Origin of the sequence: Massilia oculi (genome assembly GCF_017582745.1) — a bacterium.
Taxonomy (GTDB): domain Bacteria; phylum Pseudomonadota; class Gammaproteobacteria; order Burkholderiales; family Burkholderiaceae_D; genus Telluria; species Telluria oculi_A.
Genome location: NZ_JAFVIM010000027.1, coordinates 1 through 53743, shown reverse-complemented (window position 1 = coordinate 53743; position 53743 = coordinate 1). Strand labels below are relative to the sequence as shown.

Annotated in this window: 58 protein-coding genes and 1 pseudogene (1 of these 59 cut by a window edge); 19 read left to right on the top strand and 40 right to left on the bottom strand. The window is 66.5% G+C overall.

The features are described from left to right. Both J3U95_RS24010 and J3U95_RS24005 read right to left on the bottom strand, forming a co-directional pair. Positions 1 to 154, bottom strand: the 5' portion of a protein-coding gene (locus J3U95_RS24010; RefSeq protein ID WP_208281158.1) for a hypothetical protein. 56 nt of this gene lie to the left of the window's left edge; 154 of the gene's 210 nt are visible here — the first part of the coding sequence; it begins with the start codon at positions 152 to 154; its stop codon lies off the left edge, out of view. Between the two features lie 5 nt (positions 155 to 159). Further along, positions 160 to 564, bottom strand: coding sequence for a hypothetical protein (locus J3U95_RS24005; protein ID WP_208281157.1), 405 nt, complete (start codon positions 562 to 564; stop codon positions 160 to 162). A gap of 121 nt (positions 565 to 685) precedes the next feature. Here J3U95_RS24005 and J3U95_RS24000 point away from each other — a divergent pair, with 121 nt between their 5' ends. Continuing rightward, complete coding sequence (locus J3U95_RS24000) at positions 686 to 1366, top strand: SOS response-associated peptidase (protein WP_208281156.1); 681 nt, start codon at positions 686 to 688, stop codon at positions 1364 to 1366. Between the two features lie 66 nt (positions 1367 to 1432). Here J3U95_RS24000 and J3U95_RS23995 read toward each other — a convergent pair whose 3' ends face one another. The 4 genes from J3U95_RS23995 to J3U95_RS23980 all read right to left on the bottom strand — a co-directional run bounded on the left by J3U95_RS23995 (position 1433) and on the right by J3U95_RS23980 (position 6521). Further along, positions 1433 to 2815 (bottom strand): right-handed parallel beta-helix repeat-containing protein, encoded by a 1383-nt coding sequence (locus J3U95_RS23995; protein WP_208281155.1) that lies wholly within the window; start codon positions 2813 to 2815, stop codon positions 1433 to 1435. A 231-nt stretch (positions 2816 to 3046) separates the two neighbouring features. Further along, a complete protein-coding gene (locus J3U95_RS23990; RefSeq protein ID WP_208281154.1) occupies positions 3047 to 4201 on the bottom strand; it encodes a right-handed parallel beta-helix repeat-containing protein in 1155 nt (384 codons plus the stop codon). A 272-nt stretch (positions 4202 to 4473) separates the two neighbouring features. Next, a complete protein-coding gene (locus J3U95_RS23985; protein ID WP_208281153.1) occupies positions 4474 to 5628 on the bottom strand; it encodes a right-handed parallel beta-helix repeat-containing protein in 1155 nt (384 codons plus the stop codon). Between the two features lie 431 nt (positions 5629 to 6059). Next, entirely contained in the window at positions 6060 to 6521 is a 462-nt protein-coding gene (locus J3U95_RS23980) for a hypothetical protein (protein ID WP_208281152.1), read from the bottom strand. Positions 6522 to 6742: 221 nt separating this feature from the next. On the opposite strand from J3U95_RS23980, the gene J3U95_RS23975 reads away from it, so the two are divergent. Next, the gene (locus J3U95_RS23975; RefSeq protein WP_147934579.1) at positions 6743 to 7114 is read left to right on the top strand and encodes an Lcl C-terminal domain-containing protein; all 372 of its coding nucleotides are present in this window, start codon (positions 6743 to 6745) and stop codon (positions 7112 to 7114) included. A 24-nt stretch (positions 7115 to 7138) separates the two neighbouring features. Here the strand turns inward: J3U95_RS23975 and J3U95_RS23970 are convergent, their stop codons facing one another. Both J3U95_RS23970 and J3U95_RS23965 read right to left on the bottom strand, forming a co-directional pair. Beyond that, positions 7139 to 8581 (bottom strand): M20/M25/M40 family metallo-hydrolase, encoded by a 1443-nt coding sequence (locus tag J3U95_RS23970; protein WP_208281151.1) that lies wholly within the window; start codon positions 8579 to 8581, stop codon positions 7139 to 7141. Between the two features lie 113 nt (positions 8582 to 8694). Continuing rightward, positions 8695 to 9831 carry a metallophosphoesterase gene (locus tag J3U95_RS23965; RefSeq protein ID WP_208281150.1) on the bottom strand — a complete coding sequence of 379 codons (1137 nt, stop codon included), beginning with the start codon at positions 9829 to 9831 and terminating at the stop codon, positions 8695 to 8697. 195 nt (positions 9832 to 10026) lie between these two features. Here J3U95_RS23965 and J3U95_RS23960 point away from each other — a divergent pair, with 195 nt between their 5' ends. The 5 genes from J3U95_RS23960 to J3U95_RS23940 all read left to right on the top strand — a co-directional run bounded on the left by J3U95_RS23960 (position 10027) and on the right by J3U95_RS23940 (position 15918). Then, complete coding sequence (locus tag J3U95_RS23960; protein WP_208281149.1) at positions 10027 to 10506, top strand: glycine zipper 2TM domain-containing protein; 480 nt, start codon at positions 10027 to 10029, stop codon at positions 10504 to 10506. A gap of 99 nt (positions 10507 to 10605) precedes the next feature. After that, positions 10606 to 11568 carry a protein kinase domain-containing protein gene (locus J3U95_RS23955; RefSeq protein WP_208281148.1) on the top strand — a complete coding sequence of 321 codons (963 nt, stop codon included), beginning with the start codon at positions 10606 to 10608 and terminating at the stop codon, positions 11566 to 11568. Continuing rightward, the gene (locus tag J3U95_RS23950; protein ID WP_208281147.1) at positions 11565 to 13904 is read left to right on the top strand and encodes an FtsW/RodA/SpoVE family cell cycle protein; all 2340 of its coding nucleotides are present in this window, start codon (positions 11565 to 11567) and stop codon (positions 13902 to 13904) included. The genes J3U95_RS23955 and J3U95_RS23950 overlap by 4 nt, the downstream gene beginning before the upstream one ends. Then, on the top strand, positions 13874 to 15457 hold the full coding sequence (locus J3U95_RS23945; RefSeq protein ID WP_208281146.1) for an RAD23 family protein: 1584 nt from the start codon (positions 13874 to 13876) through the stop codon (positions 15455 to 15457). The genes J3U95_RS23950 and J3U95_RS23945 overlap by 31 nt, the downstream gene beginning before the upstream one ends. Continuing rightward, the gene (locus J3U95_RS23940; RefSeq protein WP_229520070.1) at positions 15457 to 15918 is read left to right on the top strand and encodes an SH3 domain-containing protein; all 462 of its coding nucleotides are present in this window, start codon (positions 15457 to 15459) and stop codon (positions 15916 to 15918) included. Before J3U95_RS23945 ends, J3U95_RS23940 begins: the two co-directional genes overlap by 1 nt. 39 nt (positions 15919 to 15957) lie before the next feature. Here the strand turns inward: J3U95_RS23940 and J3U95_RS23935 are convergent, their stop codons facing one another. Next, the gene (locus J3U95_RS23935) at positions 15958 to 16356 is read right to left on the bottom strand and encodes a nuclear transport factor 2 family protein (protein ID WP_208281145.1); all 399 of its coding nucleotides are present in this window, start codon (positions 16354 to 16356) and stop codon (positions 15958 to 15960) included. Continuing rightward, complete coding sequence (locus J3U95_RS23930) at positions 16353 to 17144, bottom strand: NAD(P)H-dependent oxidoreductase (protein ID WP_208281144.1); 792 nt, start codon at positions 17142 to 17144, stop codon at positions 16353 to 16355. The genes J3U95_RS23935 and J3U95_RS23930 overlap by 4 nt, the downstream gene beginning before the upstream one ends. Positions 17145 to 17232: 88 nt before the next feature. Here J3U95_RS23930 and J3U95_RS23925 point away from each other — a divergent pair, with 88 nt between their 5' ends. Next, a complete protein-coding gene (locus J3U95_RS23925; protein WP_208281143.1) occupies positions 17233 to 18126 on the top strand; it encodes a LysR family transcriptional regulator in 894 nt (297 codons plus the stop codon). Positions 18127 to 18215: 89 nt separating this feature from the next. On the opposite strand, the gene J3U95_RS23920 is transcribed toward J3U95_RS23925, so the two are convergent. From J3U95_RS23920 to J3U95_RS23910, 3 genes are read right to left on the bottom strand one after another with little or no spacing between them, the layout of a single operon-like run. Beyond that, positions 18216 to 18596, bottom strand: coding sequence for a hypothetical protein (locus J3U95_RS23920; RefSeq protein ID WP_208281142.1), 381 nt, complete (start codon positions 18594 to 18596; stop codon positions 18216 to 18218). Positions 18597 to 18651: 55 nt separating this feature from the next. Continuing rightward, complete coding sequence (locus J3U95_RS23915) at positions 18652 to 19395, bottom strand: hypothetical protein (protein ID WP_208281141.1); 744 nt, start codon at positions 19393 to 19395, stop codon at positions 18652 to 18654. A gap of 45 nt (positions 19396 to 19440) precedes the next feature. Continuing rightward, positions 19441 to 20163, bottom strand: a complete 723-nt coding sequence (locus J3U95_RS23910) for a MarC family protein (protein WP_208281140.1) — start codon at positions 20161 to 20163, stop codon at positions 19441 to 19443. Positions 20164 to 20454: 291 nt separating this feature from the next. Here J3U95_RS23910 and J3U95_RS23905 point away from each other — a divergent pair, with 291 nt between their 5' ends. Then, a complete protein-coding gene (locus tag J3U95_RS23905) occupies positions 20455 to 22626 on the top strand; it encodes a phosphocholine-specific phospholipase C (protein ID WP_208281139.1) in 2172 nt (723 codons plus the stop codon). 19 nt (positions 22627 to 22645) lie between these two features. After that, positions 22646 to 23320 (top strand): PEP-CTERM sorting domain-containing protein, encoded by a 675-nt coding sequence (locus tag J3U95_RS23900; RefSeq protein ID WP_229520069.1) that lies wholly within the window; start codon positions 22646 to 22648, stop codon positions 23318 to 23320. A gap of 40 nt (positions 23321 to 23360) precedes the next feature. Here the strand turns inward: J3U95_RS23900 and J3U95_RS23895 are convergent, their stop codons facing one another. After that, positions 23361 to 23846: a GNAT family N-acetyltransferase gene (locus J3U95_RS23895; RefSeq protein WP_208281138.1), complete on the bottom strand. Its 486-nt coding sequence runs from the start codon at positions 23844 to 23846 to the stop codon at positions 23361 to 23363. Between the two features lie 108 nt (positions 23847 to 23954). Between J3U95_RS23895 and J3U95_RS23890 the strand changes: the two genes are divergently transcribed. From J3U95_RS23890 to J3U95_RS23880, 3 genes are all read left to right on the top strand, one after another. Beyond that, a complete protein-coding gene (locus J3U95_RS23890; RefSeq protein WP_208281137.1) occupies positions 23955 to 25220 on the top strand; it encodes an MFS transporter in 1266 nt (421 codons plus the stop codon). 62 nt (positions 25221 to 25282) lie between these two features. Then, positions 25283 to 26266 carry a PP2C family protein-serine/threonine phosphatase gene (locus tag J3U95_RS23885; RefSeq protein ID WP_208281136.1) on the top strand — a complete coding sequence of 328 codons (984 nt, stop codon included), beginning with the start codon at positions 25283 to 25285 and terminating at the stop codon, positions 26264 to 26266. Positions 26267 to 26382: 116 nt separating this feature from the next. After that, entirely contained in the window at positions 26383 to 27939 is a 1557-nt protein-coding gene (locus J3U95_RS23880; protein ID WP_208281135.1) for an FHA domain-containing protein, read from the top strand. Positions 27940 to 28161: 222 nt separating this feature from the next. On the opposite strand, the gene J3U95_RS23875 is transcribed toward J3U95_RS23880, so the two are convergent. The 8 genes from J3U95_RS23875 to J3U95_RS23840 all read right to left on the bottom strand — a co-directional run bounded on the left by J3U95_RS23875 (position 28162) and on the right by J3U95_RS23840 (position 40742). Next, positions 28162 to 29052 carry a pirin family protein gene (locus J3U95_RS23875; protein ID WP_208281134.1) on the bottom strand — a complete coding sequence of 297 codons (891 nt, stop codon included), beginning with the start codon at positions 29050 to 29052 and terminating at the stop codon, positions 28162 to 28164. Between the two features lie 44 nt (positions 29053 to 29096). Continuing rightward, entirely contained in the window at positions 29097 to 31358 is a 2262-nt protein-coding gene (locus J3U95_RS23870) for a bifunctional serine/threonine-protein kinase/formylglycine-generating enzyme family protein (protein ID WP_208281133.1), read from the bottom strand. Between the two features lie 10 nt (positions 31359 to 31368). Further along, complete coding sequence (locus tag J3U95_RS23865) at positions 31369 to 33402, bottom strand: coiled-coil domain-containing protein (protein WP_208281132.1); 2034 nt, start codon at positions 33400 to 33402, stop codon at positions 31369 to 31371. Between the two features lie 145 nt (positions 33403 to 33547). After that, positions 33548 to 34540, bottom strand: a complete 993-nt coding sequence (locus J3U95_RS23860; RefSeq protein ID WP_208281131.1) for a hypothetical protein — start codon at positions 34538 to 34540, stop codon at positions 33548 to 33550. Continuing rightward, entirely contained in the window at positions 34537 to 35643 is a 1107-nt protein-coding gene (locus tag J3U95_RS23855) for a hypothetical protein (RefSeq protein WP_229520068.1), read from the bottom strand. Before J3U95_RS23855 ends, J3U95_RS23860 begins: the two co-directional genes overlap by 4 nt. A gap of 26 nt (positions 35644 to 35669) precedes the next feature. Beyond that, the gene (locus J3U95_RS23850; RefSeq protein WP_229520067.1) at positions 35670 to 36230 is read right to left on the bottom strand and encodes a hypothetical protein; all 561 of its coding nucleotides are present in this window, start codon (positions 36228 to 36230) and stop codon (positions 35670 to 35672) included. Then, positions 36227 to 37525, bottom strand: coding sequence for a hypothetical protein (locus J3U95_RS23845; protein ID WP_208281129.1), 1299 nt, complete (start codon positions 37523 to 37525; stop codon positions 36227 to 36229). Before J3U95_RS23845 ends, J3U95_RS23850 begins: the two co-directional genes overlap by 4 nt. A 91-nt stretch (positions 37526 to 37616) precedes the next feature. Next, positions 37617 to 40742, bottom strand: a complete 3126-nt coding sequence (locus J3U95_RS23840; protein ID WP_208281128.1) for a penicillin-binding transpeptidase domain-containing protein — start codon at positions 40740 to 40742, stop codon at positions 37617 to 37619. Positions 40743 to 40954: 212 nt separating this feature from the next. On the opposite strand from J3U95_RS23840, the gene J3U95_RS23835 reads away from it, so the two are divergent. Further along, complete coding sequence (locus J3U95_RS23835) at positions 40955 to 41191, top strand: hypothetical protein (protein WP_208281127.1); 237 nt, start codon at positions 40955 to 40957, stop codon at positions 41189 to 41191. Between the two features lie 164 nt (positions 41192 to 41355). Here J3U95_RS23835 and J3U95_RS23830 read toward each other — a convergent pair whose 3' ends face one another. The 15 genes from J3U95_RS23830 to J3U95_RS23760 form a co-directional block, all read right to left on the bottom strand. Beyond that, positions 41356 to 42456, bottom strand: coding sequence for a tyrosine-type recombinase/integrase (locus J3U95_RS23830; RefSeq protein ID WP_208281126.1), 1101 nt, complete (start codon positions 42454 to 42456; stop codon positions 41356 to 41358). Between the two features lies 1 nt (position 42457). Beyond that, positions 42458 to 42640 (bottom strand): excisionase, encoded by a 183-nt coding sequence (locus J3U95_RS23825; RefSeq protein ID WP_208281125.1) that lies wholly within the window; start codon positions 42638 to 42640, stop codon positions 42458 to 42460. A gap of 1 nt (position 42641) precedes the next feature. Next, positions 42642 to 43325: a hypothetical protein gene (locus J3U95_RS23820; RefSeq protein ID WP_208281124.1), complete on the bottom strand. Its 684-nt coding sequence runs from the start codon at positions 43323 to 43325 to the stop codon at positions 42642 to 42644. After that, a complete protein-coding gene (locus J3U95_RS23815) occupies positions 43318 to 43509 on the bottom strand; it encodes a DUF1382 family protein (RefSeq protein ID WP_208281123.1) in 192 nt (63 codons plus the stop codon). Before J3U95_RS23815 ends, J3U95_RS23820 begins: the two co-directional genes overlap by 8 nt. Then, positions 43502 to 44728 carry a hypothetical protein gene (locus J3U95_RS28460; RefSeq protein WP_229520066.1) on the bottom strand — a complete coding sequence of 409 codons (1227 nt, stop codon included), beginning with the start codon at positions 44726 to 44728 and terminating at the stop codon, positions 43502 to 43504. Before J3U95_RS28460 ends, J3U95_RS23815 begins: the two co-directional genes overlap by 8 nt. Continuing rightward, positions 44725 to 44907 (bottom strand): hypothetical protein, encoded by a 183-nt coding sequence (locus J3U95_RS23805; RefSeq protein ID WP_208281122.1) that lies wholly within the window; start codon positions 44905 to 44907, stop codon positions 44725 to 44727. The genes J3U95_RS28460 and J3U95_RS23805 overlap by 4 nt, the downstream gene beginning before the upstream one ends. Further along, entirely contained in the window at positions 44904 to 46418 is a 1515-nt protein-coding gene (locus tag J3U95_RS23800; RefSeq protein WP_208281121.1) for a zinc finger-like domain-containing protein, read from the bottom strand. The genes J3U95_RS23805 and J3U95_RS23800 overlap by 4 nt, the downstream gene beginning before the upstream one ends. Before the next feature lie 19 nt (positions 46419 to 46437). Next, positions 46438 to 46782 carry a hypothetical protein gene (locus J3U95_RS23795; protein WP_229520065.1) on the bottom strand — a complete coding sequence of 115 codons (345 nt, stop codon included), beginning with the start codon at positions 46780 to 46782 and terminating at the stop codon, positions 46438 to 46440. Next, complete coding sequence (locus J3U95_RS23790) at positions 46779 to 46955, bottom strand: hypothetical protein (protein ID WP_208281120.1); 177 nt, start codon at positions 46953 to 46955, stop codon at positions 46779 to 46781. Before J3U95_RS23790 ends, J3U95_RS23795 begins: the two co-directional genes overlap by 4 nt. Further along, positions 46952 to 47695, bottom strand: a complete 744-nt coding sequence (locus J3U95_RS23785) for a hypothetical protein (RefSeq protein ID WP_208281119.1) — start codon at positions 47693 to 47695, stop codon at positions 46952 to 46954. Before J3U95_RS23785 ends, J3U95_RS23790 begins: the two co-directional genes overlap by 4 nt. Next, positions 47692 to 48495: a hypothetical protein gene (locus J3U95_RS23780; protein ID WP_208281118.1), complete on the bottom strand. Its 804-nt coding sequence runs from the start codon at positions 48493 to 48495 to the stop codon at positions 47692 to 47694. The genes J3U95_RS23785 and J3U95_RS23780 overlap by 4 nt, the downstream gene beginning before the upstream one ends. Positions 48496 to 48598: 103 nt before the next feature. Beyond that, positions 48599 to 48835 (bottom strand): hypothetical protein, encoded by a 237-nt coding sequence (locus tag J3U95_RS23775; protein ID WP_208281117.1) that lies wholly within the window; start codon positions 48833 to 48835, stop codon positions 48599 to 48601. Beyond that, entirely contained in the window at positions 48832 to 49188 is a 357-nt protein-coding gene (locus tag J3U95_RS23770) for a hypothetical protein (RefSeq protein ID WP_208281116.1), read from the bottom strand. Before J3U95_RS23770 ends, J3U95_RS23775 begins: the two co-directional genes overlap by 4 nt. Positions 49189 to 49582: 394 nt before the next feature. Beyond that, positions 49583 to 49960: a hypothetical protein gene (locus J3U95_RS23765; protein ID WP_208281115.1), complete on the bottom strand. Its 378-nt coding sequence runs from the start codon at positions 49958 to 49960 to the stop codon at positions 49583 to 49585. Continuing rightward, positions 49957 to 50304, bottom strand: a complete 348-nt coding sequence (locus J3U95_RS23760) for a hypothetical protein (RefSeq protein WP_208281114.1) — start codon at positions 50302 to 50304, stop codon at positions 49957 to 49959. The genes J3U95_RS23765 and J3U95_RS23760 overlap by 4 nt, the downstream gene beginning before the upstream one ends. Positions 50305 to 50396: 92 nt before the next feature. On the opposite strand from J3U95_RS23760, the gene J3U95_RS23755 reads away from it, so the two are divergent. Then, a complete protein-coding gene (locus J3U95_RS23755) occupies positions 50397 to 50705 on the top strand; it encodes a hypothetical protein (protein WP_208281113.1) in 309 nt (102 codons plus the stop codon). 200 nt (positions 50706 to 50905) lie between these two features. Here the strand turns inward: J3U95_RS23755 and J3U95_RS28820 are convergent. Beyond that, positions 50906 to 51100, bottom strand: a pseudogene (locus J3U95_RS28820) (Rap1a/Tai family immunity protein); the annotation flags it as partial. A 156-nt stretch (positions 51101 to 51256) separates the two neighbouring features. Beyond that, positions 51257 to 51970: an XRE family transcriptional regulator gene (locus J3U95_RS23750; protein WP_208281112.1), complete on the bottom strand. Its 714-nt coding sequence runs from the start codon at positions 51968 to 51970 to the stop codon at positions 51257 to 51259. 82 nt (positions 51971 to 52052) lie between these two features. On the opposite strand from J3U95_RS23750, the gene J3U95_RS23745 reads away from it, so the two are divergent. Then, positions 52053 to 52262 (top strand): hypothetical protein, encoded by a 210-nt coding sequence (locus tag J3U95_RS23745; RefSeq protein WP_208281111.1) that lies wholly within the window; start codon positions 52053 to 52055, stop codon positions 52260 to 52262. Here J3U95_RS23745 and J3U95_RS23740 read toward each other — a convergent pair. Further along, a complete protein-coding gene (locus tag J3U95_RS23740; protein WP_208281110.1) occupies positions 52250 to 52459 on the bottom strand; it encodes a hypothetical protein in 210 nt (69 codons plus the stop codon). The genes J3U95_RS23745 and J3U95_RS23740 overlap by 13 nt on opposite strands. A 243-nt stretch (positions 52460 to 52702) precedes the next feature. Here J3U95_RS23740 and J3U95_RS23735 point away from each other — a divergent pair, with 243 nt between their 5' ends. Genes J3U95_RS23735 through J3U95_RS23725 form a run of 3 tightly spaced genes read left to right on the top strand, consistent with a single transcriptional unit; the run spans position 52703 to position 53449 of the window. After that, positions 52703 to 52903, top strand: a complete 201-nt coding sequence (locus J3U95_RS23735) for a hypothetical protein (RefSeq protein ID WP_208281109.1) — start codon at positions 52703 to 52705, stop codon at positions 52901 to 52903. Beyond that, positions 52900 to 53154: a hypothetical protein gene (locus tag J3U95_RS23730; RefSeq protein WP_208281108.1), complete on the top strand. Its 255-nt coding sequence runs from the start codon at positions 52900 to 52902 to the stop codon at positions 53152 to 53154. The genes J3U95_RS23735 and J3U95_RS23730 overlap by 4 nt, the downstream gene beginning before the upstream one ends. Position 53155: 1 nt before the next feature. After that, positions 53156 to 53449 (top strand): HNH endonuclease, encoded by a 294-nt coding sequence (locus tag J3U95_RS23725; protein ID WP_208281107.1) that lies wholly within the window; start codon positions 53156 to 53158, stop codon positions 53447 to 53449. The last annotated feature ends 294 nt before the right edge of the window (positions 53450 to 53743 follow it).

The following is a 53743-nucleotide window of genomic DNA, read 5'->3' as shown; positions in this document are numbered from 1 at the left end:
AGAACAGCAGGCCGAACACGAAGATGCGCATCGAATTGGCCAGGCCGGTCACGGCGCGGTTGGCGCTCTCGTTGAGCTTGCCGCGCCGGCGCGCACCGTTCAGCAGCATCGAAACGAAGATGAACAGCGTCGCGAAGATCAGTACCAGTTTCATTTCATCTAGGTCCGCACTGCCACCAGGATCAGTGCCACCACGGCCAGCAGCCCCGACAGGCCGGCGGTCACGCCGAGCCAGGTGATCTTCTGGCGCTGCACGTCCATCTTGGCGATCAGCTGGGCATTCTGGTCGGCCAGGTTGGCGATCAGTTCGGAGGCCGCGCGCATCTGGTTGCGCAAGTCGTTCAGTTCCGCATCGTTCTGTTCGTAACGCGCGATCAGGAGGCCGATGATGTCGTCTTCTTGCGCGGCCATCTCGGGACTCAGGCCGGTCGCCGGGTCCACCGCCCCCGGTTTGCGATTGACCGTGTCCCACAGGCGGCGCGCGCCGGTCGCCACCTGCGGCGCGGCGCTGATCACCTCGCTCCAAGGGACTGTCTTCAATACGGTCCACCAGCCTGCTGCCATACCTGCTCCTCGTCAATCATATGATCCCGGAGCATACCATTGCCGGACGGTGCGGCCAAACGCCGCACGCCTCGCGCGCTGACGCGTGCTGCCTTCATGCGGCTTGCGCTAGTATCGATCCATGTGTGGACGATTTGACCAGAGCCAGACGGCTCGCAACTACGCCAGCGCGATCGGCTGGCTCGACGCGGTGTATGACAGCGAAGCCACGCCGGCCTACAACGTGCCGCCCGGCTCCTACCGGCCGCTGCTGCACATCCAGGATGGCGAGCGGCGGGTGGACGACGTGTACTGGAGCTACCAGGCGCGCTGGGCCAAGGGCAAGGTCCCGGTGACGATCAATGCGCGCATGGACAAGCTCACCAACCGCTATTGGCGCGGCCTGCTCAAGTCGGGTCGGGCGCTGGTGCCGGCCCAGGGCTGGTACGAGTGGACCGGAGAAAAAGGCCATAAACAACCCTGGCACATCCACCGCCGCGACGGTGCGCCGCTGTTCATGCTGGCCCTGGCCAATTTTGGCAGTTTTACCGAAAACCGCGCGGAGGCCGGCTTCGTGCTGGTGACCGACGACGCCTCGGGCGGCATGCTCGACATCCACGACCGGCGGCCGGTGGTGCTGGATGCGCTCGATGCCGACACCTGGCTCGATCCGGCGCTCTCGAGCGAGGAAGCGCTGGCGTTCGCGCGCCGCGCCGCCCTGCCCTCGGACGCGTTCGAGTGGCACGCGGTCAGCACGCTGGTCAACCGGGCCGGGTTCAAAGGTCCCGAGGTCGTGCAGCCGATCGATACCGAATCCGAATAGAAAAGTGGCCCGGACGCTCGCACGTCCCGGCCATTCACCTCGCGGCCATGCCGCCATCACAAGCTATTAACGCTGGTATGCGCCCAGGTCGATGCTGCTGCCACGCGCCTTGCCGTCGATGTCGGTCTTCGGCGCGTAGGTGGCGAGGCCGCGGCCGACTGCCGGCGAGCTTGCCGTCAGCTTGTAGTCCGGGGTTGCCGCGGTGCGCGAGTAGCCGGCGAACAGCGGTTCCGAGCTGATGGTGCCCGTATGGGTCAGGCCATTGCGCAGCTGGAAGTTGTAGGTCGTGTTCTTGGTAACCAGATTGTTCTTGTAGGTGTTGCCCTTGCCGGTCGTCCCTTGCTCCGAGATGCCGTACTTGTTGTCGTACACGATGTTGTTGTGCACATGGACATTGTTGGCGCCCGCCTTCGTGAAGTAGAAGTCGCCACCGCCGACGATGATGCCGAACACCGACGAGCTCACCGTGTTGTTGACGATCTGCAGGTCTTTCGCATCATGCCACAGGTGGATCGCTGCCGAGCCCACGCGGTAAACGATGTTGTTCTTGATGGTGCCCGAAGTGCTGTGATAGATGCCCTGGACGTAGGTGCAGCCTGCCGGGCCGATATCGTGCACGACATTGCCGATCACGTCGCCCTTGACGCCCTTGTAATAGCTGTCAACGCCGATCGCCGAGCCGCCGGCGCTATTGCACGGAATGGTCGTCGCCATGTGGTGCACGCGGTTACCCTCGATGACGTTGTACGAACCGCCGGTGTAGATGCCGAGCACCCATTTGGTGCCAGTGCCGATCTTGCTGCCGTCGACGTCGAAACCGATGATGCTGACGTAGTTGCCGCGGTTGTCCCAGGCGGTCTTGTTGGTCGATTTGGCAGGCGGCACGATCTTGGCGCCCCACTTGGTGGTCGACACCCAGTAGATGCGGTTGCTTGCCGTGCCGCTGGCGGTGGTCCTGATGCCGCCGGCATAGGTGCCAGGCGCGACGAACACGGTGGTGCCAGCCTTGGTCGCGACCTGGGCGGCGCGCGCCAGCGTCTTGAACGGCGCAGCCTTGGTGCCGGCGGCGCTGTCCGAACCGTTCGGCGAGACGTAGTAGTTATAGGGCGTGGCCGGGATGCTCGGGCCGGCGACAGGACCTGGATCGCGCTTGGTGTATTCGGCGCTGCGCTTGATCTCCGCTTCGACGGTCGCGAGGCTGACACCTCGGCTCACCGCCTGGCTCCAGTACTGCAGGCCGCCCGCGTCCGGCTCACGGCCGAGCAGGGCCAGGTACAGCTGGCGCACTTGTTCCTGGGCCGAAGCGGCGGCGGTGGCGGCCGGCGCCGCGCTTTGCGGGGCCGTGGCGGCCTGGGCCGATGCAGTGGCGGCCACCAGCAGGGTTGCTGCGGCGGCGACGCGGGTCAAGTTGTTGCGGCGGGTCGAGGCGATCATGGTGCTGCTTTTCATCTAAGGTTTCCTTCTAGTCCGGCAAAAAAGACCGGGCAATGGAGGGGCCACGCGCAGGGCGTGGCTGTCCACGCGGGGCGTGGGCTTCTCCTGATGTGTCGGAGCGGACGGGGCGCAGGCGCCCGTCCACGAGATCCGCCAGCTGGCGCTGGCGCGGGTGACGCCGGATGAAGCTGGCCTGGGCTGGCTTCGGTCCGGGTCGGTACTGCCGGGGGTACTGCTGGGTGCTGCTTAGTGCTGGTAAGCGCCGAGGTCGATGGCGGTACCGCGCGCCTTGCCGTCGATGTCGGTCTTCGGAGCGTAGGTAGCCAGGCCGCGGCCGATCGCCGGCGAGCTGGTCGACAGCTTGAAGTTCGGCGTCGCCGCCGTGCGCGAGTAGCCGGTGAACAGCGGTTCCGAGCTGATGGTGCCCGTATGGGTGAGGCCGTTACGCAGCTGGAAGTTGTAGGTCGTGTTCTTCGTGACCAGGTTGTTCTTGTAGGTGTTGCCTTTACCAGTGGTGCCCTGCTCCGAGATGCCATGCTTGTTGTCGTACACGATGTTGTTGTGCACGTGGACATTGTTGGCGCCTGCCTTGGTGAAGTAGAAGTCGCCACCGCCGACGATGATGCCGAACACCGACGAGCTCACCGTGTTGTTGACGATCTGGACGTCGGTCGCGTCATGCCACAGGTGGATCGCAGCCGAGCCCACGCGGTAGACGACGTTGTTCTTGATGGTGCCCGAGGTGCTGTGATAGATGCCCTGGACATAGGTGCAGCCGGCCGGGCCGATATCGTGCACGACGTTGCCGATCACATCGCCCTTCACGCCCTTGTAGTAGCTGTCCACACCGATCGCCGAGCCGCCGGCGCTGTTGCACGGAATGGTCGTCGCCATGTGATGCACGCGGTTGCCCTCGATGACGTTGTACGAACCGCCGGTGTAGATGCCGAGCACCCATTTGGTGCCGGTGCCGATCTTGCTGCCGTCGACGTCGAAGCCGATGATGCTGACGTAGTTGCCGCGGTTGTCCCACGCGGTCTTGTTGGTCGAGTTCGCAGGCGGCACGATCTTGGCGCCCCACTTCGTCGTCGACACCCAATAGATGCGGCTGCTTGCGGTGCCGCTGGCGGTAGTCCGGATACCGCCGGCATAGGTGCCTGGCGCGACGAACACGGTCGTGCCGGCCTTGGTCGCGGCCTTGGCGGCGCGTGCCAGGGTCTTGAACGGCGCGGCCTTGGTGCCGGCTGCCGTGTCCGAACCGGTCGGCGAGACGTAGAAATTGTTCGGAGTGGTCGGGATCGTGGCGGCACTGGCCGACATGGCGGCAGCCAGCAAGGCGACGCCGGCAGCGGCGCGGGTAGCGTTGGTACGGATCGAAGCGAAGGTAGCGAAGGTCTGCATGAATGTGTCTTACCCTAATTAAACAATGTAACTCTTTGAGTGCGGGAAACTTCCTAAGTTCAACTGTTTTTAGGAAATTTTTTCTAGGAGTATTAGATTTTCAAGAGCAATTTCTCTATGGAAATCAAACACTTGCCAGAAAGGGCCCTCATGAGGCGCACCGAGGGACGGTCTTACTGAGTTATCTGGAAGCGGACCCGCGCCTGGTGCGCGGTGTCCGCAAGATGCGCGTGCCAGGACATGCGCTGGGCCGGAGGCCGCTCTGGCGCCGCTTAGTGCTGGTAAGCGCCGAGGTCGATCGCCGTGCCACGCGCCTTGCCGTCGATGTCGGTCGCCGGAGCGTAGGTCGCCAGGCCGCGGCCGATCGCCGGCGAGCTGGTCGACAGCTTGTAGTTCGGCAGTGCCGCGGTGCGCGAATAGCCGGTGAACAGCGGTTCCGAGCTGATGGTGCCCGTATGGGTCAGGCCGTTGCGCATCTGGAAGTTGTAGGTCGTGTTCTTCGTGACCAGGTTGTTCTTGTAGGTGTTGCCCTTGCCGGTGGTCCCTTGCTCCGAGATGCCGTATTTGTTGTCGTACACGATGTTGTTGTGCACGTGAACATTGTTGGCGCCTGCCTTGGTGAAGTAGTAGTCGCCACCGCCGACGATGATGCCGAACACCGACGAGCTCACCGTGTTGTTGACGATCTGGACGTCGGTCGCATCGTGCCACAGGTGGATCGCGGCCGAGCCGACGCGGTAGACGACGTTGTTCTTGATGGTGCCGGAGGTGCTGTGATAGATGCCCTGGACATAGGTGCAGCCGGCCGGGCCGATATCGTGCACGACGTTGCCGATCACATCGCCCTTCACGCCCTTGTAATAGCTGTCGACGCCGATTGCCGAACCGCCGGCGCTGTTGCACGGGATGGTGGTGGCCATGTGGTGCACGTGGTTACCTTCGATGACGTTGTACGAACCGCCGGTATAGATGCCGTGGACCCATTTGGTGCCGCTGCCCAGCTTGCTGCCGTCGATGTCGAAACCGATGATGCTGACGTAGTTGCCGCGGTTGTCCCAGGCGCTGTTGTTGGTCGAGTTCGCAGGCGGCACGATCTTGGCGCCCCACTTCGTCGTCGAGACCCAGTAGATGCGGCTGCTTGCCGTGCCGCTGGCGGTGGTCTTGAAACCACCGGCATAGGTGCCCGGCGCCACGAACACGGTCGTGCCGGCCTTGGTCGCGGCCTTGGCGGCGCGTGCCAGCGTCTTGAACGGCGCGGCCCCGGTGCCGGCTGCCGTGTCCGAACCGGTCGGCGAGACGTAGAAATTGTTCGGGGTGGTCGGGATGGTGGCGGCACTGGCCGACATGGCGGCGGCCAGCAAGGCGACGGCGGCAGCGGCGCGGGTAGCGTTGGTACGGATCGAAGCGAAGGTAGCGAAGATCTGCATGAATGTGTCTTACGCTAATAAACAATGTAACCCTTTGAGCGCAGGAAACTTCCTAAGTTCAACTTTTTCTGAGAAATTTTTTCCGTAGGCATTAATTTTTTCAAAGAAATGTATCTATAGAAATGGAATACTCAGCAGTTTTCTACCGAACACGACAAGCCCACCGATATGCGCGATCGTAGGGCTGGAGACATGCGCGCTGTGGTGAGCCAGAGACAGGAAAGGTGCGCGAGAGGTACGCGTGCGAAAGGCGGGGCGCGCGGCTGGCCGGGGGGAAACTTATGCCACCGCGCCGAGTCGAGCACGGTAGCCCACGCGGAGCGCGGCCACCGCTGGTCCGGCGCCCGGTGGATGCGCTTGCTGTTGCTGTTGCTGTTGCTGTTGCTGTTGCAGGCGCAGGCGCAGGCGCAGGCGAGATTGAAGCGTGCTTCCTACGCGGCGGGTGCCTGCGCGGCTTGCTGGCCGTCGGCGCTGGCGGTGGCCGGCGTGGCCTGGCTCGATGCATCGGACGAGGACGCAGCGTCCTGGTAACCGTTGAGATTGAATTCGTTCAATGCCGGGGCGCTGCCCTCGGCGGCCTGGGCAGCCGGCGCAGCAGTCAGGACGCCATTGTCGGGCGTGGCCGGCGCCGGATCCGGCACGGTCGGCACGGCGGCGTCAGGCATGGCCGTCTCCTGCGCGGTCGTCTCCGGCATCGCGAGGCCAGGGTCAATGGCGCTCGTGGTCCTGGCGCTCGATGCCTCCGTGGCCTCGCTGGCCACCGTATCCGACAATAACTGCTGGTTGGCGGACTCGTCGGTCATACCGCCGCAGGCGGCGAGCAGGACGGCAACGCTGCAGTACAGCGCGGCCTTGACACGGCACGAAGAAGCGAAGGTCACGGTCTTTTCCATCGGGGAGTTCCTTACCTGAATTAAACAATGTACCCCTTTGAGCGGCGTCAACTTCCTTAGTTCAAGTTACCGCAAGAAATTTTTCCACGTAATATCAAATCCCCACAAGATCCGTCTTCTTAGAAATTAGACGCGACCATGATCTAGATCGAACCCAGCACGAAACCAAAAGTCGCGCTCAGCAGTCTTATCCCACGGCTACTTAACGCGAGGAGATTTCAATGGGCGAATACATGCAAATCCGGGGAATGCTGCAAGACGGCGAAGAATATGCCGGTCTGATCTTGGGCAAGGATGAACCCGACTACCACCTGGTCCTGCTGCCAGGCGACTCCTCCGACGTCAGCTGGCCCACGGCCGTGGACTGGGCCAACGGCCATGGGGGCGCGCTGCCGACGCGGCGCGAACTGGCCCTGCTGTTCGCGAACCTGCGCGAATCGTTCGAGCGCAACTGGTACTGGTCGAGCGAGCCGCACGCCACCCGCGCGCAGCTGGTCTGGGGCCAGAATTTCGCGAGCGGCATCCAGACCATCTATGGCCGGCCCTACCGCGGCCATGCGCGCGCGATACGGCGCATCAGCACAGCGGCCTGAGCCGGCGGCGCGGGCGATGCGGGATCACGGCTTCGGCACGCTGGAGCGGCCGATGTCCTGCTCCATATTCGCCAGGTACCAGGCGGTCGCGGTCATCAGCGCCACATGGCGGCGCAGGATGTCCGGATCGACCTTGTCCAGGGTGTCGGCCGGCGTGTGGTGGTAGTCGAAATAGCTCGAGGTGTCGACGATCGGCGCGAAGCTCGGCACGCCTGCGCGTTCCAGACCGGCCAGGTCGCCGGTGGCCAGTACGTCCTGGCGCTGGAACACATTGGCGCCGATCGGCTGCATTGCCGCTTGCAGCGGCGCGAACAGCTTGACCGACTGCGGCATGACGCTAGCGCGCAGGCCGAAGGGACGGCCGACGCCGTTGTCGCTTTCGATCGCGCCGAAGTGCTTGCCCGCGTTGGCCTGTTCGGCGGCCAGGTAGGCGGCCGCGCCGCGCTGGCCATTCTCTTCGTTCATCCAGGCGACGAAACGGATGGTGCGGCGTGGACGGTAGTCGAGCTTCTTGAGCACCTCGAACACGGCCATCGCGCTGGCGACGGCCGCGGCATCGTCGTGCGCGCCCGGCGACAGGTCCCAGGAATCGAGGTGACCCGAGACGATCACGATCTCATCCGGTTTCTCGGTGCCCGGCAAGTCGGCGATCACATTGAAGCTGTCGGCGTCCGGCAGGTTTTGCGGGGTCAGCACCAGTTTCATGTTCAGCGGGCCGCGCTTGGCCAGGCGCGCCATCAGCATCGAGTCCTCCGCCGTCACGGCGGCGGCCGGGATGCGTGCGTTCTCGAGCAGGCCCGAGGAACCGGTATGCGGCAGGCGATAGGCCGCGCCGCCGACCGAACGCACCAGTGCGCCGACAGCGCCGAGCTCGGCCGCCATGCGCGGGCCGTTGCGGCGGTAGGCCGAACCCTGCCCATAGGCGTGGCCGGCCAGGCCGCGGTCGGCCATGTGCTGGTCGAACGCCACGTCGAACAGGACGATCTTGCCCTTCACTTCGGCGGCGCGGCTCTTGAGTTCGTCGAAACTCTTGAGCACCAGCACCGGCGCCACCAGTCCCTCGAGCGGAGTCGCGCCCGAACCGCCCAGTGCGGCCAGCACGACGCGCTGGGTCACGCCCTGCGGACGACCGGTGTACTCGACCAGTTCGCCAGTCTCGATGCCGCGCACCCAGTGCGGCACTTTAACTGGTTGCAAAGTCACCTTGGCGCCGAGCTTGCGCATTGCCTCCGCCACCTGCGTCACCGCCGCCGCGGCGCCGGGCGAACCGGACAGGCGCGGACCGATCAGGTCGGTCATGTCTTCGGTACGTTGCCAGGCGTAATCGCTGCTCATCGCCGTGTCGCGGATCTTGGCGAGGGCGGCGGGATCGTTGCCGGGGCTGGCGGCCAGCGCCGGGACGCCCAGCAGCGCGGCGGCGATGACACCCATGACGGGAAGGTGGTGAAGGCGGAAGCTGCGTTTCATTCGGGAAACCCTTGCTAGTTCGAAAAGATTCAAACGATAGCGCATTCGGCAACTTTCCGCCCCTACTTTTTTTGCCGTACGTACATATAAAAGGTACGGGCGCAGCTCCTTGCTCAGGCTGGCACCAGGCGTACCAGCGTGATTTCCGACGGCGCGCCGAAGCGCTTCGGCGGTCCCCAATAGCCGGTGCCGCGGCTGGTATATACCCACATATCGCGTACGCGGTTCAGGCCCGCAACAAAAGGCTGCTGCAGCGGTACGAACAAATTCCATGGGAAGAACTGGCCGCCGTGGGTGTGGCCCGACAATTGCAAGTCGAAGCCGGCCTTGGCCGCTTCGGGCGCGCTGCGCGGCTGGTGGGCCAGCAGCACCTTCACGCCGACCTCGGGCGGCGCGCCATGGACCGCGCGCTGCGGGTCGCTCTTGTGCTCGGGGTGGAAGTGATGGGCCGTGTAATCGGCCACGCCGGCGATCATGAGGGCGGCATTGCCGCGCCGGCGCACCACGTGCTCGTTCATGAGCACCGTCAGGCCAAGGCGCCGCACCTCGGCGATCCACTCCAGCGCGCCGGAATAGTATTCGTGGTTGCCGGTGACGAAGAACACGCCGTCGCTCGCCTTCAGGCGCGCCAGCGGTTCGGTATGCATGGCCAGGCGCTGCACGCTGCCATCGACCAGGTCGCCGGTGACGGCGATGGCGTCGGCGCCGAGCTTGTTGACCTTGTTGACGATGGCGTTCAGGTAGGGCCGCTTGATGGTCGGGCCGACGTGGATGTCCGAGATCTGGGCGATGGCGTAGCCGTGCAGCTCGGCCGGCAAGTCCCGGATCGGCACGTCGACCTTCACCACCCGCGCCACCCGCCGCGCGTTGACGTAGCCGACCACGGTCACGGCCAGCGCCACCAGCGGCACGGCCAGTGCACTGCCGTAGATGATCGCCGGCGTCAACGCGCCGAAAGGCAGCAGCGCCAGCAGGACCAGGTCGCGCAGCAAGGTGGTCACCAGCAGCGACGAGAACAGGCCCATCGACAGCAGGCCGAGCCAGGCGACCAGGTTCGACCAGCGCCGCCGGCGCAACGAGGACGACATCAGGCCAACCGGCACCAGCGCGCCGAGCAGGCCCAGCAGGACGACGGCGATGGCATTGCCGGCAAGCCCCAGCCCGAGATCGGGCAGCAGGCGCATGCCGATATAAACAAGCAGCAAGACCAGCAGGGAGAGGACGACGACGAAGCTACGGCTCGGGCGCATGGTGATGATCGGATGACGGTGGTCGTTCCTAGATGGGGCGCCTGCCGCTGCTTGCAAGGCGGAATGTTACCGGCTGAGATGCAGTTGTAAAAAACTGTATTAACGAAAGGCACAATCCGGCGTCGGGAATATAGTACGTCCATACCCGGTGTCGCAGTCATCATCCCGATCTCCGCCAGGGTAAAAGGAAAGACCATGTTGAAATCGACAACCCTTGGTGCTGTGCTGCTGGCCGCTGTCGCGGTATCGCCGGCGGCAATGGCCGGTGATCGTGGTACGAACACGGCCGTTGGCGCGGTGCTCGGCGCCGTCGTCGGCCACACGGTCGGCGGCACCGGCGGCGCCGTCGCCGGCGGCGTGATCGGCGCGGCGGTGGGCAACTCCATCAACACCCGCGACGACCGCCGTCATTACGGCCACCACGGCGGCTACTACCAGTCGCAACCTGTGTACGTGCAGCCGCGCCCCGTGTATGTGCAACCGCGTCCTGTCTACGTGCAGCCACGCCCGGTATATGTGGAGTCCCGTCCGGTGTATGTCCAGCCCCGTCCGGTGTACGTGCAACCGCGCCCTGTCTACATCGACAATCGCGGCCGCGGCTGGGACCGGCACGACCGCCATGACCGCTGGGATCGCGACGACCGCCGAGGTCACCACCACGGCCACGGCCGCTGATCCACGCCGATCCAATGAGCCGCGCACCGCGCGGCTTTTTTTCGTCTACCCTCCGCTAGTTCCCCGCATCGGCGCCATGCGCCAGGTTCGGGGGACACCATGTACGAAGCAGGCACCGTCATCTCGCTGGCCGGCGGCCAGTATCGCTTGCGCGAGGCGCTGGCCGGGTCGGCCTATGGCGTCGTGTGGCGCGCCGACAGCCTGCACGCCAACGGTTGCGTGGCCCTCAAGCTGGTCAACCTGGAACAGATGGAACGCGCACCAATCGGCCTGCGCGCGCGCTGGCTGGCCAGCGCCAACACCGAGATCGCCTTCCTGCGCGGCCTGGCGCCATGGGATGGCCGCCACATCGTGCGCCTGCTCGACAGCGGCGAGCACGCCGGCATGCCGGCGATGGCGCTCGAACTGCTCGACGGCGACCTGGCCGGCCACCTGACCCGCGAAATGGCGCTGGGGCGCACGGTCGCCCCTGCCCGCGCGCTGGCCTGGATCGGCCAGGTCAACCAGGCGCTGGCCAAGGTGCACGCCAGCGGCTGGCGCTATCTCGACCTCAAACCGGGCAACCTGCTGCTGGACGGCGCGAACGACAGCGTCAAGCTGGCCGATTTCGGCACCAACCGCCGCCTCGACGACCTGCGCGCCCACACCTATGCCGGCACCGCCAACTGGCAAGCCCCGGAACAGTTCTTCCCCGACGCCGACGGCTACGCCACCGAGGCGCGCACCGATTATTTCGCCCTTGGCGCCCTGCTCTACTACCTGGTCTGCGGCCGCCTGCTGCGCTACAGCAGCGCCTGCGGCCAGGCCTGGCAGGCGCACGGGCGCGACGCGGCGGCCAGCCTGCTGGCCGAACGCCAGGCCCGGCCACTCGTACTGCACCCGGACGAAGCGGCGCTGTTCGCCAGCCGTCTGGGCGCGGCCGCCGCCCCCGGCCTCGCGCTGCTGCGCGCACTGGTGGCCGAGCGTCCCGCCGATCGTCCACGCCATGCGCTGGACATCAGCCGGAGCCTGGCGGACACCGTCTCCGCCGTGGATTGCGGTGCGCTGCGGAGCGCCGCATGAGCCGCCCATCGTTCGGCGCCAGCCTGGCCTGGACCCTGCTCGCCCTGCTGTGCGCCGTGCAACTGCTGGCCTTGATGAGGGCGCCGGCGGCCTGGACGCCGGCCGAAATCGCAGTAACCCTCGCCCCCGGCGAATCGGTCATGCTGGGCCGCCAGGAACTGGGCGCGCCGCGCGCCGCGCCGCGTCAGCTGGTGCTGCGCCGCGACCGTGACGGCGACTGGCTGCTGCGCAACGCCGAACCGCTGCAAGCCGTCGTGCTGCGCCAGGGCGATGCGCGCCAGCGCAGCAGCGACCTGCCGCTCGCGGCCGGCCAGCGCATCCAGGCCGGCGCGCTGCGATTGCAGGTCGTCTCCGCCGAAGCGGGCCGCGTCACCCTGCACGATGGCGAGCAGACCTGGACCTACGACGGCGCCACCGTGCTGCGCGACGGCCAGCCGCAGCCGGCCTGTCCCGACACCGCCCTGTCGGCGCGCGCGGTGGCGGCCTGGAACCGCTGGCTGCCGCAAGGAGCGAGACTGGCCCGTCCCCTGAGCCTCGGCGGCCTGCTCTACTGCGGCAACCGCATCGCCGCCGCCGCGATCGAACCCGGCGACGCCCTGCTGCTGCGCCAGGACGACGGCCGCATCGCCCTGTCGGCGCGCGGCGCCCAGCCGGTGCTGGTCTCGCACGGCGCCGGCTGGATCGATGCCGCCCAGCGCGAGCTGCCGCTGGCCGACGTGGATGCCTTCGCCGTCGGCCGCACCCTGATCACCATCGTGCAGGATGGCGCTACCCTGCGCCTGTCGCCGTCGCGCCAGGTCGCGCTGTCGGCGTCGCCTGCGAATCAGTTGCCGGCCACGGTGAGCTGGCGCTGGGAGCAGCGCGACCATCTCGCCCTGCCCGCGCCGCCGCCGCTGGCCTGGGCCGCCGCCTGTCTGGTCCTGCTGATGGGGCTCGCCTGCATCGCGCCATCGCTGCGCCAATGCAGGAGATATTCAGAGCTCGTGCGCCCGCTTGCAGCAAGCCTGCTGGCCGCCAGCGCCATGCTGTTGCTGGTGAGCCAGCGCACCGTCGGCGCCCCCGGCGCTGCCATCTCCCTGCTGCTGGCCTGGGCCACGCTCTGGCTTACCCTGCTGTATCCGCGCCGCGCCTCGCTGCTGGCTTCCAGCGCCGTGCTGCTGCTCGGCGCCGGCCTGCTGGTGCAGCTCGAGATGGGCCTGGGGGCGAGCGACACGGCCTGGCTGCGCCACTTCCAGAACACGACCGCGCTGCTGGGTCTCGGCCTGCCGGGCGCCCTGCTGCTGCTGTCGTGTTTCGCCCGCGGCGCCGTGTCGCGCCCGGTCACCGAGCGCGTGCTGCTGGTATTCGCCGCGCTCGCGCTGGGCGGCCTGCTGCTGCAGGTGTGCTTCGGCGGCGAGACCGGCGTGTTCGACATCCAGCCCTTCGAATTCGCCAAGTTCGCCCTGGCCGCGTTGAGCGCGCACTGCCTGGCGCTGGCCGCCGGCGGCGCCGCGCACGAGCGGCGCGACTGGCGCTTCTGGCTGCGGATGGCTGCGCCGGTGCTGCTGTTCGTGTTCCTGCTCGCGGCGGCCCTGGTGCGGGTCGACGATTACTCTCCGCTGGTGCTGCTGCTGGTATGGAGCGGCGCCATGCTGCTGGCCTGGTGCGCGAGCCATGGACGGCGCGCGGCGCTGGCGTCGGTCCTGGTGGCGGCCGGCCTGCTGGCGGCGGGCGGCGTGACGATGCGCGCCGGCGGCGACCTGCTCGGCGCCTTCGGCTTCTACCCCGAGCGCTTCCAGGTCTGGAGCGAACCGACTATCCACCCGCACACCGGCCAGCAGATGCTGCAAGGAAGCCGCGCCATCGTCCAGGGAGGCTGGCTGGGCGCCGACCAGTTGCTCGGCCTAGCGGCGCTGGGCGGCGCGGCCGGCGAGGCCCTGGGCATTCCCGCCATCCAGGACGACTTCGCGCCGTCCTTCCTCCTGCATCGCCACGGCCTGGCGGCGGGCCTGGCCTTGTGGAGCCTGCAGGCGCTGTTCCTGGCGGCGCTGCTGCGCGCCGCCGCCGGCGCCTGGCGCTGCTCGGACGAGGCCAAGGACTTCCGGCGCGCCTGGATCGGCCGCTTCCAGTGCTTTGCCCTGTGCGGCGGCGCGGCCTTCGTCGCCGGCCATTTGCTGCTGTCGTGGGGCACCAACCTCGCCATGTTCCCGATCATGGGCCAGCCCATGAGCTTCCTGTCCGCGGGCGGCTCGCACCTGCTGTTTTTCATCTGCCCCCTGCTAGCGTTCGGCATGGCGAGCACCCAATTCAACGAGGAGAGTCAATCATGCCGGTCTATGTCCAACACGAAGTCCTAGGCAAGGTCCAGGATGTGTTCAACGCCGACGCCCTGTGGCAGGCGCCTGGCCTTGCGCTGTTCTCGCGCCGTCCGCTGCTGCGCGACCTGCTCGAGCGCTCGCCGCGCGAGCAGCGCGGCCGTGCGGCCACCCGCTGCTTCTCGCACGTGACCCTGGTGCTGCCGCAGGACGAGGTCGACGACGACCGCCACCTGACCCGCGGCGCGCGCGTGCGCGACCTGGCGCAATCGCTGGCCGCCCTGCACCAGAAGGATTTTGGCGACCTGCTCGGCGGCGACGAAGTGCGCTACCACGTGCTGGGCAGCGACGACCTCGATCCGGGCGAAGTCCAGGTCAAGTTCGGCCATGCCGTCTACCTGCCGGCGCCGGGCGAGCAAGTCCAGTACACGGTGACCGCCTCGCGCGACAGCGCGATCTGGCAGCCGGTCTGCGCCATCTATCCGAACCAGCGCCTGACCCTGGTCGGCCTGGACGCCGCCAACGCCACCTTCGCGGTGCCCGGCTGGCCGTTCGGTCCGGAAGGCGGCCTGCTGCTGGTGAACGACGGCCCAGGCACCCCGCTCGAACTGCAGGTGCGTCCCAAGGACAGTTTCGAATGCCGCTTCGATGCCGCCAACGGCTACTACGTCCTGCGCGGCAAGGGCGCCAGCGCCCAGCGCCTGCTCCTGAAGATCAGCCGCATCGGCACCAGCGCCAGTACCGCCGCCCGCCCGCAGCCTGCGCCGACGTCCGGCGCCACACCCGCCATACCAGGCGCGCAGCCTCAGCGCAGCCCGGCGGTATGGAAGTCGCGCACCACCACGCCGCCGGCCGCCGACATGACCGCAATGCCGCTGGCCGCCCCGAGCCTGGCGACTAGACCGACGCCAACGACGGAGCTCGATGCGACCTACGCCCCGGTGGCGCGCCACCGCATCACGCTGGCCGCACTGGCCCTGCCGCGCCTGAGCCGCTACCGCGAGACCGGCGCCCAGGAACTCGAGGTCGGCCTGAACGCCCAGCTGCTGCCCAGTGCGCCGGGCAAGGACAGCGTCATCCGCTTCGCGGTCGACGATGCCGACGAGCTGCACGCGATCACCCCGGCCGGCCGCCAGCGCATCGCCGTGCCGTCGCAGTTCGCGCCGCTCGACAACGCCAGCATCCGCCTGCTGGCGGTCCAGCAGCAACTGGCCGAGCGCTACAGCGCGCTGCTGGTGCTGCCGGAGGGTCCGTCGCAGCCGGCCGCATCGGGCACGCGCCTGACCTTCGGGCGCGGCATGCCGTCGCTGGGCGCGCTGCGCGTGCTCGACACGCCGCAATTCGTGCGCCAGGGCGACGGCGCCCCGGCCGCCAGCGCCGACCGCCTCGGCCTGTCGCGCAACGCCTTCAGCTGGGAAGCCACCAGCGATGGTCTGCGCATCGCGCGCCTGTCGCCGACCCAGGCGCTGTACCACCTGGACGAGCATTTGGCCCTGGTGGCCCAGATCGAGAGCGCGACCCAGGAGCAGCCCTATGTGATCCCGCCTGGCCATCACCTGGTGGCCGGACACTACGTGCTGCGCTTCGACGCCTGATGACGACGATGGTTACCTGGACTCATGCGGCCGCCTACGGCGCGGCGCTGGTGCTGACCCTGTGCCTCTGCGCCTGGCTCACGCCGCGCGCCTGGTGGCGGCAGCCGAATGCGCGCGCGCTCGGCGTGCTGGGAGTCGGCACCGCGGCCGGCGGGACGCTGTTGCTGGCCATGTTCGGTACTCCCGCACCGGCCCCGCAACTGGTGCAGTCGGCGCAGGCCAAGGAGCTGGCAGGCATCGACGTGCCGGTCGCCGGCGCCCGCTACCGCGTGCACGATGCGCTCAACCTGCGCGTGGCGGGAGGCGTCGGCGCCGAACGGCTGCTGGTGGTGCCGGCCGGCGCGCGGGTGGAGGCGACCGGCTTGCGCGACGGCGACTGGTGGCAGGTGCGCGCGACGGTCGATGGCAAGGCGGTCGAGGGCTGGGCCAGCAGCCTGTGGCTGCGTCGTGCCGATGAATGATTTGTTATTGGGCACGAACAATAAAGTTTGCGATACCGTCTAACGCAGCACTTCGACCGCATGCATGGGATCGGTGTACTCCCGTACTTCAACGATTTCGCCATCACGAAGTCGAAACAATATGTGGTACTCGTTCTCATAGTGCTTCCCACTCTTTGTTACTCCATGAGAGCGTGCTTCAACGGCCACCATATCGCCTTCGCCAATCGAGCTTTTCAATTCCATTCTTAATCCGCCGTCAAAGAAGGCAAAAAGCTCATCAAGGGCGGGCCGCATTTCAGCTCTGGTTTTTAGTCCGGCAAAAGCAAACAGGTGAGGTTTGCCATTGACCCACCATGTCGCGTCATTACTCATCATATCGAGAAGCTCGTTGACCCCGCCATTTTCAAACTGGCCGAGGAAACGTTCAACGAGACTTTTGTTTGCTTTGGTATTCATGAGTGCTCGCGATCTGCGACGTGTATCGACAGCCCGGTCTGCCCAGTGAGAATATCGTCTCGCAAGGTCAGCGCCGGAATGCTGTAATCGCCCTTGTTCTGAGGCCGAAACGCGATGGGATCTGCGCTGAACAAAGCATCGAGTCGTTGACCGAGTTCGTCACAGATATGACGAAACCTGATCTCATCCGTACTGCCAGCTCGATATACGACAAACGGCGGCATCACGTAGAAGCCCGGATAGAACAGAATACCGTGCTGGATTGGGTAGAGCATGTCGTCGATTGGACCGTTGATGCCCCGCGGACCGTAGTGGGATTCCCAACCACCTGCTGTCACGACCAGCATGGCTCGCTTCCCGGCTAACGTGCCTTCACCAAAACGGTCCCCCCAGTGTGTGTCGGAATGCTCGCCAACCCCATAGGCAAAGCCGAAAGCATATACCCGCTCGATCCAACCTTTCAGGATTGCCGGCATGGAGTACCACCACAGCGGAAACTGAAGAATTACCGCATCGGCCCACAACAGCTTCTCCTGCTCGCGGACAATGTCTTCACTTTGAAAGCCGTTTTCGAAAGCGTGCCTGGATTCGAAGGCGACATCGAACCGGGTCGTCGACAAGCGCTGGGTGGTATCTTCGGCATCGACAGCGGCTTTCCACTGCATTGCGTACAAGTCTGATACTTGCACCAGGTGCCCCGCGCTTTGCAGCCGTTTCACCGTGAAATCTTTCAGCGCCCCGTTCAGGGACTTGGACTCCGGATGCGCATGGACGAGAAGAATGTTCATAACTGATCTTTCAACGTAAGCAAGGGAGGACAGAATAGGTTCGCGTCAGGTATATTGGAAATGAATTATCGACATACGAGCTATTAATATGCTTAATTTGCGATCGCTTGACCTGAATCTGCTCGTCACCCTTGACGTGCTTCTGGCTGAACGGAATGTGACCCGGGCAGCACGTCGCCTCAACTATTCGCAGCCTTCCGTCAGCGTTCACCTTGCCAAGCTCAGGGACATTTTTGGTGACCCTCTGTTGCTCCCTGGTCCGCGTGGAATGCAGCCCACCGCAAGAGCTGAGGAATTGATTCAGCCATTGCGCGACGCGCTTGAATCGTTGGAGCGTGCAGTCACGCCGGCCCGCCCGTTCAACCCGGCAGAGTCCCGACATACCTGGCGCGTCGCCGCCTCCGACTCCAGCGGCTCGACCATACTGTTACCTGCGCTGGCCGCGATCCGGGCGGCGGCGCCGGCAACCCGGCTTGCGGTGATGGATTTGGTACCGTCACAGATTGCGAAGCAAGCCGAACAGGGCGAGATAGATCTTGCCTTCCATACTGGCGAAGGCTCGCCTCCTGGACTGCGCCGTCGCACGCTTTTCGCAGAGCGCTATGTCCTTGCTGGTAGAGTGGGTCATCCGCGTTTGCATTCGCAACTCACGCTGGCGGAATTCTGCGAACTGGAGCATGTCATTGTGTCGCCAGATCGCGGCGGTTTCCATGGAGTGACTGACGATGCGCTTGCAAAAGCAGGTTTGAAGCGCAAGGTGGTGCTTTCCGTTCCACAGTTCTTGTTCATGATGTCCGTCCTGGCTGGCACAGACCTCGTCGCCATGGTGCCTTCGCGTCTGGTACGCAGTAGCGACATGCTGCAAATCGTCGAGCCGCCTGTCGACGTTCCTGGCTATGAAATGGTCATGCTTTGGCATGAGCGCTCCCACCGGGATCCAGCTCATCAGTGGTTGCGGGAGACGATATCAAAGTCGGTGTAAGGCGGCGGCCCTCAAGCGCAGCACAGCGGGCCTCCAGGACCGGAAATGGCAACTCAGCGCAGACCGCAACCGGCGCCGCGACTGGCCGATCAGTTCCACATTGTCGCGAACCTTTCAACGACACAGCCGGATCGTATCAGTGCATAGCCAGTCTCGCCGGCGAGATGTTGCCAAGAGTGATAGTCCGTACTGTATCGCACTATTTTGTCGCCGGGTCTCATCATCGACTTGAAAGCAGTCCATTCCGCATTGATGAATCCGAACGGCACACGTGGATAGTCTGGCTGCATTTTTAACTTGTCCGAAAGCGTCGCCATCTCCTCCTTCTCTATCTCGGCGACCGTCAGTGGAATCGAAACCTCATCGGTGGACGAAAACTTTCCGCAATGCTGACTGGGTGGCGTCGAAAGAGCCGACGATGATCCGGCCATCAAACATGCAGCGAACGGTAACGTTATCAAAGTCTTCACGAGAACTATCCATTACAAAAATCTCACTATCCGATGCGCTACTCAATTGAGATATCTAATCGCGCGCGGTACGCCACTCCTGCTGCTTGGGCGGCGTTTCGTGCGTCGGGCATTTAGTGAAGCGCTGCCTGCCATGCATCTCGATCATCTCGACGTTGGTCGTCGGCGCGCGATTAGTGATGCAATAGGTGCCGTTGCCGGTAATGACGCGCGTGCGGCGCGCACCGTCGCCCGTGTTGTTCACCAGTTCCTCGACCTTGGGCGCTTCCCACAGGCGCGGCGCCGCCATGGCGCGCGCGTGCTCCATGCCCTCGCGCATGCGGATCTGCGGGCTATCCGGCGGCAAGACGATCAGTGGCTTGTTTTCCTTGCGCAGGGTGCGGTCGATCTCGCCGACGCTGCGCCGCGCATTGGCGAGAATGTCTGCGGCACTGGGCATCGCAGCGGGCTGCTTGTCCACCATCGACGGCGCTGGCGCGGCCGATGACGCTTCCTCCACCGCCGCTGGAGCGGGAACGGTGCGAGCTGGACGCGCCGGAGCGGTAACAGGTGCGGGCCGTACTGTCTCCAACTGCGCCGGCGCAGCCGGCTCGAGGCGCGGTGGCAGCGCGGGCAGCGTGGGCAGCGACAGCCACTGCATCGCCTCGTCGCTCCCCTCTTGCGGCGTCAAAGGCAGCTTGCCGGCCATCTGCCAGGCCAGGATCAAGGCCAGGTGGACCGCCAGCGTAACGCCAACACCGGCAAGGCGCTCATTGCGCGTGCCGGCAGTCGACGGGAACGGATAAGAGAGACTGGTCATCGACCAGCAGTATAGCGAGCCGGCCAGCGCGTACGCTCACCAATTCTATCCGGTGCCCAGGATCGTCCGGACCGTCGCCAGATGCGTCGGCACCGACATCACCTCGAGCAGCAGCTCGCGCAGGCCGTCCCAGACGATCTGCACGCCAAGGCACAGCAGGATGAAGGCGGTCAAACGCAGGAAGACCGCGGTGCCAGCCTCCCCGATCAGCCGCAGCAAATGTTCGCCATAGCGGAACGCGAGATAGATCAGCACGCCGATGACCGCCAGCGCCATCAGGGCGCCGCCCATGCGCGCCAGCGAGAACACGATCTGCGCGTCGTGCAGCGCGACGCCCACCGTGATCGCCACCGCGATCGAGGCCGGGCCGCAGCTGATCGGGAAGGTCAATGGATAGAAGGCCTGGCGGTACGCATGGTCTTGCGTATAAGCCTCCGCCAGTGCGGTGCGGCTGTCCAGCGTGGAAGGAGTCGCGCCCAGCAAACGCCAGGCCACCGAAGCGAGGATCAGGCCCCCGCCGACCCGCACGATGGGCAGCGAGATGCCGAAGAAGTCGAGTACATACGAGCCGATGAGCATCGACCCCGTCATCAGCCAGAACATATTGCGCGCGATGCGGCGCGCCAGCAGCGTGCGGGTGGCGGGCGATGCACCCTCGGTCATGCTCAGGAAAATCGGTGCGGTGGCGGCCGGATTCAGGATCGGCAGCATCGTCACCAATACAAACAAGAAACTCCTGGCTGCTGCCAGCAACAATTCTATCGTCATGAAAATAGCGGGGGAAAGTTCCGGCGAACGCTCGACGCTCGCCGCATGTGGGCGGCACGCGTGTCGGCCACACTGTAACCGATGACCGGGGACAGCCTGCACACCGCTGAGGCCAATAATTTCATGTATGCCAATGAATTGTCGCGCACACCGTTGGTTTGTCATCAACATTTCATCGTCAAGACATAAGCTGGGCAGCGCTGTACGTGAATTCCTTGTAATCCCTCCAACCGACCGGATCAATCAAATGCAACCACACGACTTTGCCCCGCTCATCATGCAGGTGCGCGCATGAGCCGTCGCGACTTTCTCCGCACGCTGGCGCAGACGGGTGGCGCCAGCGCAGTGCTGGCCACCTTCCCTCCCGCCATCCAGCGCGCCCTGGCCCTGCCAGCGAACCAGCGCACCCGCAGCCTGCAGGACGTCGAGCACATCGTCGTGCTGACGCAGGAAAACCGCAGCTTCGACCATTATTTCGGCACCATGGAAGGCGTGCGCGGCTTCGGGGATCCGTTCCCGATCCCCGTCGTCGACCGGCAAAACCTTTTCAGCCGCAAATCGGTCTTCGTCCAGAAGAGCGTCGGCGGCGCGCCGGTGCCAGGCCGGCCCGACTGGCCGCAAAGCCGCGCCATCGCGCCATTCCGGCTCAACACCGTCCAGGACTTTCCCGTCCTCCGGGTGGCGGGCACGCCGCACGCCTGGCTCGACGCGCAACTGGCCTGGGACAGTGGACGCATGAACGACTGGTGCGCGGCCAAGCAGAACCATTCGATGGGCTATTACGCCGAGGCCGACCTGCCGTTCCAGTTCGCGCTCGCGCGCGCCTTCACGATCTGCGACCACTATCACTGCGCCACGCAGACCGGCACCAACACCAACCGCCTGTTCCTGTTCACCGGCCATAACGATCCGCTGGCCGTGGCGGGCGGCCCGTCGACCGACAACAGCCGCGATAACTTCAACCAGGACCCGGCCACCGACTATCTCTGGACCACCTATCCTGAACGCCTGCAGGCGGCCGGCATCAGCTGGCAGGTGTACCAGAACATGGCGGACAACTTCACCGACAATCCGCTGGCCGGATTCCGCAGCTTCCGCAACGCCTGGTACGGACGTCCCGGTGCTTCGCAGGCGCTGCGCGAGCGCGGCATCAGCACGCGCGACCTCGACCTCCTCAAGGCCGACGTGCTGGCCAACCGCCTGCCGCAGGTGAGCTGGGTCGTGGCCACCGCCGAGGGGTCCGAGCATCCTGGGCCGTCGAGTCCCGCCTCCGGCGCCGACTATATCGCGCGCGTGCTGGACGCACTGACGGCCAACCCCGAGAGCTGGAGCAAGACAGTATTCCTCGTCAACTTCGACGAGAACGACGGCTTCTTCGACCACATGCCGCCGCCCTCGGTCCCGGCCTATACGGCCTACAGCGCCGACCCGGCCCAGGCACGCCTGGCCGGCGCGTCCACCGTCGACACGCTTGGTGAATACCACCATGTGCTGAACGGCGCCGATCCGCGCACGCTGCACCGTCCTTACGGCTTCGGTCCGCGCGTGCCGATGTACGTCATCTCACCCTGGTCCAAGGGTGGCTGGGTGAATTCCCAGGTCTTCGATCATTCGTCCGTGGTGCGATTCATCGAGGCGCGCTTTGGCGTGCGCGAGCCGCTCATCAGCCCGTGGCGGCGCGCGGTGAGCGGCAACCTGCTCTCGTGTTTCGACTTCGTGAATCCGCCCGACAGCGGTTTCGGTCAGTTGCTGCCCGAAACGGCGGCCCGGCGCGCAATGGCCCTGGCCCTGCCCAATACCAAGGTGCCGGCCACGCCGGCCACACTGGCCGCGCCGGTCCAGGCAGCCGGGGTGCGACCGGCGCGCGCCTTGCCGTATGAACTCCAGGTGCAGGCGCAAGCGCTGACCGGCCAGGTCGAACTCACCTTCGACAACGCCGGCGAAGCCGGTGCGGTATTCCATGTCTACGATCGCCTGGCGCTGGACCAGGTTCCGCGCCGCTACACCGTCGAGGCGGGCAAGCAGCTGAAGGGGCGCTGGAGCACCGCTTCGCTCTACGATCTCTGGATCCTGGGGCCGAACGGCTTCCATCGCCATGTCGCGGGGGATGTGCGCCGCGGCCGCAATGCGGATGCGCCAGAGCTGATCCTGCGCGCCGACCGCAAGGCCGGAGAACTGGTGATCGAGCTGGTGAACGACGGTGCGCAGCCCTGCACCTTCAGCCTGGCCGCCAACAAGTACTACGACGCCAGGCCGGTCGAGGTGCGTGTCGTCGCGCGCTCGCGCAGCACCGTGCGGCTGCCGCTGGCGTCGAGCCACCACTGGTACGACTACAGCCTGCGCGTGAATGGCTTGCCCGGCTGGCTGCGGCGCTTCGCCGGCCACCTGGAAAACGGACTGCCGTCGATCAGCGATCCCGCGATGCAGGGGCCGGCACGGCTCGACCAGTATCGTGTCAATTGAACCTCACAAGGAGTCTTTCATGATGTACCGATTTCTCGTTGGCGCGGCCTTGCTGGCCGCGGTGTGCAGCGCCCAGGCGGCGGTGGTCTATGGCGACAACCTGGTCGTCAACGGCGATGCCGAGGCTGGCCTGGCCGGATGGACCGGGTATGCCGGCTACGACATGTTCCAGTCCGTGAACTACGGCAGCAACTGGGTCTTGCCGACCCAGCCTGGACCCAGCGACCGTGGCGCCCGGATGTTCAGCGGTCTCGGACAATACGCCGTCGGCTATCAGACACTGGACTTCGGCACGACGACGTCGCAGCGGATTTCCTACTCCCTGAGCGGATGGCTCGGCGGCTGGAGCAACCAGGGCGATAACGCGCTGTTCTACGTGCAGTTCCTCGACGAGCTGGGCAACGAGGTCGGAAGTTCGGCGCTCGGCCCCGTGACGCCGGGCGACCGCGACAACCAGACCGGCCTGTTCTACCGCGAGTCCGAGGGGTTCCTGCCGGAAGGCACCCGCTCTCTATCGTTCTGGTTGTCGATGGAACGCCTGGTCTCCGGCGACAACGACGGCTATGCGGACAACCTTTCCTTCATCCTGCAGGCGCCAGGCGGCGAGGTGCCGGAACCTGGCATGGCCTCGATGTTCGTGCTCGGCGGCGGCATCCTGGGCTGGGCGCGGCGTCGGCGCAAACCGGCGCGCTGACGGCGGTCGACGTCCATGGCGAGCAGGTGGGCGGCGTGCGTTAGCCGTGGACGTCGTCCGCCCACCCCAGCCGCATCGGATTGAAATACAAGCCCTTCACGCACTGCGTCGGCGCCACCCGCACGAAGCCGAACGCCTCGTACGCCGGCACCGCATGGTTCGACGCATTGACCGTGAAGTTGCCGTCGCCGCCGCGTGCGATGGCCGCCGCCCGCGCCACATTCCACAAGCGCCGCGCCAGCCCCCGCCCCTGCCAGCGCTTGCCGACGAACAGGTGAAACAGATGGCTGTTGTCGCGGATCGCAATGAAGCCCGCGAGCTGTCCCTCATCCAGCGCCACGTGGTACACATGCCCCAGCGCCAGGTATTTGCGCACACCGATCTGGTCGTTCTCGGCCAGGAAGGTCGCGGCGCCCTCGCGCGTCGATTCGTGCACGATGAACTCCAGCGCCAGCTCGCGCAACTGGGCCGCGATGGCGGGAACGAGCAGCGGAATATCGGTGTCGACCAGCGGCCTGATGTCCATGACATGTATTGACAGTGTTGCGTGGAGCGTAAACATACCACAGCGTTGATTTTCCATAATGCAATTTTATTGACGAGCGGGCGGGCCCCGTCCTACCATGGTTCGACCATGCCGAAAGCCAGCTTCCTCGCCTTATTTTCCCCTGCCGCCGGCACGGTTCCCAAACGCCGCAAGGTGCCCCTGACGCAGCCGCTGCGCCATGCCCGCTACCGCCGCATCTGGCTCGCCAACCTGGTCTCGAATCTCGGTACCTGGGTCCAGACCTTCGCCGCAGCCTGGCTGGTCGCCTCGCTGTCGCAATCGGCCTCGATCACCTCGCTGGTGCAGACCGCCACCTATCTGCCGATCTTCCTGTTCGCGTTGCTCGCCGGGGTGCTGGCCGACGCCGTGCACCGGCCCAAATTCCTGTTCTTCTGCAATCTGTTCAATGCAGTATGCGCCGGCGCGATGGCCGTGCTGGTCTGGAGCGGCAAGGTATCCAGCGGCCCGGTGCTGGCGATCACGTTTTGCCTGGGCATCGGCACCGCCTTCGTCTGGCCGGCCTGGCAGGCGGCGCTGGCAAGCCTGGTCGAACCCGACGAAGTCGAGGCCGCCGCCACGCTCAACAACCTGTCGTACAACCTGTCCGCCATCCTCGGCCCGGTGCTGGGCGGCCTGCTGTTCGGCTGGATCGGGCCGGGCGCCCTGTTCCTGGCCAACGCAGTCTCCTTCATCGGCCTGCTGGGGGTCTACTGGCACTGGTGGCGCGAGGGCGAACCGCAGCCGGGCGCGCGCGAAAAGTTCGGCGCGCGCCTGCGCCTGGGCTTCGCTACCGCCTTCGGCTGCCCGCGCTACCGCCGCATCCTGCGCAATGTGTGTTCGGTCTTCTTCGCCACCATCGCCTTCGCCAGCCTGCTGCCGGTCTTCGTGCGCGACGTGCTGCACATGCGCGCCGGCGTGTATGGCACCCTGATGGGCTGCCTGGGCGGTGGGGCGGTGGCTGCCGCCTTCTTCCTGCCGCAGGTTCGGGCACGGGTCGACCGCACCGGGCTGCTGGCCGGCGCGCTGCTGGTATATGGCGCGATGCTGCTGGCCATGCCGCATACACGCTCGCTGATCCTGCTCGCGCCCATGATCGTCTGCGGCGGCATGGCCTGGTCCACCACCGTCTCGACCCTCAACGCGGCGGCCCAGCTGTCCTTCCCGGCCGAGGTGCGCGCCCGCACCCTGTCGATCTACCTGTTCGTGATGTCCGGCGGCTATGCAGCCGGCAGCGTGCTGTGGGGACTGGTCGCCGACGCCTGGGGCGTGCGCGCCGCGTTCGCCGCCGCAGGCGCCTGCGTGGTGCTCAACGCCCTGGTCTTGCTGACGGGCGGCCGGAAACACCCCATCTAATCGTGTCTTTGATCCGCCCCGCGAACGTGTAAAGTGGCGCTATTATCCTGATCATTTTGCCAATGCCAGTCACGCTCGCCGATTTCCGTTTCGCTCCCTGCTTCGACGTCGCGGTCGCGAGCCGCGTCGGCTGCGGCCCGTCCACCCGCGCCGAGAACCAGGACAATTTCGTCGTCATCGATTTCGACGGCCGCGCGTGCCGCCTGCAGGACCAGCAACCCTGCTTTCTTACAGTGGACGGCTGGCCGTCCGGCCATGGCCGGTTGGCGGTGCTGGACGGCATGGGCGGCCATGGCCATGGCCGCGAAGCGGCCGAAGCACTGGCGGCGGCCCTGCTGGCGATGCCGGCCTGCGCCACATTGGAAGAACTGGGCGGGCGGCTGGACGCCATCCACGCCGGCCTGCAGGCGCGCTTCGCCCAGGGCGCCAGCGGCGCCGGGCGGCCCGGCACCACGCTGACCCTGCTCGAATTGCCGGCGAGCGGCGCGCCGCTGCTGGTCCACGTAGGCGACTCGCGCCTGTATGAACTCGACGCGGCGCACGCCACGCCCCTGACGGTCGACCACGTGCCGGCCACCGTGGCCGCCCTCGCCGGCCGCCTCGACGAGGCGGACTGGTGGCGCCAGGTGCACGGACGCCATGCGCCGCAGATCGCCCAGGCTTTCATCCTTGGCAACGCCTTCGCCGATCCGACGCGCCTGTCCGACCCGCTGTTCGCCCTGACCCCGGAGAACCTGCCCTGCTGGCTCGCCCGCCTGGCCGACCGCCGCGCGCTCCCCCTGCGGCCCGGCGCGGCCTACCTGCTGGCCACCGACGGCTTCTGGTCCTGCGCTCAGCCGGACGGTTTCGTTGCCGGCTGGCCGGCATTGATGCAGGGCGATCCGGATGCGGTGACCCTGGTCGAGCGCCTGTTCGGCCTGCTGGAGAACGATCCGCCGGCCGGCCTGCAGCCCGACAACCTGACCGCGCTGGTCGCACGGCCGCTGGCCCGCCATGCCGACGAAACCGTGCTGCCGGTGGAAGGCCCCACCAAAGCCACCAACTGATCTAATGCTTTTAGAAAATAATGTTGTTAATCAACGAACTTGGTGCGCCGTGCGGTTCAAAAACAGCGTAAGCTTGCAATATTGATTTCGACCATTATTTAACTTGTCGTCCTGACATGAACCGCTGCCGCAATCCCGAGCATCCGCACTGCACCGTCTGGGTCCTGCCCGGCGACGCCATGTGCGCGCACGGGCATGCCCAGCCCGAGGCCCAGGCCGAGCTGCAGCCTTCCGCGCCGCCGGTAGCCACCGCGCCGGCCGTCGGCCTGCCGTCGAGTTTCGACGCCATCACCGCCCTGCGCAGCCGGCGCCCGACCGACATCGGGCCGGCGCCGACGCTACCGCGGGCCAACCTGCAACGCCCCCAGCTGCACATCAGCGGTTTCGACCCGCGCGCCGCCGGCGGCCGCCAGGCGATCCGCCTCGAGCTGCGCGGCATGCCGATGGATTGCGCGCCCGAGGTGCGCATGCTGGTGCGCTCGGCCCTGCGCCTGCACGGCGGCGAGAGCTATGCCTTCCAGCGCACCTCGCGCGGCGACTGGCGCCCCCTGTTCCTCGAATTTTCCTCGCGCGGCCTGGAGCACGGCCAGTACCGCATCGAGATCGAGCTGCACAGCCATCATCGCCAGGCCCCGGAATCGAACCGCACCTGGACCTGCTCGCCCGTCATCCTGGTGCCGCGCCAGGACGCCAGCCTGGGCGAGATCCACCAGACCTTCCTCGCGACCCACAAGAACGTGCGCGTGACGGCCGACGACGCCGGCATCGCCCGCGTGAATGCACCGGGCGGCGGACGGATCGACATCGACGTCAATGCCCGCAATGCCTCGATCGCCCAGCTCAACCTGGACGGCGGCAGCGGCAAGATCGACCTCGGCATGTCGACCATCGCCTGGGACGAAGACCTGATCGAGATCGACATCCCGGTCGAGGCGGCGCTGCATCCCTGCCCCGGCGCCAGGGCCTGCCTGGTGCACGCCGAGGCCGACTCGGCCACCCAGCGCCACGTACGCCTGTTCGCGCTCGACGAGTGCGTGCTGGGCCGCTTCGAGAGCATCGCGCCCGAGGCCGACCTGCTGCTGGCCCATCACGGTGAAACCGGCGCCGAGATTGGCGGCCTGACCCGCCGCCTGTCGGGACGGCACGCCGTCATCCGCCGCAGCCGGCATGGCTTCGAGATCGAGGACGTGTCCCGCTACGGCCTGCTGCTGGACGGTGTCTGGCCCGGCAAGCACATGCCGGTGCAGCTGCGGCTTGGCATGCGGATCGAATTGACCGCCAGCATCAAGGGCATCGTCACGCTCGAGGTGACGGCCCTGATGGCGCACGCGGTGGTGCTGCACCGGCTGGACGCCGGCGCGCGCGCCGAATGCTTCTACCTGATGGCGCCGGACTGCCTGCCTGCCTCGAGCAGGCACCAGCAGGCGTCCAGCATGCCGCGCGCCGCCGCGCTGCCGATGCTGTTCCATCGCGACGGCGGCTTCTGGCAGCGCGACCGCGACAGCGGCCGCGAGACCCCGCTGGCGCCGCAGGCCCAGCTTGACCGCCTGCAGCAGGCGGGCCTGGGCATCGCGGCGCGCTTCGTGGCGCAGGCTTATCCAGAGGCGCACGGCGACCACCGTGGCGGTGACGAACGTCGCAGCCACGCGCTTATCGCCGCACTCAACGCCTGAACCGGTCGCCCTGGCGGGCGAGCGCTCAACCGTGGGGCGGGATCAGGATCAGGAAGACCAATGCCGCGCCGGCCAACAGCGCGGCCTGCAAGGCGAACACGATCGCCGGCGCCCGCAGGTGTTCGGGTATCTTCATGGCATCACCTCCGCGTCAAGACCACGTTGATGATGCCAGCTTACGCCGGCGCCGGTTGCCCCAGCGCCCGTTAGCCGCGCGGCAAATCAGTCGTGGCGCCAGGCCGCCGGCAAAGGCGGCAGCGGAATACGTTCCGTTTCGCCCGGCACTGCCACGAAGCGGTCCGCTTCCCAGTCGTGCGCCGCCTGCTCGATGCGCTCTCGGCTGGTCGAGACGAAATTCCAGAAGATGAAGCGCTTGCCGTCCAGCGGCGCGCCGCCGATCACGACGAAGCGCGCTCCTTCGGGCGAGCTGACCCGCACCGCGGCGCCCGTCTCGAGCATCGCCATCGTGTTGGCAGGGACCGCTTCGCCGTCGATCTCGATGGCGCCGAACGGCGCGTACAGTGCAGCTTCGTCGGGCAAGCGATCGAGCTCGATGGCGGCGCCCGCGTCGAGGTGCACGTCGAGGTAGAGCGTCTCGGCGAAGGTCGGCACCGGCGAGGTCTGGCCCAGCGCGGTGCCGACCAGCACCCTCACCCTGGCGCCGTCGAGCTGCACCTCGGGGATCCGGTCCGCCGGCGTGTGGCTGAACGCGGCCGGCGCTTCTTCGTGCTCGCGTGGCAGCGCGGCCCACAATTGCAGGCCGTGGGTGCGGCGCTTGCGCTCGAGCAGGTCTTCGGGCGTGCGCTCGGAGTGCACGATGCCGCTGCCGGCCGTCATCCAGTTGATCGCGCCCGGCTCGATGCGCTGCTCGGTGCCCAGGCTGTCGCGGTGCATGATCGCGCCCTCGAACAGGTAGGTCACCGTGGCCAGGCCGATGTGCGGATGCGGGCGCACGTCATGGCGCGTGCCCGGCTCGGCCTCCACCGGTCCCATGTGGTCGAAGAACAGGAAGGGGCCGACCGACTGCCTGGCCGCCGCCGGCAGGATGCGGCGCACGGTGAAACCGCCGCCCAGGTCCTTGTCGTGCGATTTGAAGAGGTGTGCGATGCTCATGGCGAACTCCTGGTCGGAAAGACAATGCTCGACTGTACACCGGTTTACAATTCGCGCACCACCCGAAAGCCGACGATATCGTTCGACAGCACGGCCGAGAAGCCGTTGCGCAGCGCCGAGCGCAGGTAGCGCGGGTTGTACAGCCAGGAACCGCCACGCAGGATGCGCCGCACCTGGTCGCCGCCCAGTTCCCAGGCGCTGCCGTCGCCTGGCGCGCCCTCGTAGTTGTCGTGCACCACGTCCTGCACCCATTCCCAGACGTTGCCGTGCATATCGTGCAGGCCCCAGGCATTCGGCGCGAACGAATCGGCCGGCGTGGTGCCGTGCCGGAATTCGCCGCGCGGCCCGCCGTTATAGGTGAAGCTGCCGTCGAAATTGGCTTGCAGGGTCGAGATGGTGTCGCCCACGTTGAAGGCTGTCTTGCTGCCGGCGCGGCAGGCGTATTCCCATTCGGCCTCGCTCGGCAGCCGGTAGCGCTTGCCCGTGGCCTCGCTCAGCCAGGCCACGTACTGCTGCGCGTCGAACCAGGTGACCCCGACCACCGGATGCATATCGGTTTGCGGGAAGCCAGGGGATTCCCAATTGACCTCGCCATGCTGTTCCCAGCCGCTGGCCTGCACGAAGGCGCGCCACTCGCCGACCGTCACCGGATAGCGGCCCATGGCGAAGGGGCGTTCGATGCCGACCCAGTGCTGCGGCGTCTCGCGCGCGATCCAGTTCTTTTGCGAGCCGGCCGCCATCGCGATGCGGCGCTCGTGCTCGGGCGAGCCCATCTCGAAACGGCCGGCCTGGATCAGGACCAGGGCCGGGCCGTTGCCGCTACCGTCGGTGAATGGGTCGTGCAGAATGGCGCCGGCATCTGGAACCGGCATCGATGGCGCCGGCGCGCTCGGCGCCGGCTCGGCGGGGGTGGAAGCCGTCTGCCCGCGCGCCAGCTCTTCTTCGCGCGCCTTCTTCTGCTGCGCGAGATACGCGGCGGCGGCCTTGGCCTGGGCCGCCTTCCGTGCCGCTTCTTCCTTGGCCGCCTGCGCCTTCGCCACCTCTTCGTCGCGCTTGGCCAGCAACTGCTGGCGGAGCAGCTCCTTGCGCGCCAGGCGCGCCTCTTCGGCCGCCGCCCGTTCGCGCCGCTGCTGTTCGCGCAACTGGATGCGGCGCTGCTCGTCGAGCCGGGCCTGGGCCGCGGCGGCGGCTTCGGCCTCCACCTTGCGGCGTGCAGCCAGCTCGCGCGCTTCCTTCTCTTCCAGCACCCGGCGCGCCGCCGCCTGCGCGGCCAGTTCCTCGGCCGACGGGCCGGCCGCGGCGCGGATCGCGTCCAGCAGCGCATGCACCGTGGCCGGACGCTGCCCCGGGTCGGATGCGAAGCCGGCGCGCAGCACTTCCCATTGGCGCGCGCCCAGCGTCTCCGGCACTTGCCCGCCCGGCGCGCCGGGCAGCACGCCGGTCAGCAGCTGGTGGATCATCACCGCCACCGCGTACACGTCGAGCGTCGGCTCCGGCACCCGGCCTTCGAGCGCCGCCTCGGGCGCGCGGTAGCCGGCGGTGCCGGACGTCGCCGGCGCGTCGAGCGGCGACATGGCGCCGCTGGCGCGGGCGCGCGCCGCGATGCCGAAGTCGAGCAGCTTGACTTCACCCTTGCGGGTGACGAACACATTGCCCGGCTTGATGTCGCGGTGGACCAGGCGGTGCTTGCCCCAGGCGTAGTCGAGGGCGTCGGCCACCGGGTCGAGGAGCGCCAGCAAGCGATCGAGGGGAAGCCGGGACTCACGCGCCAGCACGGCATCGAGGTCCTCTCCTTCCAGGTACTCCATGATGATGAAGTAACTGGACGTGGCCGGATCCTGGGCCCATTCGTAGACGCGCACGATGTGCTCGTGCGCCAGGCGCCGCGCGCGCGTGGCTTCCTGGATCAGGAGTTTCGCATGGCTCGCGGCCTGGGTCAGGTGCGGCGGCAGGATCTTGAGCGCGACCTGGGCGCTGTGACCCAGTTCGGCGTGGGTGGCGAGGTCCGTCGCCTGCCACACCTGGCCCATGCCGCCATGGGCGATCAGGCGCTCGAGCCGGTAGCGGCGCGTTTGCGGGCCGATTTCCTGGCCGGCCATCAGGCCGATCTCGGTGCCGGGACGCGCCATGGGCACATCCGCTGCAGGACCGAGCTCAGTGCCGGGCGCCTGCGCCTCGGCGCGCTCGGCCGGCGTATAGGCCGCGTCCAGGATCGCGTTCTTGCGCAGGTCGAACTCCTGACGGCTCAACAGCCCGTCTTCGTGCAGCGCGCGTAGTTCGCGGATCTTGTCGATGGCAGTCTGCATTGCTATTGAATCACGCCGGCAGCGTCGCTCCGCAAGCGGCGCAGAAACGGTCGTCACGCCCGGCCGGATGGCCGTGGACGCACTGGCGCGCGCCAGCGATGCCAGTGGCCAGCGCGGCCTGCGAGGTCAGCGCCGCCTTGTTCACATCGTTCTGCATGGCCAGCAGGTCGAGCTGGTGGCGGCGGTCCTTGTCGACCTCCTGCTCGCGGCGCGCCTGTTCGGCGGCGACCCGCGCGTCAGCCAAGGCCGCGTCGATCTTGCCGACGCCAGCCACGCCGGCCAGCGCCGTCAGCTGTTCGCCATCCATCGAGGCATGCACGCGCGTCTTCAGGTAGTCGGCCAGCACCGCCGCATTCGGCGCCTCGGCCAGCGCCAATTTGGCGGTATCGTCCATCGCACCCAGCGCCTCGGCGCGCGCCATCGCCAGTCGGGCCAGTTCGAGTTCGTGGGCGCGGTCGGCTGCACACGCCGCTTCTGCAATGCCGGCGCGGCGCTCGTCGGCCTCCAGGGTGACGTCCTGCATCAGGCGCGCGTGCGTGCTGTCGGCCTCGATCGTGCGCAGCAGCTTCTCTTGCTGGGCGCCGCGACGCACGCTCTCGATGCGCTGGCGCGCCTGTTCATCTTCCCATTCCTGCGCCCGTTCGGCCTCGCGCCGGCGCGCCTCATTGGCCAGCTTCAGGGACTGGAACGTCGCCTCGTGCTCGGCGCCCTCGATATCGCGCAGTCGCCGCGCCGCTTCTTCTTCGCTCTCGCGCAGCCTTGCCAGCTCGGCGCGCTGGCGCGCCGCGTCCTCGATCTGGCGCGCCTGCTCGATCTTGTTGCGGATCTGCTGTTGCAGCAGTTGCTGGGAGAAGCGCTGCTGGGCCAGCTGGCGCGCCTGGGTGGCCTCTTGCTGGGCGCTCGCGATCTCGGCGCGCATGCGCACGCCTGCCAGCGCGCGCAGGTGCTGCCACTCGGCCGCCTCGTCGGCGCGCTGCGCGTTCTTCTGCGCCATCTCGTGTTCGAGTTCGGCCAGCACCTCGGCGGCGCCATTGGCCAGCGCCTGCTTGCGCGACTGCGCCTCGAGGATGCGGCCATACAGCTCGATCTGGCGCGCCCGCACGCCATGCGCGCGGTCGGCGCCCTGCAGGGACAGTTCTGCGCGCGCGATGGCGTCATCCTGGCGCAGCTCGGCGCGGCGCAGCCGCAGCCGCCCCTCTTCTTCGCTGCGCTTGATGCGCTGCCATTCCTCGGCCGTGTACAGCTCGTCCAGCTGGCGGCTGTGGGCCAGCTGCACGTGTTTTTCGTCGGTCGCCAGCCACAGGCTGCCGATGCGGGCCCGGTTGGCGTCGTATTTGTCGTGGCGCAGCTCGAAGGTCTCGACCGCCGTCACCGCCAGGCCATAACCGGCCAGGAGCGTCTTGAGGCCGCCCTGCAGGCGCTGGTCCAGCTGCTCGCGCAGCTCGCCATTGGCCGCCAGTTCGCGGATCGAGCGCGCGCCGATGAACTCGAGCGCAAGCTGGCGCACCGGATGCGACAACAGCTCGCGCAATTCGCCGGCGCCGATCGTGCCCGGCGTGGTCATGAAATGGCGGGCGAAGGCCGGCACGTTCTCGATCCTGACGCTGACCGAGAAACGCAGGGCGATGTCGAGATGTTCGCAAGTGGGGATGTCGTCGAATTGGAACGGCACCGCCAGCGCGCCGGTGCGGGTGACGAGGATCTCGGCGTGCTGGTCGCGCAGCAGGTGGTTCAGCCGGGTGAAGAAGCCTTCGATCTCGTACTCTCCCTGCGGCACCTCGGTGGCTTTATCTCCCTGCAGGATGAAGCCGCGCGCCGTGGCCGGCACGCGCAGCGTCTTGACGAACAGGCCAGATAGTTCACGCACGCCGAAGAACACGGCCAGTTCGTCGGGACCGGGCACCCAGCGGTTCTCGACCAGCACCGGCTTGTTGCGCGGCGCGCCCAGGATCACGCCGCAGCCGGCGCAATAGCGCGCATCCAGCGCGTTCTTGCACTCGCAGCGCGGGCACGTGGCGCCTTTCACTCCGAACATCTGCAACATATCCGACTCCGTTCTGTCCTGTACTTCTCGTCACTTCCAATTACAAACCTGCCGTCCAGCCACTGGATTTTAGCAGGGCCATGCCTTCGGCACGGGTCGCTCCCGTGCGCGGGGTGCGAACCGGTCAAACAAATCGCTGCTCCTGCTAGATGATGCCGATCCGCTCGACGCAGGCCAGGCTGGCGCCGCGCGCGCGCAAGGCTTCGCGCAATCCCTGCGGCAGGGCGACTTCCCACTCCTTCGGCAGCAGGATGCGGTCGCCCGGGCCGGCCTCGCGTGCGATCAGCGCGCATTTCGGCGCCAGAGCCTCGACCGCCTCGACCTTCCCGGCATGCCAGGCGCTGGAGCTGCCGGTGGCGATCACCCGGCCCCGCGCCAAAAATTCGCGGCCGCGCGCCATGCGGTCGGCCATCACCAGCGCCAGCTGGTAAGAGTCGCCCGAGAAGCGCGGCTCGCCGAAACGCACCGTGGTGCGCCACTGCCCCTGGCCGCGGCCATCGAAGTGGCGCGACCCGGACAGCACCGCAGCCACCTGGGACTGGCGCACCGCATCGACGTCCGGCACGCTGACCGGGTCGTCTTCGCCACTGCCGGCCCTGGCCAGTGGCCGCACGCTGACCTCGACCCAGCCCAGGCCATCGTGTTCTCCGCCGCTGTGCATCGGGAACCAGGCGCGCGCGCTGGAGATGCCGGCGGCGGGGTCGGGCTGGCCGTTGAGGGCGCCCAGGTGCGCCAGCGCGTCGGCGCCGCCCAGCAGCACGCCGTCGGGCATACCTGCCAGTCGACGACCATCGATCCGGCCCAGGTGCCAGGCGTCGGACCAGCCATTGGCCACGACCTCGCGCTTCGGCGCAAAGACGTCGCGCACGATGCGGTCGGCCAGCACCGCCGCCAATTCCCAGTCGCGATCTCCCTCAGCCGGCGCGCGGTCCAGGCTCAGCACCACCTGGTCGCGGCTGTCGAAGCGCGGCTCGGTGTGGCGCGCCAGGCGCACCACCTGCTGCATGCGCTCGGCCACGCCGGGCGCGCCCGGCACGCTGCACTTGACGTCGGCGCGTCCAGCGCGCGGGCGGCGCGTGGCGGTGATCGTCAGCATGCCGCCGTCGACGGCGATGCTGCGGCACTGAACAGTGGTCATGCCTCCTCCAACTCCACTTCGCGCGCCGTGACGGCGCGCCGCGCGCCGGCCTCGGTCTCGAGATTGGCCACGATGCGGTCGGCTTCGTCGAACAAGGCCTCGAGCGGCCCTTCGCCGGCCACCTTCAGGCGCGCCAGCAGCGCCCAGGCCTCGTCAAGCGCGGCGGCGGCGCGGCGGCTGTGGCGCGCGCGCCGCAGCTGCTCTTCCTGCGCCAACGGCTGGCCGGGGGCCGCCAGTTCCAGGGCCGGCATGGTGCCGACCGACAGGCTGACCAGGTCGAGCCGGCGCAGCAACTCCTGGTGCTGGCGGAAGCGTCCCTGGTCGGCCGGCAGCACCGCCATGCGCACCGCGCACATCAGGCAGGGCAGCTCGAGGAACAGGCGGCGCAGCGCGCGCGCGTCCTCGCAGGCGGGAACGAAGGCTTGCTGCGGCGGCGCCGGGACCACTGCCGCATCCCTGGCCGTGGCCGGCGGATGGACGGCATCGAGCCGCGCGGCCAGGCGGGCGTCGAGCGTGGCCGCATAATCGCGCGCGGCGCCCAGGTCGACCGGCACGCAATCGTCGACCGTCACGCCGAACCGCGTATACATCAGCTGGTTGAAACCGGTGCGGAAGGCATTCCACTCTTCCAGGGTGGTGCAGGGAGGCAGTTCCAGGTTGCCCTGGGCCAGTTCACGCTGCAGCGCGATCTGCGCCAGCTCGACGAATCCATTCAACTCGACCATGCAGCCGGCCTCGCTGGCGAGGAACAGGTCGAAGCGCTGGTGCGTGGCGCGCGGGTCGCTGGCGTCGATCGCGAAGTGCACCCGCAGGCCGATCTCGGGCGCGCCTGCGAACGGCGTCAGCTCGCAGGTGTAAGGACCGGGATGGACGCACCATGCGGTTTCGCCCTCGATCGCGGCGATGCGGCTGCCGGCGGCCTGGCGCCGGCTGCGCCCTCCGCGGTCGACCAGCACGGCGGCGCAGCCCGGTGGGACGGTGAGGCCATTCGGCGCCGGCAGCGCGATCGCCACGCCGCCGAGGCGGCTCGCGTCGAACTCCGGCTGTCGCAGCGGGCGCAGCGTGTTCTGCAATGTACTCTTGAACAGCGAACCTAGCATCATCGTCCTTCCGGTGTGTCAGAACACCACTACGTGATCGGAGTCGCCCGAGGAATCACCTCGAAGCGTGCCCCATGCTGCTGAAAATGCGCCGCGGGCAGCGCTTCGAAAGGCCACGGCCCCTCGCACTCGCCGTCGGCATCGAGTTGCCCTTCCAGTACCAGCGCGCCGCGGCCATCCCGCACCTGGATCGCCGGCCGCGCCGCCATCACCCCGGCCGCACCCGCCGCTTCCGGGTCGAGCTGGACCACCACGGCCAGGCTGCCCGCGGCGTCGACGAAGTGCAGGCGCCACATGCCGTCGTCGGTGCGCAGCAGGTCCAGGGCATTGCCGCTGTCGGCGGCGCGCAACAGGCCGCGGCTGCCGCGCCAGCTGCCGGGCTGCGCCTGCGCGCGCCGGCCGTCCGCCAGGTGGCGCAGGCGGCGCAAGGTCAGTGGCGAACCTTGCAGCGCGGCGCGTTCGCCCGCCGTCAGGGGCCGGCTGCCGTCCAGCGCCTGCGCCAGCACCTCGTCGGCCAGCACCAGGCGGTCGCCCGCGATCCGGCGTCCCAGCAAGGCGCCGGCCTGCAGCTTGCGATCCAGTTCCGTCATGCCCATCGTCTTTCCTCCTCCATTCCCGCCATCTCGTTCAGGCGGTTGATCGCGGCGTCACGCCGCTTGCGCAGGGTCGGCAGCGAGATCCCGTCCAGCCCGGCCAGCTGCTGCATCGTCGGCAGCTCGCCGGTTTGCGGATCCAGCCATTCGGACGGATAGCTGTCGTCGAATGGGCCGAGCAGCTTCAGATACACCGCCAGCCGCACCGGCAGCGAATCCTGCGCCATCCGGCGCGCCGCCCAGCTGGCGCGGTCTTCGGCCAGCGCCGCCAACAAAGCGTAGTTGGGGGGGAGTGAAAATTGTTGCGCGACCAGGGCCAGGCGCGCGGCTTCCTGCGCCTCGGCCGGGTCGGCGTCAAACGCCTCCTCGGGCTCAAGGACGTCCAGCTCGTCCTGGCGCGCTTCCAGGATCAGGTCGGGACCCGGCGTGCTGCCCTGTTCCGATTCATCCAGCACGCGCCAGTAGTCGTCCAGCCAGGCGTTGGCCTCGCCCGCGTCGTGCAGCCAATCCTGGTCGTGGTTGGCCGACAGCAGCTCGTATTCGCCGATCTCGCGCAGCATGGCGCCGATCTTCTCGGGACTGTTCTTGAGGCTGGCGAAGCGCTTGGACTTCGTGTGCAACGGGCCGGCCGCGCCGGTATGCAACTCGAGGCTTTCGCTCCAGCGCACGATCCACTCGGGCTTGCAGTCGCCGCTCGTGCGCAGCTGGCGCGCCTCGATCGGCATCGCCACTACCTCGCGGCCCAGGATGGCGCCGACTTGCGGCGCGTGCTCGCGCCAGCCCTCGAACAGGCGCGCGACCTCGTGCCAGGCGGTATCGAGCATGCGATAGGCATACATGCGGTTGGGACTGCAGGGACGGCCGCAGGCGGCCTGGTAGTTGTCGCTGTCGACCTTGTCGCGCAGGACGGCGTACAGGTCGTTGAATTTCTTGCGCAGCTGCGCCTCGCCGCCGGGCTGGCTCCAGAACGCGCCGCTGCGCGCATGCTCGGCCGCTACTGCCGTACACAGGGCAGCCCAGTCCGACGGACGCGCCTGCAGCTCGTAGACGAGGGTCAAGGCCAGCTCGCCGCAGGTGTCGCCGTAGCTGTTGCCGGGCGCCTCGGCGCGCGCGCCGGCCGCATGCAGGGCATGGCCAACCGCGTCGACATAGGCGCCGAGCGACTGTTCAGGATCCGGATCGAGCAAGGTATCCGGCCCCAGCCGGGCGCACGCCTGCAGGGAACAGTGTCCCAGCAGCTTGCGGACCTGCTCCCAACCGTGTTCCTGATACCGGGTTCCCGGCAAACGCATACCTTACCCATCCTCTGTTTCGCTCCGCGGTTTTAGCGGATTGAAATAGATGATGCCATACAAACACGGCCTTGAGGCGCGCAGGAGAGCCTTATTTGTGCCTCTTTTCCAACGACTGGCCTTTCATCGACGATTGCATCGATTGCAACAGGGCGGCCACGACCGGGGCGGCATGGCCGCCGCCGGTGGCCGCCGAATGGCTCACGAAGGCGGCGAACGCCAGCCGCCCGGTCTGGCCCGGCAGGCTGCCCGGCTCGAGCCAGCCCATGAACCAGACGGTGGCAAGGTCGTCCTGGCCGACCGGCGCCGTGCCGGTCTTGCCGTACAGGCCAGGGCGCAACGCGTCGAAGCCGGCCGCGCGAAACGCCCCGGCCGCGGTGCCGCCATCGATCACGCCTTTCATCCCGGCGCGCACGCGGTCCAGGCGCACGCCCAGCGGCGCGCCCGCCCCCGTCTGCGCCGCGCGGCCGTCGAGCGACAGCAGCAGGCGCGGCGTCACGGTACGCCCCTCCCCGACCGCCGCCGCCACCAGCGCCATCTGCAGCGGCGTGGTCTGCATGCGCAGGCCGATCGCCATCTGGCGCAGCTCGTGGCGGCTGTGGACCGGATCGAGGCGGGAGGCGCTGGCCTGCAGCGCGTCCCACTCGCCCCAGCGGTACTCAAGCGGAAGCAGGCCGCCGTCGAGCCGCAGCGGCTGGCCGAAACCGAGCCGTCCCGCCATCGCCGCCACCGGCCGCACCGTATCCAGCGCGCCCGGTTCCAGTTCGCGCGCGCCCGGCATGCCGCCGTCCGGCTGCCCCATCAGCGTACGGTCGCTTAATTCCGCGCCCCAGGCGAACCAGGTATTGACGCTGTGCGCCATCGCCTGCGCCAGCCCCAGGCGGCCGTCCTGGGCGCGGGTGCTGGTGATCTGGTCGCGGAAGTTGGTGATGCGCGCGCGGTTGCCATCGAAAGGATAGCTGGGCGCGCCGGTGCGAAAATCGTAGCCGCCCGCCTGCGCCAGCCGGTCCACCTCGTGCAGGGGCAAGCCCTGCAGCAGGCCGTCCAGGCGGGCGTCGCCGCGCGCGGCTTCCTCCAGGCCGAGGGCGGTGATCACCTTGAAGGTCGAGCCAGGGGCGCGGTGCGCGCCGCCGTCGTGCTGGAAGGCGGCGATGCGCAGTGGGCTGCGCGCCGGGTCGGCGCGGTCGAAGTCGCGCAATTCTCCCCAGCGGCTTGGCTCGGCCTGGCCGCCGCCGCTGGAGGCCGCGGCCAGGATATCGCCGCTGCCGGCATCGAGCAGCACCAGGCCGGCGCGCCGCTCCGGCTGGGCGTCAACGCCGCCGACGCAGGCCTGGCCGTCCCAGCGGCCGCCGCGCAGGCCGATGCAGTCGAGCAGCCGCTGGGCCGTGGCCTGCAGGCCCAGGTCGAGGCTCAACTGCGCCTCGTGCTCCGTGCCGCCAAGCCGCGCCAGCATGCCGGCCACGCTGCCGTCGTGCTGGCGGTGCACGCCCAGCAGCGGCGCCAGGCCGGCGCGCAGCGCCGCTTCGGCCGGCGCGCCGTCGGCCCACAATGCTTCTCCGTGACGGTCGCGCAAGCGTACCGGCACCGCAGCCGGCCGTGCTCCCCCGCTGCCGCCGGCCGGCAGCGCCTGCCAGGCCAGGCGCCCATCGACCATTGCCAGGTGGCGATAGGCGGCGTCGGCGCCCCCCGACATCGCCGCCAGGTCGAGCGGCTCGACCTGCACCGCGATCGCGGCCGCCCCGGCCAGCGGCGCCAGCACGAGCCGCTGCACCGCCTCGCGGTCCGGGCAAGCGCGGCCGTCACAAGCGCCCTGGGCCAGCACTCGGGCGCCCGACACGCCGCGCACCCGGCCCGCCACCAGCAGCTCGACCGGCCGGCCGGTGGCCGGGGTATTCAGGGTCACCAGCGATCCCCGGCGGCCGCCTTCCCAGCCGCCGACCCGCTGCCACGGCTCCCAGCCTTCGGGCAGGCGCGCGAACAGGCGCATCGCGGCCACCGGCAGGCCGGCTTCACGCGGCGCCGGCGCGCCGCCGACCAGCGCATGCCAGACCGCGTCGGCGCCCGGCCGGGTGCGCCAGGCCACCAGCCGCCGCTCGCTATTAAAGATGCGCACCTGTTCGCGCACATAGGCGCCGTCGGCGCGGTGGTGCAAGCGTTCCAGCAGGCGGCGGTCGCCGGCGTCCAGCACGTGATCTTCCCAGCCCGGCAGCGGTGCGCGCGCCTCCTGGCCCGCCCGATGCCACGCCAGCAAGTCGCGCGGCGCCAGCTCGACCAGGCCGTCCGGCCCCAGGCGCAGCAGGCCGCGCGTGCGCAGCGCCTCGAACAGCGCCTTGTCTTCCATGCCGGGGCCCGGCAGCAGCGGCACCTGCCATGCACCGGGCGCCAGGCGCAGCTCTACCTGCTCTCCCTGGGCCGGGAAAGCCTGCACCAGGGCCGCGCCGCCGGCGGCGCCCTGGTGGAAATGATGCAGCACCAGCTCGCCCGCCTGCGGACAGGCGGCGCTGGGCCGGCGCGTGAAGCGCAGCGCCTCGCTGCCCCACAGCAGCCAGCCGCGCGTTCCCAGCGCGGCCTGGCCCTGGCGCGCGCGCGTGACGTTGCCGCCGCTGGCATCGCCGATCCAGCCCGCCGTGGCGGCGCCGGCGTTCCAGGCGATCGCCAGCCCGCCCGTGCCGGCGCCGGCATTGCCGGTGATGTCGATGCGCGGCATGCCGGAACCCGGCCGCGCCAGCAGCACACTGCGCGGCGGCGCGCTGGCGGCGCGCGCGATCCGCGCCGCATCAATGAACGGGTAACCGATCCGCAGCGGCAGCATGCGCGGCCGCGCCGGGTCGAGCATCTGGGTGCACAGGTCGACCCGCAGCGCCGGGCCGGCGCGCATGCCGCTCGCCACCAGCAGGGCCAGGCCGCCGTGCTGGGTGAGCGAGATGCCGCTGTCGCGCGGGACCACGAAGTCGAGCCCTGGCGCGATCGGCTGCAAGGCGGCCAGCGCGACTGCACCGGGCGTCTCGGCCGCGCCGTCCGGCAGCGCACGCGCATGCATCGCCAGCGCCACGGCGCCGCCCAGGACGATGACCAGCAGGGCCCACAGCCAGGCGGGACCCAAGGACAGCGACCGGCTGGCCTCGGCGCTCGTCGAGCGGGCGCCTGCGCGCAGGTTGCGGGAACGGCGGCGCGCCGTGCGCGTAGCGGCCAGTTGGTCGATCAGGGTCGCGAGCATGCCTGTCATCCGGTGGTTACGTGGCGCCCACGCGCCCCTCGCGCTCAGCTAGCGGAGGGGACGTGAAAGGCCTCCATCCCGCGTCTTCATCCGCCTCCGAATGCAGCTCATTCCACGTTTTCCACCGCTCGTCGCATGCCGCTGGAGACCAAGCGGCGCTTGGCCTACAGTGGACACATCGACACACCAACCACCCACGAAGGAGCCGCAAAATGAACGTCCTCAAGCATATGGAAGCCATCTTCATCGCCGCCGCCCTGGTCGCCGTCCCGGCGGGCTACCTGGCCAGGATTCCCGATGCCCATGCGAGCAGCTACAGCGTCAGCGATGCGGCCATCGCCAGCGGCGACAAGATGGCGGTCGTGACGGTCAGCGCCAAGCGCCTGGACGCCGCCGAAAGGTCGCAACTGCTGGCGGCGGACACCGTCACCGCCGGGAGCCGCTTGTGAACGCCGCTAGTCGCCGACGTGCCGCCATCGTGCGGCGCGCGGCGACCGGGGGGGCTGCCGCGCCCACTGATCTGTTTCAGTTGTAAATAGTGAAACCTCAAAGCGCGCCCAAACCTAAAGGCGATCTGGAATTTTTACAGAAATTCGTTGCAAATTTTCCGAAATCACTTCGCGCTGACCTTCTTCCACCCGCCCCGCAGATCGTCGTATTTGGCCGTCATCTGCGCGCTCTTGTGGCCCAGAATCGCTTGTGCAAAGTCGGCGCCGAACTCTTCCCGGTACAGCCGCTCGGACAGACTGCGAATCTCGTGAAACGTCGGCGGCGTCCTGCCATCCGATGCCGTGACCCCGGCCCGGTCCCGCGCCTTCGCGAACGCGATCGTCACCGAGTTGGCCGTCACCTTCCCACCTGGCTTCGCTGTCGACACGCGCTCGGTGTGGTGCACCAGATGCCGGCTCACGAACAGGTCGCGGCAGCCGGCCACCACCTCGGCCACCGATAGCCCCACCTTCTCGAGCTTGATCGCACCGTCGATCTGCAGCTTCATCGCGCCGCCTGACTTACCTTGCGTGACATGCAAGTATCCATCCCTGAAGTCGGCAAACAGCATGTTCACGATGTCGTCGCGCCGCTGTCCGGTCACCAGTGCCAGCATCATGGCGTTCTTCGTCCAGGCTGACGCCTTTGCGTGAATACACCAGAACTGCTCCAGGCTCATGCGCTCACGCTTCACCTGGTAGTTTGGGTTAAAGGTGGCCGCGACCGGGCTCTTGCCGACGTCGACTACGCCTTGTGTCTCGGCCCAGCGGAAGATGTCGCCCAGCTTCGAGCGCATGTTTCGTGCATTCGCCGGCCCACTCTCGTTCGCGAACGCTTCGAGGAATCGTGCAACGTGGACGGTCTCGATGTGTCTCATCTTCATCTTGGCAATGTCGGCCGCGGTTATCTGCCTGAGCAGGCTATTGGCGCCGTAGCGCGTGTTCGCGGCCGGCTGCACCTTCGCCTCCCACAGCTCGCGGTAGATGGGCAGCCACTCGAGCAGCGTGTAGTCGCTCTTGCCCATCACCCAATCAACCAGCGCCGACGGCTCGCGCACCGCCAGCGCCGCATTCGCCTGGCGAGCCGCCTGGATGGCCTTCGGCCGATCCTTGCCGAGCCCCTTCTGCGTCTTCCGCGCCGGGTCCCGGTAGTAGTAGTACCCGGCGCTGTTCACATACAGGTTGGGCGGCAGCGCCCGGTTCTTCGCTAATCTCTGCCGTGCCATATCACTCCACGTATTGCGCGTCGCGCTTGACCTGCCAGGCCTTGCCGACCTTGCGCGGCTGCGGCTGAATATGCCCGTCGTGCACCCAGCGCAGCAGCGTGTTCTGGTGCGGGATCTTGGACAACGTCAGCGCCGCCCATTCCTTCAGGGTAACGTATCTCGACTGAATAGTTTGCTGTTGCATATCAGCCATTCTCCTTATTGGTGGTTTGTGAGGGTGCCGCGCCGTAGCCCATGCCGTTCTCCTGCGCCTGGTCGGCAAGCTCCTGCAAAGCTGCTTGCTTTTTCTTGTACGCCGCCACCGCATCGCGCTGGCCCTGGCGGTACTGCTCAGCGGTGAACAGCAGCAGCTCGCCGCGCAGATCTTTACCGGTCTCGGACCACTTCATGTAGAACTGGCCTTCACCTTTTGAAGCGCGCGCGGCCTCGGGCGGCAGCGGCGGCAGCCCTTCGTCGTCCACCTCCTGCGCCACCTCGACCACCGGCTGAGAGCCAGCATCCATGCGGGTTTCGGCCTGCTCGACCGCCATTTGACCACCAGGGCCTGCGCCAGCGTCGTCCACCTCAGCAGGGCGAGAAGCAAGGGCTGCGCCGGCCATCGCGCGCCAGACCTTGCCGAACATGCGCGGCGCTGGCAGGTCCTCAGCGGCGTGCACCATAGCCTCGGTCGGCTCCAGCGGAAGCCATGCGCACCCCTCGGGCGCGGTGCTGGGCGATGGCGGGGTGGCGCGCACTGCCGCATCCCACTGCTTGCGTAGGCTGTCCATCGTGGCCACATGGTCGCCGGTCAGCGCATCGCCGGGCCGCTGGGCCAAGTTGGACATCACGTTCGCCATCTGCGCGCCGATGTCTCGCAAGGTATCAGCCATTTGATTCGCTCCCTTCCGCCTGCTGTTCCATTACTTCCAGCTTCGCCATCGCCTGCGAGACAAGCTCGGCCTGTTCTTCGTCGCTGGCGACTGGCACCGGCACGAAGTTGACGCCCATCTTCACGAACAGGTTCGCCAGTTCCAGCGCCTTGCGCAGCTGGGCCGGGGATGCGCGCTCAAGCATGGCTCTCTCCCTGGCCGCCGTCGAGCTGGGCGGCGCGGTCCAGGCGCTCGATTTCGGCAAGCACCAGCGCGCCGGCTTTGATCAGGTTTTGGCGATCGGTGGTTGGTTTCCACCAATTTGGGTCCCACGGCCAGTAATCGGGCGCCGGAAAGAATTTCCCGCCATCGCCAGCTAGTGCGTAGCAGGCCGCCGCCAACGACAGTTCGTCACCGTCGTATTGGTCGTCATGCGCCGGCGTCCAACCTTCCTGCTCCACCTGGCGCTTACGCTCGGCCAGCACGTCGCGCGCGGCTGCGGTCTGCGGCGCTTCCGGTGTGCCGGGGGCGCTAGGGGCTGGCTGGTCGAGCACGCGCAGGCCGAATTCGGTCGTCTCGTAATAGCTGCCCGACGTGCGGCGCACCACGCCGATGGCGGCCAGGCGCTGCATCATCGTCTTCGGCACGTCGTACCCCTCGCCGTCCTGGCAGGTCTCATCGAACCGGCGAAGCGCGGCCATCTCGTCGGCGTTCATCAGGTTCAGCGAGTCAGGTGCTGCGGCTTGCTGGGCGGCGAGGGCTGCATATGTGGCGTTAAGTGCTGCGTCGATATGGGTCAGGCGATCACCCATTGGGTTGCGTGCGCGGAGAAGCGCGGCCTCGATTTCTTTCAGTACCGCCTGTGCGCCTTGGGACTGAGCGGCGAGGGCTGGCAAGACGCCGCTATGGTCGCAGCGCGCGCACAGCTCTACCGGGCTGATGCGGCCGGTTCCGTCGCATTCGGGGCATTCACGCATCGCCGGTGCGCCGCTCTCTGCGTGCCGGGCTGCTGGGGACCACACCATGCCGTTTTCGCAGCGCGAGCAATCGACCTCCACGCCATCAGCGCCGACGCCGCCGTGCTGGCCCTTACAGCGTGGGCAGGTGATCCATTTGCCGGCTTGCGGCGCTTCGCCCTCTGGCTTGCCGGTGAGGCGGGCCATCTGGTCACGCAGGTCTATGTTCGCCAGGTTGAGCGACAGGTTCTCGGCCGCCGTAGCGCTGAGCTTGTCGGTTACTTCGCGCAGGGCGATGCTCATGCCCTCTGGCTGGGCGCGGCGAGCGGCGGAGCGCAGGTAATCACGCCACCAATACGTGGTGCTCTCGGGGTGCTTTTCGCCGAAGTGCTGGCCCAGCAGCGGGCCTTCGCCGAGCAGGAAAGCGATGACGGTGTCCAGGTCCGGCAGTTCAGTTGGATTGCTCATTTCGATTCCTCTGGATATTCGGCTTGTTGTGGGAACGTCCGGCCGTGGCCATGGTATTTGGCGAAGCGCTCAGCGCCCTCGTCCTCGTAAATCGCTTGCTCGATCGGCAGCAGCTCGCGCCCGCCATAAGCCTCATCGAACTCGGCATCGGTCATTTCGCAGATCGGCTTGTCGATCATTTCGATTCCTTTGCTGGCGATGGGGCGGCAAGATGCTCGACCGCCATTTCATAGATGGCTTTGATGTTGTCCCAGCTAACCGGGATGTCGCGCGAGACTTCGCCCATGTTTTCGCAGGTCAAGCATTCATCGTCGCCCTCACCATCGCACTCTGGGCATGGCACCTGAATCGATTCCTTGAACTCGCCCATGAGCAGCGCCTTGGCGCCGTTCTCTGCGGTCAGGCGGCGCGGCATGAGCACGAACCCTTCCGGCACCGCTACCTGACCGGCTACTGGAGCGGCGTAGATCGGCACGGTCTGATCCGCGCGCCACTGGTTGCCGCGCACCGGCACGCCGCCGCGGCCCGCCTTGATATCGTGCAGCTCGCTCGGGCTGACCATGGCCAGGGGCTGGGCCGGCGCTACCTGACCGGCTTGTGCCGCGACAGGGGTTGCGGCAAGTGCACGCGCCAACTGGTAGGCGAAGTCCCCAGCCAATTGAGTTTGAATATAGACGCCAAAACTTTGATCGGTTGGAAAATGCGCCACCATCCACTGAAGTAGGTATGCGCGCGCCGCGTCGGTGTCCTTGATCTCGACCCGCTCTTCCGTCAGTACAGTGCTTGCAGGGGCCGACTTGCAGAAGTGGCGCACCAGCTTGATCGCGGTGGCGTAGTCGCCGCTCGTCAGGCGCTCAGGGTAAGCAACGATCTGCTTATACTTCGACATGATTTCGTCGTCGGTCGGGGCGGTGCTTGCACCAGTAGTTGCGGGAGGGGTGGCGATACCCATGGCAGCGTCGATAGCTGCGTCGAGTTCTTCGCCAGCACGGTATTCATAGGTGCTGTAACCGCCCACTCCGGGCACGCTCTCATCTGGCGGCACGAAGCCAGTTCGCTTATCCAGAACCAGTGCCACATCTGTGTCAGGATCACGCAACCAGCGATATCGCGCTGCATCTTTCTCGACTTCCGCCTTATTGGCGACCTGACGGGATGCGCGGTCGGCCGCGACGGCTTGATGGGCGTACTTACTCATCTGGTCGGATGTGAATCCGTCGCAAGGGCTAAGGTGGCCGTCCTTGTCATAGCTATCTATTGATCCGAATGGATAAGGCATCTTTGGCAGTCCGCCTTCTTCTGCCGCCTTATTGGCAGCGCCCGGAAGAATTTCCATCACCTCCAGCACTTCCTGGCCCGGCTGGGCGTACTCGAACTTGGTCCCGTATTCCTGCAAGACGCCATGGCCCGAGCTGGTTAGCAGGGCAGCCCAGCGGCGCGCCTGCCCTGCATCGGGTCCGAAGTACAGGTCCAGCTCCGGGCGGTCGCCGTGGCGCATGCGGCGCTGCGGGGCGACGGTGTCGAGCTGGGCGCGGATCGCGGCAGGGTCGCCGGCCACGACATACTGCGCCGTGTTCGGGATCGCAGCCAGAGCGCCGGCCGAGCCCATGAACTCGAGCAGCTCGGCGCCGGCGGTGGCGAAGTTATTAGCCAGCTCGGTGCGGCGGGCGTGGAAATCGGTGTCGGTCATCAGGTCTCTCTCGTTGTGGTTACAGGGTCTTGGCTTCGGCGCGGCGGTTCGCTTCGATGGTCCGCCACACTTCGATCTTTGCTTGGGCGCCGACGATCAACCACTTCAGCGCCTCCTCTTGTTCTACCGCCACTCGCAGCCCGTCCAGAAGCTGCATGTAGGCCGGATCGGCGTAGGCCTCTCGCTCCTGAGACACCGCCGACTTGTGGCCGGCGATCTCCGCGTCGCGCATCAGTAGGGCCTTCTTCGATTTCCTAAATTCCTCCAGGTAGACCCGCTCCGATTTCGCCTTGGCGTAGGCCGGCGCGTTATCGCGGATGAAGTCGAGCGACCTGAAGATGTTGATTTCGCTCTCTGTCGTCATGGCGCCACCTCGCCGCGCACGGCCGCCAGGTTCAAGGACGCCAGCCGCTCGATGATCGCCAGGGCCGGCAGGTCAAACGCCTCGACCAGCGCGTCAACGATCTGCAGGTCGGTCAGCGCGGTCACGGCGGCGTCGGCCAGGTCGCACAGGTGGCCTTGGTGGGCGGCGTTCATGCTGCCTCCGCGATCGGCGCGCGGCCGTGCTCGACCAGGATGCGGTCGACGAGGCTCGCGAGATAGGCCTGGGCCACGCGGCACTTGCTCTCCAGGCGTTGCTCCATTGCGGCGTCGCGCGCATACGTGATGCTGGTGGTGCGCAGCGCCGGGTCGATGTGGCCGACCTGGTGCAGCTCGCGCTGCTCCCACTTGATCAGTTCGTCCGGGGTGTCGAGCATCACGTGCACCACCTCGTGCTCGGGAACGTCCCACAGGCTCATGTAGGCCCGGCCCTGCCACTCGTACAGGCTGTCATGCGCATCCTCGCTCAACGCCGGGAAGGTATCCAGCGACCACGACACCTTGATATCGATGGTCTTCACGCCCGGCACGTAGATGTCACACTCGCCGGTCAGCAGGTCGCTCACGCGGCGCTCCGTGTTCTTCCGGTAGCTCTGGAAGCGCTGGTTGTTCAGGAACTGGATGGCCGCCTCTTCCAGGGCCAGGCCCTTGTCCATGTACTTGGTCTCGATGTCCTTGTGGTAGCTGAAGACGAATTCTTTCGCCATGTTCTTCAGGAAGGTCTTGGCGCCGGCCGACAGCGACATTTCCTTATAGGGCTGCAGCAGCTCCTTCTCGGCATCGGTCTTGCGCGCCTTGGCCGCGATCGGCAGCAGCTCGGCCGGGAGCAGCGACTGGTCGATCGACTGCGCATCGGTCATCAGCAGGCCAACGCAATGCGGGTGGAAGCGCATCATTTCGCCAGCTCCTTCTCCAGGTCGGCCAGCGCGGTCTCCTGGTCCTGGGTCAGTTCGTAGTAGCCGCGCATCGACTGCGCGTCGTATTGGCCGGCCTTGATCGCCGCCATGGCGTTGGTGAAGGCCTTGCCGTCGATCGGCTTCTTCGGCTCCTCCTTCGGCTGCGGTTGCGGCTGGGCTGCCGCCTCGTGCTGGCGCAGCTCCTCTGGCAAGTCTTCGATGTCTTGAGTGAAGATGTCCGACGCGGCCGTGACGTTCAGGGTCATCGCGATCATGGCGCGTTTGCATGCCATCTTCAGGACCGTGTTCGCCATGTCGGCGGCTTCGGTGCGAATCTGGATCTTCTTCTCGACCTGGCCTTTCCACTTGGCGAACTTCAGTCGGCGTGCGTTCTCAGGTGTCAGCTCGAACTCTTCGGTGCACACAGCGCCGCGCCATTTGTACTTTTCCTCGCCCGACGAGCATTCGCCAACGCCCTCACCCAGCGAGGTGCCGGTAACCTGGTGGCGGCCGACGCAGGTCACACGGTAGCGGGCGACGTCCGGCGTGCTCAGGTCTTCGATCCTGTATTCCGGGGCGACGCGAAACGTCACGCACAACACCTCGGCGCCCGGCTTGTACAGCGTCGGCTTCGGCGTGCCTGGGATGGTGCCGTAATGGGTGTCACGCTTCATGATGCCCTGCATCACGGTCTGCACCAGGTTCACGCGCTCGCGGATCTCGGAAGCGGAGAAGCGATGCACTTCGCCTGCGGTGAGGCCGGCTACTTCGCGGCGCGGCATTTCGATTACGTCGTTCATGGTCAAAATCCTCGGATATAAGTGCGCAGCGCGCGGACAGCGGCCTTGCGCGGGCCGAAGCCGGCGCGCAGGGAGAGGCGGTATTGGGTGCGGAGGTGATGGATCACGCGAAGCCTCCCTCGACAGCGCGCAGCCGGGTCATCAGCTCGACCTGCCGCTTGTGCTCCGCGTTCAGCGCGCAGATCGCCTCGATGCGCAGGTCGTTCAGGTGCCGCACGTTGCCGTCGCTCAGCGCGATCTGGTGGCGGATCACGGCCAGGCGCAGAGGCTTGAGCAGCTTGCGCGCCAGGCGGCGGATGACGCGGTACGGGCCGCGGTGGATGCGGGTGGCGGCGATCATTTGGCACCTGCTGCAGCCGATTCCAGCGCCTCAATCTCCGCGAGCTGCGCCAGCAGCGATTCCTTCTCAGCGACGCGCGCCGCAGCGTAGTCCGATTGCATCAAGGCCAGCGCATCCGCGGCCAGCTCGGCGAAGCGGCTGCGCACGACCCGCGCCAGAGCAGCATCGAAGGCCGCGTCCTTCCAGTAATTCGTGCTGCCGGAGCTTTCCTGGTGATGGATTTGCGTATCCACCTCGACGCTGCGGAGGTCGCCAACACTATCGCCGCCGAAATGGTGCTGCGGGCGGCCGATCTTGGCGACGTACTCGTGCGCCTGTTCAACCGCACGCTTCAATTTGACTGCTTGGCTCATCCCTGCTCTCCTTGTTTGCGCCGGCGCGGCCGGCTTCGGTATTGGTGCCGGTTACGTCTCCGGCGCCGCTGGTGCGGCCGCGGTGCGAAGGGTGCAAATCTTCGCGAGTGGGTCGGCAGCGCTTGCGAACCACAGAGCAAGGGGCTGGGCGCTACTCCAGCTCGGGACAAGGCTTTTTCATTTGTGCGTTCGGCTGGAGCCACCAGCACCCGGCCCTGGGGCCACCTGCTTTGCGGGTCTGCTCTCCCCGCCTCCCTTGCTCTGTGGTGGCTCCTTACGGGAGCCGCTCGGCACCTGACGTAGTGCGAACGGGGCATGCTCTGATCCCACAGTCCCTGTTTCCTGACCCGGGCAAGGCAATCCGCGCGTTCCGGGGCGCGGCGCGCCGTCTTACCTAGTTCGGCCTGACGATCTCGGCCGTGTCGGGGATTTCGTCACGCCAGATTTCGGGAATCGCTCCGCCGTGCCACACGTTGTTGGTGGTCCACTCCCGCGAGCCGTCCAGCATCCGGAAGTGGAAGCGATGACCAGCGAACCCGAGCAACCGACCGCTGCCGGGGTTGTCGACGTTTCCGCCGTCGGTGTAGATGTTTCCGCCAGCGACAACCGCCGTGCTGTGGTGGTGACGATTCGGCGTCTTGACCGGGTCATTCAGGAAGCGCCAGTAAAAGTCACAGCTAAAGCAGAGCTGGCGCGCAGTCAGGTCGGCTATCGTTTTTTCGTTGTAGCTGCAGTCCTCATGCTCGCCGCACTTCACGCAGGTATGGCTCATGCCGCCACCCGGTCGAGGTAGCGGTGAACTCGTTCGGCCAGCGTAGGCTCGCGGTTGCGGCGTGCGCGCTCGGCCAGGTCCTTCTCGGCCTGTTTCTCGCCCAGCTCCAGGGCCATGCGCTGCAGCAGGTCCAGCAGAGCGTTCTCGCCGCGCGCCGTGCCCTGCAGCAGCTCGGCCAGTGCTTGGCTGTCGCCCAGGTACGGGTCGATGTTCTCGATCATGTCCATCGTGTTCAGCTTGCCGCCGGCCTTGATCGCTTCGAGGATCATGAAAGCCTTCTCGCGCGTCAGCTTGTCCAGCTCGGCTTGGTATTGCAGGTCGTCGTCTCGGTCGGGGGTTGCCATCGTCTTCTCCTGGTGCGCCCTGCTGGGCTCGGTTGCGATGGAGTGATTATCACGTATGTGTTTAGCGTTGTCAAACACATTCGTGATTTTTCTTGCAGAATTTTGCTACACTGTCTCCTGCCCGAACAGTTCAGGCAGCCGGCCCCGGCGTAGGGGCGAAAAAAAGCCCGCGCGTGGCGGGCATGGAGGAAGATATGGTTGTGCTACCGAAGGGAACGTTGATTAAGTTGCGTGGACTCCCGTTCCGGCTGCAGGAAGATACGCCGGTCGATGGCTTGCAGGAGAACTACAACCTGGCGATGAGCCAATCCGAGGCCGCTGGTGGTAGTCGCCATGCTGAGTTAGATGTGACTTCCGAAACGAAGAGCATGTCATCCGAATCAAGTGCTACAACCAAATAATCTCGGAGTTGGACCGAGGTAGCGTCGCTGACGATAAACCACACGGAATCCAGGGCGCGACACCATTCCTTTCCCGCAGATTTTAATCGATCATACAGGCGGGGATAGTTCTTTTCATTATTCAGATCATAGGTGACAACATAAATAGCCATAAAGCTCCCATCTCCTTTTGATTAGCCCCATCCCCGCCACGGCGGGGATTATTTTTTATTGCAGGGGAAAGCATTCATAAGAGCGACTGCAGACAGGATATTTGCACTATGGTTCCACTTCTCCGGATTTGCACGTAGATACTTTTCGATAACGGCCACCAACTGGGCCGCTGATACACCCTCAGGAAGGCAGATGTACTTCAACTTGGCATCGTCGGCTACGGTCCAAACGTGTCCTAGAAGAGTTCCAGTATTAAACGCGGAGCCCTTTAACTCGCCCTAAGCCTGGAATTGATTGTAATCATTTATCCATTCGATAAGCTTTGCACCATTGATAAACTGCGCCTGCGCAGGCAAAGAAAAGAAGGCCAAGGTAAAAATAAAAAGAATCTTTCTCAATCAAAGTCTCCCAGTTAAAACTCGTGTCGGTTGAATAACCACGCGCCCCACAATACTAACCTGTGCACTTTTCGTATTCACCGGCGGGTGATCTTCATGCAACGAACGCAGATACCATTGCCCCCCTTTATGGATCAGTTGTTTGACGCATGATTCGCCGTTAACATTCACCGCATAGACCTCGCGGCTGATCGGCTTGATGTCGGACCGATCGATGACCACGACGTCATCTTCGAACAGCATCGGCTCCATGCTTACGCCTCGCACGCGTACAGCCAACAGGTTCGCTGGGGTGAGTTGGAGCTCGGCAATGACCGATGCCGGAATCAGCTCGTGTCCATCGTCGCCCAGGTCGGGTTCTGTCTCGTAGTTGGCCACGCCAGCCCGAAGACGTAGCTTCACGCGCGGGACGGCAATGGTGCCCGGCCTGTCACCAGCACGCACTGGCCGGCCCTCGATCGTCGTGGCGCCGTCCTCGATAAAGGGCGAGTCGCTCACGGAAGTGCTTGGCTCGACGCTCATCTCGCCCTTGCCGTTTGCGAGCCAGGTGGGGTCAACCTCAAGGGCCCCTGCGATATCCACGATTGACCTTGCTGTGTTGCGCAACCCGGCCTCTAGGTTGCCGATGGTGCTCTGAGAGACGCCGGCCAATTTTGCCAACGCCCCCTGCGTGAGACCCTTGCGCTCGCGCGCGAAGGTCAGTCGTTCTGCCAAGTTTTTCATATCACGAATGTAATACACATTTTAATCACGTTGGTGTTTGACATCACAAACACAAACGTGATAATGTGACGGCATGGACTTCCAAAAAATCACCTCTGACCTCTTGGGGACTGGCCTGACCGAGCAGCAGCTTGCTGACTTGGTTCCGTGCAGCCAGCCGACGATCAACGCGTTCCGGCATGGCAAGCGCGGCGCCCGACCATCCATGGTGATCGGAAGTCGATTACTGGAACTTCACAAGCAGCGTTGCAAGAAGCCGCGCACCGCACCTCAGCCGCAATAACCCGCGGCTTTTTCTTTCGGGCAGAAAGTTGCCCACGGGCTCATGCCCAGCATCACCCCTTCGAAATCCGCATCAACCAAGGAGAAGTAAATGAAGAACCCGAGCCCGACCCTGATCGAAGCCGCGTTGGCGAACTTAGACGACGGACCGCGCGACCAGATCATCCGAGTTCGCGCGACCCAGAAGCAGAAGGACATGTTCGCCAAATGTTCCGCTGCAAAGGGCCTGCCCAGCGCTACCCATGCGCACCTTCTGCTCATGCGTGCTGTGAGTGCCCATGTTAGGCCGCGCCACCCGGTGCGTACAGGGGCCGCTCGTGGGCCAGTTGGCCGCGCAGTGGCGACTGGCCGGAGGCACCTTTAATGGCTTCCGGCTTCGTGGCCAGGAGACAGGCAAAAAAACGGCCCGGGTAGAGACCGGGCCATGAAAGGATTTCAACAGTGAGCAAATTATCACCCGAAAACCGCGCGGCGACAAAGGTTATCGCCAAGGCGTGTGACTGGGTCGACCAGCGGCGCAATGCAGCGGCTGCGCCACAGGACCAGAAAGCACGCGAGGTCGGTCTGCTTAAGCTCAGCGGAAAAGAGCTGGCCGAGGCCGTCGAGAAGTACCGCAAGGCGGGGAAGGTCTCGCCGCCATGACGCAGCTCGTCAGCATCCAGAAGTGTCTCGGGCACAAGGGGGAATCCCTGTCGCCCGAGTCCATCCAGTTCACCACCCGGCCGGCGAAGTCCTGCCGCGGCTGCCTGTTCAACGGCCAGCATTCTTCCATCTGCGATCGCGCCTGCCGGGCCGCCCAGCGTGCCGAACTCGAGCACTGCGAACGCGGCTTCATTTACGTCGCCAAGCCGGTAGACCCGCGCCAGGTGTCCCTGATCGAGAAGGGGCACTGACATGCGCGACTATTGGACAGACCACAACGGCAAGTCATGGATCGTTCCGCAGATACTAGGCCGCCTCAAGATGCGCATCCCTGCTCACGCCGCGCTGCGCGACTTCGTGATCCACCGCGACAACCACACTTGCAAGGCCTGCGGGTCAACTGACCGCAGCGCCCTGGTGGCCGATCACATCGTTTCGCGCCGCAATGGTGGTGCGCACCATCCGAGCAACATGCAATGCCTCTGCCAGTCCTGCAACAGCCGTAAGGCTGGCTTGGTCGACGCGAAAGGGACTCAGCATGGCTAGGATTCGCTCTATCAAGCCCGAGTTCCCGCAGTCGGAAAGCATGGGCAACGTCTCGCGAGACGCTCGCCTTACATTCCTCCAACTCTGGACGATTGCCGACGACGAGGGGAGGCTTCGCGGAAATTCGCGAATGCTCGCGAGCCTTCTTTTCCCCTACGACGACGACGCGCCAGGGCTTTGTTGCACAAATCGGCCCATCAGCGGCCGAGGCGCAGCACGGGTAAACTGACGGCATGATTGCTCCCGTAAAGCTGAAGTACCGAACGACCAACTGGAAAGACTACAACGCGGCAT

Excerpts from the sequence above, each read along its gene's own strand:
- J3U95_RS23845 (WP_208281129.1), bottom strand. The coding sequence starts at position 37,525 with ATGCGTTTGCCGGGAACCCGGTATCAGGAACACGGTTGGGAGCAGGTC.
- J3U95_RS23745 (WP_208281111.1), top strand. The coding sequence starts at position 52,053 with ATGGACTTCCAAAAAATCACCTCTGACCTCTTGGGGACTGGCCTGACC.
- J3U95_RS23795 (WP_229520065.1), bottom strand. The coding sequence starts at position 46,782 with ATGACGACAGAGAGCGAAATCAACATCTTCAGGTCGCTCGACTTCATC.
- J3U95_RS23960 (WP_208281149.1), top strand. The coding sequence starts at position 10,027 with ATGTTGAAATCGACAACCCTTGGTGCTGTGCTGCTGGCCGCTGTCGCG.
- J3U95_RS23940 (WP_229520070.1), top strand. The coding sequence starts at position 15,457 with ATGACGACGATGGTTACCTGGACTCATGCGGCCGCCTACGGCGCGGCG.
- J3U95_RS23790 (WP_208281120.1), bottom strand. The coding sequence starts at position 46,955 with ATGAACGCCGCCCACCAAGGCCACCTGTGCGACCTGGCCGACGCCGCC.
- J3U95_RS23825 (WP_208281125.1), bottom strand. The coding sequence starts at position 42,640 with ATGCAACAGCAAACTATTCAGTCGAGATACGTTACCCTGAAGGAATGG.
- J3U95_RS23875 (WP_208281134.1), bottom strand. The coding sequence starts at position 29,052 with ATGAGCATCGCACACCTCTTCAAATCGCACGACAAGGACCTGGGCGGC.
- J3U95_RS23725 (WP_208281107.1), top strand. The coding sequence starts at position 53,156 with ATGCGCGACTATTGGACAGACCACAACGGCAAGTCATGGATCGTTCCG.
- J3U95_RS24005 (WP_208281157.1), bottom strand. The coding sequence starts at position 564 with ATGGCAGCAGGCTGGTGGACCGTATTGAAGACAGTCCCTTGGAGCGAG.
- J3U95_RS23905 (WP_208281139.1), top strand. The coding sequence starts at position 20,455 with ATGAGCCGTCGCGACTTTCTCCGCACGCTGGCGCAGACGGGTGGCGCC.
- J3U95_RS23895 (WP_208281138.1), bottom strand. The coding sequence starts at position 23,846 with ATGGACATCAGGCCGCTGGTCGACACCGATATTCCGCTGCTCGTTCCC.
- J3U95_RS23730 (WP_208281108.1), top strand. The coding sequence starts at position 52,900 with ATGACGCAGCTCGTCAGCATCCAGAAGTGTCTCGGGCACAAGGGGGAA.
- J3U95_RS23850 (WP_229520067.1), bottom strand. The coding sequence starts at position 36,230 with ATGACGGAACTGGATCGCAAGCTGCAGGCCGGCGCCTTGCTGGGACGC.
- J3U95_RS23840 (WP_208281128.1), bottom strand. The coding sequence starts at position 40,742 with ATGCTCGCGACCCTGATCGACCAACTGGCCGCTACGCGCACGGCGCGC.
- J3U95_RS23800 (WP_208281121.1), bottom strand. The coding sequence starts at position 46,418 with ATGACCGACACCGATTTCCACGCCCGCCGCACCGAGCTGGCTAATAAC.
- J3U95_RS23890 (WP_208281137.1), top strand. The coding sequence starts at position 23,955 with ATGCCGAAAGCCAGCTTCCTCGCCTTATTTTCCCCTGCCGCCGGCACG.
- J3U95_RS23985 (WP_208281153.1), bottom strand. The coding sequence starts at position 5,628 with ATGCAGATCTTCGCTACCTTCGCTTCGATCCGTACCAACGCTACCCGC.
- J3U95_RS23820 (WP_208281124.1), bottom strand. The coding sequence starts at position 43,325 with ATGGCTGATACCTTGCGAGACATCGGCGCGCAGATGGCGAACGTGATG.
- J3U95_RS23760 (WP_208281114.1), bottom strand. The coding sequence starts at position 50,304 with ATGGCAACCCCCGACCGAGACGACGACCTGCAATACCAAGCCGAGCTG.
- J3U95_RS23865 (WP_208281132.1), bottom strand. The coding sequence starts at position 33,402 with ATGTTGCAGATGTTCGGAGTGAAAGGCGCCACGTGCCCGCGCTGCGAG.
- J3U95_RS23900 (WP_229520069.1), top strand. The coding sequence starts at position 22,646 with ATGATGTACCGATTTCTCGTTGGCGCGGCCTTGCTGGCCGCGGTGTGC.
- J3U95_RS23925 (WP_208281143.1), top strand. The coding sequence starts at position 17,233 with ATGCTTAATTTGCGATCGCTTGACCTGAATCTGCTCGTCACCCTTGAC.
- J3U95_RS23945 (WP_208281146.1), top strand. The coding sequence starts at position 13,874 with ATGCCGGTCTATGTCCAACACGAAGTCCTAGGCAAGGTCCAGGATGTG.
- J3U95_RS23935 (WP_208281145.1), bottom strand. The coding sequence starts at position 16,356 with ATGAATACCAAAGCAAACAAAAGTCTCGTTGAACGTTTCCTCGGCCAG.
- J3U95_RS23785 (WP_208281119.1), bottom strand. The coding sequence starts at position 47,695 with ATGATGCGCTTCCACCCGCATTGCGTTGGCCTGCTGATGACCGATGCG.
- J3U95_RS23835 (WP_208281127.1), top strand. The coding sequence starts at position 40,955 with ATGAACGTCCTCAAGCATATGGAAGCCATCTTCATCGCCGCCGCCCTG.
- J3U95_RS24000 (WP_208281156.1), top strand. The coding sequence starts at position 686 with ATGTGTGGACGATTTGACCAGAGCCAGACGGCTCGCAACTACGCCAGC.
- J3U95_RS23950 (WP_208281147.1), top strand. The coding sequence starts at position 11,565 with ATGAGCCGCCCATCGTTCGGCGCCAGCCTGGCCTGGACCCTGCTCGCC.
- J3U95_RS23965 (WP_208281150.1), bottom strand. The coding sequence starts at position 9,831 with ATGCGCCCGAGCCGTAGCTTCGTCGTCGTCCTCTCCCTGCTGGTCTTG.
- J3U95_RS23805 (WP_208281122.1), bottom strand. The coding sequence starts at position 44,907 with ATGATCGACAAGCCGATCTGCGAAATGACCGATGCCGAGTTCGATGAG.
- J3U95_RS23740 (WP_208281110.1), bottom strand. The coding sequence starts at position 52,459 with ATGTCCTTCTGCTTCTGGGTCGCGCGAACTCGGATGATCTGGTCGCGC.
- J3U95_RS23975 (WP_147934579.1), top strand. The coding sequence starts at position 6,743 with ATGGGCGAATACATGCAAATCCGGGGAATGCTGCAAGACGGCGAAGAA.
- J3U95_RS23775 (WP_208281117.1), bottom strand. The coding sequence starts at position 48,835 with ATGATCGCCGCCACCCGCATCCACCGCGGCCCGTACCGCGTCATCCGC.
- J3U95_RS23765 (WP_208281115.1), bottom strand. The coding sequence starts at position 49,960 with ATGAGCCATACCTGCGTGAAGTGCGGCGAGCATGAGGACTGCAGCTAC.
- J3U95_RS23870 (WP_208281133.1), bottom strand. The coding sequence starts at position 31,358 with ATGCAGACTGCCATCGACAAGATCCGCGAACTACGCGCGCTGCACGAA.
- J3U95_RS23955 (WP_208281148.1), top strand. The coding sequence starts at position 10,606 with ATGTACGAAGCAGGCACCGTCATCTCGCTGGCCGGCGGCCAGTATCGC.
- J3U95_RS23990 (WP_208281154.1), bottom strand. The coding sequence starts at position 4,201 with ATGCAGACCTTCGCTACCTTCGCTTCGATCCGTACCAACGCTACCCGC.
- J3U95_RS23885 (WP_208281136.1), top strand. The coding sequence starts at position 25,283 with ATGCCAGTCACGCTCGCCGATTTCCGTTTCGCTCCCTGCTTCGACGTC.
- J3U95_RS23770 (WP_208281116.1), bottom strand. The coding sequence starts at position 49,188 with ATGAGCCAAGCAGTCAAATTGAAGCGTGCGGTTGAACAGGCGCACGAG.
- J3U95_RS23930 (WP_208281144.1), bottom strand. The coding sequence starts at position 17,144 with ATGAACATTCTTCTCGTCCATGCGCATCCGGAGTCCAAGTCCCTGAAC.
- J3U95_RS23830 (WP_208281126.1), bottom strand. The coding sequence starts at position 42,456 with ATGGCACGGCAGAGATTAGCGAAGAACCGGGCGCTGCCGCCCAACCTG.
- J3U95_RS23880 (WP_208281135.1), top strand. The coding sequence starts at position 26,383 with ATGAACCGCTGCCGCAATCCCGAGCATCCGCACTGCACCGTCTGGGTC.
- J3U95_RS23980 (WP_208281152.1), bottom strand. The coding sequence starts at position 6,521 with ATGGAAAAGACCGTGACCTTCGCTTCTTCGTGCCGTGTCAAGGCCGCG.
- J3U95_RS28460 (WP_229520066.1), bottom strand. The coding sequence starts at position 44,728 with ATGAGCAATCCAACTGAACTGCCGGACCTGGACACCGTCATCGCTTTC.
- J3U95_RS23815 (WP_208281123.1), bottom strand. The coding sequence starts at position 43,509 with ATGCTTGAGCGCGCATCCCCGGCCCAGCTGCGCAAGGCGCTGGAACTG.
- J3U95_RS23780 (WP_208281118.1), bottom strand. The coding sequence starts at position 48,495 with ATGAACGACGTAATCGAAATGCCGCGCCGCGAAGTAGCCGGCCTCACC.
- J3U95_RS23970 (WP_208281151.1), bottom strand. The coding sequence starts at position 8,581 with ATGAAACGCAGCTTCCGCCTTCACCACCTTCCCGTCATGGGTGTCATC.
- J3U95_RS23995 (WP_208281155.1), bottom strand. The coding sequence starts at position 2,815 with ATGAAAAGCAGCACCATGATCGCCTCGACCCGCCGCAACAACTTGACC.
- J3U95_RS23915 (WP_208281141.1), bottom strand. The coding sequence starts at position 19,395 with ATGACCAGTCTCTCTTATCCGTTCCCGTCGACTGCCGGCACGCGCAAT.
- J3U95_RS23910 (WP_208281140.1), bottom strand. The coding sequence starts at position 20,163 with ATGACGATAGAATTGTTGCTGGCAGCAGCCAGGAGTTTCTTGTTTGTA.
- J3U95_RS23860 (WP_208281131.1), bottom strand. The coding sequence starts at position 34,540 with ATGACCACTGTTCAGTGCCGCAGCATCGCCGTCGACGGCGGCATGCTG.
- J3U95_RS23855 (WP_229520068.1), bottom strand. The coding sequence starts at position 35,643 with ATGATGCTAGGTTCGCTGTTCAAGAGTACATTGCAGAACACGCTGCGC.